The following is a 55,279-nucleotide window of genomic DNA, read 5'->3' as shown; positions in this document are numbered from 1 at the left end:
CAATAATATTTTTTCCGCTCTGATTGCTTACAACTTTGCAGACAAAAAACCGTCTTTGAAAAATAATTTCCTAGACACAAAACAATTAGTACTTTTTCAATAAGTTTATATCGAACTCACGTTATTTTATTATATTTGAAGATAATAAGTAAAGTGTTTCCTAATCTATGCAAAAGACAATTACATTTTTAATTTTATTTTTTTTCAATTTTGGTTTCTGTCAAACAGAAAAAGAAATAAAAAATACTTTAGAAAAACTATCGAAAGAATATTTAACGGAAATGTATATGAACAGAAAGTATGAAAAAGGAAGTGATATGTGGGATAACACTATGTTAATTGAAATACAGAGTTTTTATAACAAAACTGGTCAAGGTAATCTCTCTGGTTCAGTTTTAATTGATAAAATAAAAGTTGATGTAAATAAATATTTTAATCAATTAACAAGTTTCAAAGTTGATAAAATTTTAAGTTCAGAAATAGAATATTGGGATGAAAAAACGATCTGTCATGTTTTTATACAATATTCAGAATCATTAAAACATAAATCCGAAACAATCAAAACCATGCTAACTTTCATTCCCTCGAAAGACAAAAAAACTTGGACAATCCAAGATTGGAAGATTAAAGACATTTTAGACAAAGTTAACAGAAATTTATACTGAAAAATGAACATTAAACTCCATTAAGACTAAGAGCTAAAAGAGAAAAAATAAATTAAATACTAACAATCAGAAATAAAATAAATATGGGATTATTTTCAGCATTACTTGGAAACGCAGGAACTGTTAGCCAGGAAGAATTACAAAAAGATTACGGGAAATTATTAATTGACGGAGAAGAAATTGAATTAGGATTTAAGTTAATTAGAGATACCTTCATTTTCACCAACAAAAGGCTAATTCTGGTTGACAAACAAGGCTTGACAGGCAGTAAAATTGAATACAAATCGATTTCTTATAAAAGCATTTCGAGATTTAGTATTGAAACAGCCGGAACCTTTGATTTAGATGCTGAATTAAAAATTTGGGTTTCTAGCGAACAAATTCCCAGCATCAAAAAACAATTCAACAAATCAGTAAATGTATATGATGTGCACAATGTCTTAGCAACACACGTACTTAAATAAGAACAGATTATTTAACGAGAAATAATAAAAAACACAAAGGCTGTCTGGAAGTAAAAACTTTAAGACAGCCTTTTTAAATAATCAATAACTTACTAAAATAGCTATTATTTTTTTTGTAAATTTATATACTTAGTGTTTTGGATACTGCTTTTAAATCTGCAAAAAAGAGTATCATTACTAAACAATCTCATAAAAACATCTAACAAATGACAACAGAAATTATCAATGTAACACCTGACTGTGAAATTGTAACTTCCAGAGTTTTAGAAACCGCCAGAGAACTTGTTTATCGTGCCTGGTCTGAACCTGAGCATTTAAAAAATTGGTGGGGACCTAACGGTTTTACAAACACCTTTAATGAATTTGATTTTATAGTAGGCGGAAAATGGAGTTTTATTATGCACGGACCTGACAAAGGGAATTATCCAAACGAATGTGAATTCATCAAAATAGAAAAACCTGCTCTTATTGCATGGAAACGCCATTCAAAGCCCCTTTTTCAAGTAGTTGTAACATTTGAAGAAATAGCTACTGAAAAAACAAAGGTAGTATTCAAACAAATTTTCGATACTCCTGAAGAATGCAATAAAATTAGAAAGTTCGTAATCGATAAAAATGAAGAAAACTTCGACCGATTAGAAGAAGAACTAAAAAAAATGATTTGAAAAATAATAAAATATAAACTTTAAATTAAATTCAAAATGGCAAGCGTATCAATTTACCTCAACTTTATGGGCAACACCGAAGAAGCCTTTAATTTTTACAAATCAGTATTTAAAACTGATTATGAAGGTTCAATTATGTATATGAAAGACGCTCCTCCACATGAAGGAATGCCTCCTCTATCCGAAAAAGATTTGAATGCTGTTATGCATGTTAGTTTACCAATTCTGGGAGGAGTACGAATTATGGGAACAGATGCATTAGAAAGCATGGGACATACTTTGAAAATTGGTAACAATATAACCATAAATCTTGAACCCGATTCCAGAGAAGAAACTGAAAGATTGTTTCATCTTTTAGCCGAAGGCGGTTCAGATATTGTACCATTGAGCGATCAATTTTGGAGCGCTTTATGGGGGTGTTGTCTGGATAAATTTGGAATTCGCTGGATGTTTAATTTTCAGGAAAAAAAATAATTTAGTACAATGAACACCATAGGCTATTTTGAAATTCAGTCTTCAAAACCTGACAGAGAAATTGAATTTTATAAAAATGTATTCGAATGGACGTTTATCAGAGAAAAACAAATTCCCATAGAATACTATCGGATTGAAACTAACAGCATCAATGGCGGACTTTTGCAGCGACCCGCAAAGATACCTCCTCCCGAATGCGGAACAAATGCCTTTACTAGTTCCATTCAGGTTAGCAACTTTGATGAAACGGCCAATAAGATACTAGACAACGGCGGAAAAATAGCGATGCCAAAATTTGCCATCCCTAATCGATGCTATCAGGGCTATTTTATTGACTTAGACAACAATGTTTTTGGAATCTTTGAAGTAAACGAAAATGCTTCCTGAGAAATAGAAAAATTGATTTCTAAAAAGCTGAGTTAAGATGAAAGAATCAAATGAATTTATAGATCTATTGCCACCGGATTTAATCAAATTTGTCCTGGTTGTTCTTTTTTCATTATTAATTGGACTGGAACAAAGGAGACAATTTTTAGATTCAAACATAGGAAGCCGTTTTGGCACCGATCGTGCTTTTACGCTTATAGGCATACTTGGCTTTATACTTTACAGCCTGTCACCTGCAACATTAATTCCGTTTCTGGGTGGTGGATTCGTTTTGAGTATCTTTCTTGCTATATTTTATTTCATCAGAGGTTTTCACCAAAAAAAATTCAGTCTAACTTCAATTATTGTAGCGCTTATAACTTTTTGCCTCACTCCTATTATCTACACTCAACCCGATTGGCTAGTGATTTTGATAGTAGTTTCCGTTTTAATATTAGTCGAAATCAAAGAAGCCTTATTTGATTTTTCAAAAAAAATAGATGATAACGAATTCATTACTTTGGCCGAATTCTTAGTAATTGCTGGCGTTATTCTTCCATTACTTCCTAACGAAAGCTTTTCGGAAAACATCACTATTTCACCCTATAAATTTTGGCTGGCCATAGTAGCTGTTTCCGGAATTTCTTATTTCAGTTATTTGCTTAAAAAATTCGTTTTTCCAAAATCAGGAATTGTACTCACCGGCATCTTAGGAGGGCTTTATAGCAGTACAGTCACCACCTTTATATTAGCTAAAAAAAGTAAAGAATTAGAGGAAGATTATAAAATAACAGCCGCAATAATCTTAGCCACAACGATGATGTTTATACGCATATTCATCCTCGCGTTGTTGTTTAACAAACCTATAGCAATGCAACTGGCACCCAGTTTTGGCTTTTTTGTAGTAGTGACCACTCTCTTTGCATTATATTTTCTTTGGTTAGACCAAAAAAAAACTAATAAAACTGAAACAAAACAGGAAATCAGCTCGATGTCTAACCCACTTGAATTTAAAACCTCTCTGGTCTTTGGGATTCTCTTTATTGTATTTGCCTTACTTACAAGTTTTGTCAACAAACAATACGGAACCTCGGGGATAAAGATTTTATCTTTTGTAGTTGGTATTACCGATATTGACCCTTTTATTATCAATATTTTTCAAAGTAAATGGAGTATTACTAATGGTATTTTAACCACAGCCGTTATCAATGCTGTAACAAGCAACAATCTTCTGAAAATGATTTATAGTATCACCCTTTCTAAAAAAACCATTCGAAAACCAATTCTTTTTAGCTTTAGCATACTTATCATTATCGGCTTAGTTGTTGCATTTCTTTTTTAAAACTAGAAAATCAAAGAGTAAACATAAGCATAAAACTTTTCTTATTACATCAAAAATATTTTACTATATTTGGAATCCTTAGTAAGATTTTTATGTATAATACTTTTGTGTTTTACATGAATAAAGAATCTTATACAATATAATGGAGACCAGAAACCAACTATAAAAACGGGGAGTAAACGAAAAGCCACAAGAGTAGTAGACATCCAGAAAAAACAAAAAATAAATGGAAGCACAAAAAGTAGATATGTTTATCATGACTAATGCTAAATTTTTTGAAAGTCATCACATTAATTCAATCAGAGAAAGACTAATTGTTTTAGATGATTCCAAATGGCCAATGATTTCAACTCTTCAATTAAAAGATCCTACAACTAGTTTAATTATTTCCATTTTAGCTGGTTCATTAGGCATAGACCGTTTCATGATTGGCGATACTGGTCTTGGAGTTGGGAAATTATTAACCTGTGGTGGTTTTGGAATTTGGGCAATTATTGACTGGTTCATGATACAAGAAGCTACTAGAGAAAAAAACATGCAAAAATTGCAACAATTTCTGTATTAATGACTTTAAACAGAAATAAATTATACTCCATAATTTTTATTGGCTGTTTAGCAGGGTATATTTGGCTGTATTATGTTGCTACACAAAGCCAAACTGATCCATCAGTTGAAGCTTGTTTTATAAAACATACGTTAAATATACCCTGCCCTTCTTGCGGTTCAACCCGTTCCATCATTTCTTTAACAAAAGGGCATTTTACTGAAGCCTTATTAATTAATCCGTTGGGATATCTTATCACAATAATTTTGCTAGTATCACCGCTTTGGATGGTTTATGACATTATTACTAAGAGAAAAACGCTTTTTGAGTTTTATGAAAAAATGGAGTACTATTTGAGAAAACCAGTATACGCAATACCCTTAATTTTTATAGTAATTATTAACTGGATTTGGAACATTACTAAAGAGCTATGACAAACACCACTTCATTCAGTTATGAACCTAGCGAACACGAGGCAGAAAAAGCCTCAAATAGTTATTTAATGTCATTAATAGCTCTTATAGTTGGCTTGCCTTTACCCATCATAAACCTTATTGCAACATTTATTTTTTTTGTCGGCAATCGCAAAGGAACCTATTTTGTACGCTGGCATTGTACACAGGCTTTACTTTCCCAATTCTCAATTCTTTTTATAAACAGTTTTGGATTTTGGTGGACAGTATCCATCATTTTTACAGAAGAGACAATTTCCAGTAAATACATTGCTTATTTAATTACGGCGCTCATTTTTAACTTAACCGAATTTATTGCAACAATATATACCGCAATTCAAACCAGAAAAGGCATCCACGTAGAATGGTGGTTTTATGGTAATCTGACCAATTTAATTTGCAAATCAAAATAATGAAAAAGCTTATAATACAAAGTTTTATTGGAGTACTATTGTTTTTCTCTACTTGGTTTGCTTTAGCGCAAATTGATTGGGTTTCAATTTTTAATACCGAAAAAGTTACCGATAAAACAGAAGAAAAACTAGGAACTCTTTTTTGGGATATCATCAAAAAAACGGAGAAAGAAAATAAAACACCTTCTGTAATTGCTACCGTGGATACTATTGTAAACGAAATATGCGTAGCCAATAAAATTGACAGAAAATCGATCAAGGTTCATATCATCGAAAAGGATGAAATCAACGCTTTTGCTTTGCCTAATGGACATTTAATTATTTATACTGCTTTACTGGCAAATTCAGACAGTCCAGAAGAACTTAGCGGTGTAATTTGTCACGAAATTGCGCATATCGAACTCAATCATGTTTTAAAAAAATTAATTAAAGAAGTAGGGATTTCAGTTTTAATTTCAACAACCACTGGAAATAGAAATACGGAAGTAATCCAGGAAACATTAAAAACACTATCCTCTACCGCTTTTGACAGAGGACTGGAAAAAGAAGCCGATATTAAAGCCGTTGATTATCTTATCAAAACAAAAATAAATCCAGAAGCTTTTGCTAATTTCCTCTATAAACTATCCGATACAGAAAAGGAAACAATAAAATATCTGACATGGATAAACACACATCCTGAATCTAAAGAAAGAGCCAAGTATATCGCTGAGTATTACAAAAAAAAGAATACCACTTACGCAAAAATTCTAAACACAAAAACCTGGAATAAAATGCAAGAGGATTTAAAGATTGCAACCCAAAATTAATTTCATCAATAATTATTCAAATCAAAAAAGGCTGTTCAAAGTTTTATACTTTAAACAGCCTTTTTCTATGAATTAAGCTTGAAATTATCTTGAATAATTAGGAGCTTCTTTAGTAATCGTAACATTATGAGGATGACTTTCAGAAATACCGCTTGAAGTCAAACGTACAAAACGTCCTGTTTCCTGCAAAGTAGCAATATCTTTAGCACCACAGTACCCCATTCCGGCTCGAAGTCCACCAACGAACTGTAACATGCTTTCGTTTAATTCTCCTTTGTAAGGCACTCGACCTACAATTCCTTCCGGAACCAATTTCTTAACATCATCTTCCACATCCTGGAAATAACGGTCTTTAGAACCTGTTTGCATCGCTTCAACCGATCCCATTCCTCTGTATGATTTGAATTTTCTTCCTTCAAAAATAATAGTTTCTCCAGGAGATTCTTTAGTTCCTGCTAAAAGTGAACCTAACATCACACAATCAGCACCTGCAGCAATAGCTTTAGGAATATCTCCTGTGTAACGAATTCCACCATCGGCAATTACAGGAACACCTGAACCTTTGATAGCAGCTGCTACTTCTAAAACCGCAGAAAACTGTGGGAATCCAACACCAGCTACAATACGGGTAGTACAAATAGAACCAGGTCCAATTCCTACTTTTACTCCGTCAGCTCCGTTTTGAACTAAATATTGAGCCGCTTCCGGTGTAGCGATATTTCCAACGATAACATCTAAATCCGGGAATTTATCTTTAACTAATTTTAAAACATCAACCACTCCTTTAGTGTGTCCGTGAGCCGTATCGATAATTACAGCGTCAACACCGGCGTTTACTAAAGCTGTAGCTCTTTCAACCGCATCGGCTGTAACTCCTAAAGCAGCAGCTACACGCAAACGTCCGTATTTATCTTTATTAGCATTTGGTTTTTGATTCAATTTAGTAATATCTCTAAATGTGATTAAACCCACTAATTTATTGTCTTTGTCTATTACAGGAAGTTTTTCGATTTTATGTCCTTGCAAAACCACTTCTGCTTGTTCTAGCGAAGTTCCTTCGGCAACAGTAACCAAGTTATCCTTAGTCATAACCTCTACAATAGGTCGGGTACTGTTTTTTTCGAAACGCAAATCGCGGTTAGTAACAATTCCTTTTAATTTTTGATTTTCATCAACAACTGGAATTCCACCAATACCGAATTCTTTCATTGCCGATTTTGCATCAGCAACAGTAGCATTAAGAGGTAAAGTAACCGGATCGATAATCATACCTGATTCGGCACGTTTTACTTTTCTTACTTTAGCAGCTTGCTGCTCAATAGTCATATTTTTATGTAAAACACCAATTCCTCCTTCTTGAGCCATAGCAATTGCCATAGAACTTTCGGTTACTGTATCCATAGCTGCAGATACAATAGGAACGTTAAGTGTAATGTTTCTTGAAAATTTTGTTTTGATACTCACTTCGCGAGGAAGCACATGGGAGTAATTAGGAACTAATAATACATCATCGTAAGTTAAACCTTCGCCGATAATCTTGGAGTTGTGTGCTATCATGTTGCAATTTCTAGTTGAATTGCGTGCAAATATAGCAAATTATTTTGATTTAATATAATTAGAAATCCAATTAATTTAAGATGCTGTTTTGGAATCCAATCCCTCTTTATACCAATGTCTCTGAATAGCCCAGATAGTAATGGAAAGGCACGAAGATTAAAAACCTAATTTTTTTGTTTTTAAAAAGCGACCAACGGAAGCTCTTTTAAAAACTTAGAAAAATAGAATTTTTAATGGAGTGCTTGCAATGGATAGCTGGATTAGCTCCTTCTGAAAATCATATCAATACGGTGGTTCGTTGCTGTCTTTGAAAATGAAATTAAATCCAAATTGGAACGAAAGACTTCTTGCCTTAGACACATCGCGGTATGCTAACAGATTGTCTGCCATAAAGTACATATTGAATAGCCCTAAATTTGCCGACATTCCCAGTCCAATATTGGTATACGAATACGAATCAAGTGTATAGGTTGCCTTAAGTTGCAATTTGTCTGAAAAATTTCTTTGATAAAAACCTGTCAAAGCGGTAATAGGCAATCTTGGCGTACTCATTACAAACAGCTGTGCTCCTACAGCATTTTTATAGCGTTTTTCGGTTGCTGTACATGCACAATCTTCGTCACTGGAAGTTCCATACGAATATTGATAAGAAGCATTTAATTTAATTGGGCGCCAAGTGGTGTATTTGTTATACAGTGTATCTGACTTAACCGCATCTTGAAAATCACTATAAACACTTCCGGGATTATTAACATTAGTAAAACCAGGATTGATACCTTCGTATTGGTAATAACCTTTATAAGTGAAATTTTCCACATCCTTAGTGTGCCTTATAAAACCAACATCAAGAATACTGGCTGTAATCTGGGTGTTTTTTTTAGGATAATAGGTAAATCCTAAATCAAATCCCAAGCCCAAATCACCGCCAAACAACAATTGTTTTCTAACATCAGTCGCTACATCGCCATTGTAATTATCGGCTGTATATTTTGAAATTCCGGAAGTTCTTAATTCTAAATCTGAACTGATAATTTGTTCGTACATCGTTGTATTAGATGGTCGTGTAACTATGTATCCTGAATTTCTGGTCGAAGTGGCATTGAATCCACTAAAATAAATTTTTCCCCTTGCTCCTACTATCAGTTTTTCGGAAACATTTTTATGATACCCCACATGCAATACTGATAACATTTCGGCTTTCGCACTCAAATCAGATAAATCAAATGATTTGCCTATGTAATTTTGATTACCATCTAAGGCTAAAATAGCCACATCCTTAGGCATATAGCTCCAGAAATCAAATTCCTGATAAATTCCAAAAGACAGATAACCTTTGTCTTCAAGCCAATCCCCTAGTTTAATTCCACCATTAAAAATCTCGATTTGCTCGTTTATGGCTAAATGATCGTGTCGGGTGGTTGAATACACTGCATTTCGCAACTTCTGATTAAAATCGACTCCATTATTGGCAAATAAATCATAAGTAGAAAAACCGCTCGAACCCACTTTAAAGGACATACCCGAAAGTAATGGAACTCCAAAATAATATCTATACTTGAAATCGGCTCCCGGATTAGTCATTAACGACTGAGGAACCGAAGTGAGATTATACAATATTTGCTTATTTTGAGAAAAGCAACTGATCGAAATAAAAACTAACAAAAATAAAAATCCTTTCCTCATTATATTGTCAAATAAACGGTAGCACTAGAGCGCAATACTAAACTTCCCGGACTATTTTGATTCAAAGCTGGCCCTGGAGCCTTCTCAATTAAGAATCCCATTTTTGTGGCTCTCTTCAATAAATCTAATCTTGCATTTTGAAAAATTTCAGTTCTTGTAATTGTATTAGCAGAACCTGAATAGGCCGGTATATCAAATTTTATGGTAGTCAATGGGTTATTATTGGAATCTGATAAAACAATAGTAAATTTAAAAGCGCGGTTAATAGTATTATTTATTTCAAAATAAAAATCAGCTCTTTGCAAATAACTCTTAAAATACTTATCTCTAAAAACATCAAACTCCTCATCGTCAAATGCTAAATCATATTCAGAACCATCCGGGGCAATAAAGGCTGGTGCAGGAATATCAAAATGACTAAAATTCCCAACAATTACCGGTGTCAGTTTTAAATCATTGGCCTGATTAAAATCTAAATCACTGGTACAGGAAAAAGAGCACATTAAAATAAGTGCTAAACAGATTCTATTTAAGTAATAACTTTTCATTAGGTTACTTTTAATTTCATTAAGCTTAAAACGAAATTAGATTATCATTATTATAAATATAGCTAACTAATAAAACGTTCCAAACAACTTAGACGCTTCATTATAAGCACTTTCAAAACTCAAAGGATTCAACTTTAAATTTTCTTTATTTGCCGTAAAATAAGACAACAATTTTTCGGTAGGCATATTACCCGTCAATTCGTCTTTAGCCATTGGACAACCTCCAAACCCCTGAATAGCCCCATCATATCTTCGACAACCCGCCTGATGTGCCGCTTCAATTTTTTCAAACCATTTATCATAAGTGGTATGCAAATGAGCACCAAACTCGATTTGGGGATACTTAGGAATTAAATTCGAAAATAAATATTTTATAACTTCTGGCGTAGAACTCCCGATCGTATCTGAAAGCGAAAGTATTTTCACGCCCATTGCAGCCAATTTTTCGGTCCATTCACTTACAATATCCACATTCCACGGATCTCCGTAAGGATTCCCAAAACCCATAGATAAATAAGCAACAACTTCCTTATTACTCTTATCGGCAATTTCCAGAATTTCTTGTAAACTAATAATCGACTCGGCTATGGTTTTGTGCGTATTTCGCATTTGAAAATTTTCCGAAATCGAAAATGGGAAACCGAGATAGTGAATGGGTTCAAATTGAGCTGCTGTTTCAGCTCCTTTGGTATTAGCAATAATGGCCAATAATTTACTTCTGGTTTTTGACAAATCCAATCGGTCTAAAACTGCTGCGGTATCCTGCATTTGCGGAACAGCTCTAGGCGAAACAAAACTTCCAAAATCAATGGTATCAAATCCTACTCGCAATAAAGATTGAATGTACGCCACTTTCCTTTCAGTAGGAATAAATGTTTTAATGCCTTGCATGGCATCGCGCGGACATTCTATAATTTTTATTGGTTCCATAGATTTCAAAGATACTAAAACTTGCAAAGTGGCAAAATTTAGAACCAACAAAAAAGCGCAACTCTGTTGAAGAATTACGCTTTTATATTTTATTAAGCTATTACGCAAAGATTCGCTAAGAAATAAAAAGCTAAGATGAAAAAACTTAGCGATTCTTAGTGTTTTCTTTGTGAATCTTTGCGAAATTTTACAAACGATTTAAAATCTTTTTATTGATGGCTTTTACCAAAGCTGGTCCTTCATAAATAAAACCTGTGTACAATTGTACCAAACTGGCCCCTGCTTCTAATTTTTCGATAGCATCATCGGCAGAATGGATTCCTCCTACCCCAATAATCGGGAAAGCCTTATTGCTTTTTTGTGAAAGAAAACGAATCACCTCAGTAGAACGTTTCGTCAACGGTTTTCCTGACAAGCCTCCCATTTCGGTCTTGTTTTCCGATTGTAAACCTTCGCGGGAAATAGTCGTATTAGTTGCAATTACACCCGCAATTTGGGTATCTTTTACAATATCAATAATATCCAATAATTGCTCATCAGTCAAATCGGGAGCAATTTTAAGTAAGATTGGTTTTTGTTTTGGCTTAGCCAAATTTTTATTTTGCAAAGTTTGCAACAACTGTGTCAACGGTTCTTTATCCTGCAAAGCACGTAAATTTGGCGTATTAGGTGAACTCACATTTACTACAAAATAATCCACATAATCGTATAAAGCATCAAAACAAATTTCATAATCTGAAGTAGCTTCTTCGTTTGGCGTTACTTTATTTTTACCAATATTTCCACCAATTAAAACTCCGGGATTTGATTTCAGTCTTTCAACCGCTTCCATAACACCGCCGTTATTAAATCCCATTCGGTTGATAATTGCCGAATCTTCTCTAAGACGAAACAAACGTGTTTTTGGATTACCTTCCTGCCCTTTTGGTGTTAAAGTTCCTATTTCTATGAAACCAAAACCAAAATTTGACAACTCCTTGTATAATTTGGCATCCTTATCAAAACCGGCAGCCAAGCCCACAGGATTTTTAAACTTCAATCCAAAAACTTCCGTTTCTAATCTTTTGTCATCTACTAAATAAAGCGACTTATAAATGGCTGAGAAACCAGGAATTTTAGAAGTAATACGAACTAACGAAAAGGTAAAGTGATGTATTTTTTCAGGATCAAAACAAAAAAATAGCGGTCGGATAAGCTGTTTATACATAGGATTTTAATTTGTGGTGCAAAAATAGAATTATCTGATGGATAATTAAATATTTCTAAAAAAATTATGGCTTCCGTTTTGATTTGGCTACAGCCAAAAAAGAAATACCCAAATAAACATTAGTTAAATAAAGCACAAAAAACTAAAAAAAAACACTTTAAACTATTAAACAACAATAAATTACACTCAAACCATTCTGTTTTCTCTTTTTCATTTCCCAAAAAATCACTTTTTTTCAATGATTTTTCTTATATTGTAAAGAACAAATCAATCTACAACCTACTTTTTATCAACTTAAAACGCATCATCATGAAACTAAAATCAATTTTCACTATCGTAATGCTTTCGAGTTTTCAATTTTTTCTAGCTCAGAATACCCAAAATGATACTATAAAATTAGCTACAAAAACTACCATAACTACAGTAACTACGGTTAAAGACACGGTTATAAAAGTTGTTCCGCAAGTTACCACCACAGTAGCCAGTGATTCTGAAAAAGAAGCATTAAAGAAAGAGTCCAAAATGCTTAATGCTAAAATGAAAGAGGAGAAAAAAGCATTAAAAGAAGCTAAGAGAACCGAACAAGAACAAAAAGATTTTGAGAAAAAACAAAAAGCATTCGAAAAACAGCAGGACAAAATTCTTTCAGGCGAAAAATCGGTTAGCAAGTTAAAAACCAAGATTTCTAATGAAGAAAAAAGCTTAGCTAACAATAAGAAAAAATTCGATTCTAAAAAATCCAAAGGAAAAATAAGTTCAACAGAAATTGAAAAAGAAAATATCAAAATCAGTAAACAACAAATTAAAATTAATAAACTCAACGAAGATCTCAATAAAGCAGAAGAAAAACTAAGCAAATTGAGAAATTAAATCTTTACAAACCCTGAATTAATCGCAAATTTACCAATTACTGACTGCTTGAAAGCAGAATAATTAATTGATGAATTTGCGGTTTTTTTTAAAACAAACTTTCCTTACTTTTAAATAAAAATAAACTACATACAACATGAACATGAATATGAATAAAAACTGGCATCAACAACATTATGAAAGCTTACCATTTGGCGGCCGAGTAGCAGACGCAGTAGCCAAAGGAATGGGTTCCTGGCGTTTCATAATTCTTCAAACAGTATTTGTAATCATCTGGATGGGATTAAACCTTGTTGCTTATTTCAAACATTGGGACGCCTATCCTTTTATCCTGCTCAATCTGGTATTTTCTACTCAGGCAGCTTATGCTGCTCCAATAATTATGATGGCTCAAAACCGTCAAAACGAAAGAGATCGCATCCAGGCTCAGGAAGATTACAATACCAATAAAGAAGCAAAACTTGAAATCGAAGCTTTGGCAAAAAAACTCAACTCTATTGAAGTCGATAAATTAGATAAAATAATCAGAATCTTAGAAAAGATAGAATAAGTATAGCTGGACTATACTTTAAATTAAACCTATCTTTGCAACCCAAATAAAATAACACTTTATGCAAGATATCATTGATCGTTTTATCAGTTATGTAACCATAGATACCGAATCCAATCCGAATTCGGAAACGACTCCAAGTAGCGAAAAACAATGGGTTTTAGCCAATAAATTAGTCGAAGAACTAAAAACCATTGGAATGCAAGACGTTACTATTGATGACAAAGCTTACATCATGGCGACTTTACCAAGTAATGTTGAACACGAAGTGCCTACAATAGGATTTGTTTCTCATTTTGACACCTCGCCTGATTTTAGCGGAACCAATGTAAAACCTCAAATCGTAAGCAATTATGACGGAAAAGACATTGTGCTGAATGCGGAACAAAACATCGTTTTATCGCCTAACTATTTCAAAGATTTATTGCAATACAAAGGACAAACCTTAATTACAACTGACGGAACCACACTCCTTGGTGCTGATGACAAAGCCGGAATTACCGAAATTATTACCGCCATGGAATTCCTTATCAAAAATCCGGAAATAAAACACGGAAAAATAAGAGTTGGATTCACTCCTGACGAAGAAATTGGCCGCGGGGCACACTTTTTTGACGTGGAGAAATTTGGCGCGCAATGGGCTTATACGATGGATGGAAGCCAGATAGGCGAATTAGAATATGAAAATTTTAATGCGGCCGGAGCCAAAATCACTTTCAAAGGAAAAAGTGTTCATCCCGGTTATGCCAAAGGAAAAATGATTAATTCTATGTTAGTTGCCAATACTTTCATCAGCGAATTACCAGCCGATGAAGTTCCTGAAAGAACTAAAGGTTATCAGGGTTTTTATCATGTGCATCACTTTAACGGAAGTATCGAAGAAACAGTCGTGGAATTAATTATCAGAGACCACAACCAGAAAAAATTCGAAAAGAGAAAAGAGAAAATTCAAAAAATAGCGAGCAAAATCAACAAGAAATTTGCGAAACAATTTGGAGAAGACATCGTTGTTGCCGAAATCAAAGATCAATATTACAACATGAAGGAAAAAGTACTTCCTGTAAAACATATTGTAGACATTGCCGAAAAAGCGATGAAAGAATTAAACATCAAACCCATTATCAAACCCATTCGCGGTGGAACTGATGGTTCGCAATTATCCTATATGGGATTGCCTTGCCCGAATATTTTTGCTGGCGGACACAATTTTCACGGAAAATACGAATATGTTCCTGTAGAAAGCATGCAAAAAGCAGTGGAAGTGATTGTAAAAATTGCAGAGCTTACGGCTTTACCCAACTTTGGTTTAGAACCAACAAAAGCAAAGAAGAAATAGTCATACCAATTGCAAACTACAACGTCACTTCGATTTTTGGCTTGTAAAAAGTGGTAATAAAGACAAATTTCCAATAGCCAAAAACGTATCGAGAAGCAATGTAAACATAAAAGTTCTCGATACATTTTTGGATACAAAAGCTATCGCATTTATATTCAAAAACACTCGAACTGACTAAAACCTTAAATTAAATCCATAAAAAAAGTCCCGATAACGGGACTTTTTTGACGTATAAATTCAGTCGTTCTTATTTTTTTGCCAATGCAGCACTCATTTCCATAGAAATAGCAGAACGCTCCATTTTCAATTTTCCAGCCATAGTTTCAATAACAACAGTAGTATCGGCTAATTCAACTACTTTACCGTGAAGACCACTTTTAGTAATAATTTTATCACCTACTTTTAAACTAGCTTCAAATTCTTTTTCTTGTTTTGCTCTTTTTTGTTGTGGTCTGATCATAAAGAAATACAGAACTACAAACATTAGCAAATAAGGAGCGATTTTCATTAAATCTTGCATAATTTCATTTTTTAATTTATAAATATTACATTAAACCGCGACCGGCTTTAATCATTTTTTTACTGGATTCTAATTCTTTAACCAGATTATCTAAAATTCCGTTGATGAAAATGCTACTTTTAGGAGTAGAATATTCTTTGGCTAATTCCAGATATTCGTTCAAGGTTACTTTCACAGGAATAGATGGGAATTTCAAAAATTCGCAAATAGCCATTTTTAAAATAATGGTATCCACTTCAGCAATTCTATCACTATCCCAGTTAGGTGTTTTATCAACAAATTCTTTCGCTAATTCAGCTTCGTTCAACACTGTTTTACGGAACAAATCTTTAACAAAATCTTTGTCTTCATTGTCTTTGTACAATTTTGGCACTTTGAAATTATCATTTTCGATAGGTTTCATTGCTTTCAATTGTTTGATGATTTGCGTGTTTACCATCGGAATATCATCAATCCAAGTCAACTTATCATCTTCTAAGAATTCGTATAATTTCTCATTTGGAACAATTACTTCAGTAAATAAATCCACAATCAATTGTCGGTCTTCTTCAAATGAGCGTGTTGGATTACTCATGTAAGTTTGATAGTAAGAACTCTCTTTTATAGCAGTCAATAACAAGGCTATATAATCCTCATGCAAATGCCAGGCATCAATTTTTCTGGTTTCTAAAGCAATGCTTAAAGAATTGTTTTCGGCAAGAATTTCGAAAATGCTGTTCTTAATGAATTTTTCGTTAGGATTACGTTCAGCTGCGGTAGCTAAATGTTTCTGACTGGATAAATGCAAAAATTGAGTTTCTTTTTTACATATTTCCAACAAAGAAGAAATCATTGTAAGGTATAAATCTTGAATATTATCGATACTGTAAAAAAGGAATTTTTCTTCCTTTTCCAGGTTATCAGAGCCATTTTGATGCATCGCATAAATGGTTTGCATAACTTTAACGCGAATGTGTCGTCTATTTACCACCTTGTAAGAACTTTTATAAAATTAGTCTGCAAAAATAAGGATTTCCTTTTTTAAAATAAAATTTAAACCCATAAAAAGCAGGACAAACTCACGAGTTAATTTCATTAATGAAACGTTAAATGAGACTTAACAGCTCATGGATGGCTAACAATTATTGCTTTTAAAGCTATATCTTTGTTTTTTATAAAATTCAGCTTAGTCTAGAAATGAAAGAATTACTCTATCTCAATAAATATTTCATCAAATACAAATACCGTTTTATCTTAGGAATTGTATTTACCATTGTTGCCCAAATATTTTCACTTTTTACGCCTAAATTAATTAGCAAATCCTTTGCTTCAATTGAAGAATTTGCCAAAAACAAAACCATATCCAATTCGGTTATCCAGGATCAATTAGTGAATAACATTTTACTCATTATCGCAACCACCATCATTGCAGGATTCCTTACTTTTTTAATGCGTCAAACCCTGATTGTGATGTCACGTCATGTTGAATTTGACTTAAAAAATGAAGTCTTCAGACAGTACGAAAATCTTTCTCAAAACTTCTACAAAAAGAATCGTACCGGGGATTTGATGAATCGCATAAGCGAGGATATTTCAAAAGTAAGAATGTATGTTGGGCCGGCTGTTATGTACACCATCAACACCATCATTCGTTTTGCCATCGTAATCATATTCATGTACAGGGTATCGCCATTACTTACCTTATACACGCTTTTACCATTGCCTCTTTTATCCTATGCTATTTTTAAATTAAGTACCGAAATCAACACCCGAAGCACCACTTTTCAGCAATATTTATCTAAAGTTTCCAGTTTCACACAAGAAATATTCTCGGGAGTTCGCGTGATAAAAGCCTATTCGTTAGAAAACCAACATCAGGACAACATGCACGCACTTGCTTTAGAAAGTAAAAGCAAAAGCATGGATTTAGCCAAAGTCCAATCCTTATTTGGCCCTTTAATGCTAGCTCTTATTGGCATCAGTAACTTAGTTGTAATTTATTTTGGAGGAATAATGTACATTCAAGGAAGCATCAAAAGCATCGGTACTATTGCCGAATTCATCCTGTACATCAACATGCTTACCTGGCCAGTGGCTTCATTGGGCTGGGTTTCTTCGATGGTTCAGGAAGCCGAAGCGTCCCAAAAAAGACTAAACGAGTTTCTAAAAATAGAACCAGAAATCAACAACAACAATACTGAAAAATCTACAATAGAAGGCACCATCACATTCGAAAATGTGAGTTATACTTACGAAGACACTAACATCAATGCACTTCAGGATATTTCGTTTACCGTACACAAAGGAGAAACACTGGCAATACTTGGAAAAACTGGCTCGGGAAAATCGACTATTTTATCTTTAATTTCCCGTATGTACGACGTAACTCAAGGTACGGTGAAAATTGACGAACAAGAAATTAGCCGTTTGAACTTATTTGATTTACGAAACAGTATTGGAATTGTACCTCAGGATGCTTTCTTGTTTTCAGACAGCATTAAAAATAACATCAAGTTTGGTAAAGAGGATGCCGAAATCGAAGAGGTTATGGCTGCCGCCAAAAATGCTGTAGTACACGACAACATTATGGGTTTCAACAAGCAATATGACACTATTCTTGGCGAAAGAGGAATTACTCTTTCGGGAGGACAAAAACAGCGTGTTTCCATAGCCAGAGCCATTATCAAAAACCCTCCTATTTTATTATTTGACGACTGTTTATCTGCAGTAGATACCGAAACCGAAGAGGCTATTTTAAACAACCTAAACGCCATTTGTAAAGACAAAACAACCATAATTGTAAGCCATCGTGTCTCTTCGGCAAAAAATGCCGATAGAATCCTGATTCTGGAAAATGGAAAAATTATTCAACAAGGTTCTCATAACCAGTTAATAAATCAGGAAGGTTATTATGCATCGCTCTATTTAAAACAACTTTCTGAAAAAGAATTACTTTAAATGTTGCTTAATAAATATATTTTTATCATTTTTGGTTTCAATTAACAACCATATTATTGTATAGAACGGATTATGAGAGAAAATGACATGTTAGAAAAAGAAGAAATCTTTTCTAAAGTTTTACGTGCAGGAAGAAGAACCTATTTCTTCGATGTGAGAGCTACAAAAGCGGATGATTATTATATTACCATTACCGAAAGTAAAAAATTCACAGAAGAAGACGGTTCGTTTCATTTCAAAAAACACAAAATATATTTATACAAAGAAGATTTTGCTGCTTTCACCGAAATCCTTGAAGAAATGACATCTTATGTTTTAAACCACAAAGGAGAAGAAGTAATCTCTGAAAGGCATCAAAAAGATTTCAAAAAAGAATATGCTACTGAAAGAATAACTGCTGATGGAGCAATTCCTGAAACTTCAAATTTTACAGATATTGATTTTGACGATATTTAAGCTCAAAGAAATCACAACAATAATACTTTAAGTCCAAAAATCATTCGGTTTTTGGACTTTTTGCATTATAGAAAAACAAAACAAGTTAACTTCCAATTTTGTATCTTAGTATAGCTTTTTTCAATTAACAATAAAAAAAACATCCTTATGAAAATTCCAATTGTATCTGTAAACTGGCTTCAAGAAAACATCAACAATCCTGAATTAATAATTCTGGATGCAGTTTTAGACACTCCTCCTCATGATTTGCAAATCATTGGAGCCCGAACTTTTGATATTAAAAATAAATTTAGCGATACTTCAACCTCATTACCTAATACCTTACCAAAACCAGAAGCTTTTGCTGCCGAAGCAAGAAAAATAGGAATCAGCAAACACAGTAAAATTGTAGTTTATGACACCAAAGGAATCTATTCGAGTCCAAGAGCATGGTATTTATTCAAAAGTATGGGACATGAAAATGTCTGGGTTTTAGACGGAGGATTTCCTGCCTGGATAAAAGAAGACTTTGCTACTGAAAAAGTTGCCCCAAAATCATTTAAAGAAGGAGATTTTGAAGCCTATTTTAAAGCTGAAATGTTTAAAAACAAATTTCAGATTTTACACAACACCACTTCAAAAGAAGCCATTGTAATTGACGCTCGTTCTGCTGACAGATTTAATGCCGAAACTGAAGAACCACGAGAAGGCTTAAGAAGCGGACACATCCCTAATTCCGTAAACCTGCCTTTTTCCAAAGTTTTAAAAGACGGTCATTTTTTACCTAAAGAAGAACTAAGACAGATCCTGCCACATCAAGACCAACCGTTATATTTCTCTTGCGGTTCCGGAATTACAGCCTGTATTGATTTAATTGCTTACGAATTAATTTCGTCAAACAACCCAAAAGCAGTTTATGATGGTTCCTGGACCGAATGGGGACAAGACCACGATTTACCAATAGAAAAATAAAAGAAAAATCAGTTATCCTATTCGCAAACCGTTTTCAATCCTGAAATCAGGAGCCAATAGGATAACATCTCCTTCCTGACCTACCGCACCTAAAACAAGACATTCGCTCATAAATTTCCCGATTTGCTTTTTAGGAAAATTGACTACAGCAACAATCTGCCTATTCAAAAGTTCCTCTTTGGAATATCGTTTAGTGATTTGAGCCGAAGTTTTCCTGATTCCTATGGCTTCGCCAAAATCAATCGTCAGTTGGAATGCCGGTTTTCTGGCTTCAGGAAAATCTTTCACCTCTATTATTGTTCCAACATACATGGCTACTTTTTCAAATTCAGCCCAAGTCAAATTATTCTCCATAAATCAATTCTAAATTTTTCAAATCATTACTAATTCAAAATTAGTTTATACTATTTAAATAGCCAGCAATTTTAGTAACTTTAAACTCTGGAAACAAATCACAAAACAATGGCACGAACTCCGTCAAACATGCTCGAATTAGGAACTATAGCTCCCGAATTTTATTTAAAAGACACCAAATCCAATACAGAATACTTTTCTTTTGCTGATTTAAAAGGAAACAAAGGCACATTGGTATTTTTTATTTGCAATCATTGTCCTTTTGTGCATCATGTAATAAGAGAAGTGGTTCGAATTGCCAATGATTATAGAGTTCAGGGAATTGGCATCATTGCTATTTCCAGTAATGATGTGGTAAATTATCCGCAAGACGCCCCTGAATTAATGACGGAATATGCTTTCGAAAATAATTTTGAATTCCCTTATTTATATGATGAAACACAGGAAGTTGCCAAAGCTTATGATGCGGCTTGCACTCCTGATTTTTATTTGTTTGACCAACAAGACAAATTAGTCTATCGCGGGCAACTGGACGATAGCCGTCCCGGAAACGGAATTCCGTTAAGTGGTAGTGATTTGCGTGGTGCCATAGATGGCGTTTTATACAACCGAAGCATTAATCCAAACCAGAAACCGAGTATTGGCTGTAATATCAAGTGGAAAACGGTTTAAGCAGAAGGCAGTTTTCAGAATGCAGAATTTAGAAAATAGAATTTAGATATAAAAAAAGTGGTTTCCCAGTTAGAAAACCACTTTTTGTTATTTAAATCAAAACCGGAATCTAAAATCTGCGTTCTAAATTCTTAAATCTAAAATTATTTAACGTCCATCAATTCAACGTCAAAAATCAAAGTAGCGTTTGGTGGAATTACACCTCCGGCACCGCGAGATCCGTATCCTAAGTGAGCAGGAATCACAAAACGAGCTTTATCACCTACTTGTAACAAAGCAATACCTTCGTCCCATCCTTCGATTACATTTCCTCTTCCTAATGGAAATTCGATTGGTTTTTTACGTGGGTAAGAGCTATCAAAAACTTTTCCGTCAGGTAATTGCCCTGTGTAGTGAACAGAAACTGTTTTTCCGTTTTCAGCTTTTTTACCTTCTCCTCTTTGGATAAATTGGTAACGCAAACCACTTTCTGTTTTTTCAAATCCGGCAGCTAATTTTTCCATTGCTTCTTCAGCAGCAGCTTTTTCAGCTTCAAGACGTTTTTTACGGTTTCCTTCAAATGAACGGAAAGCTTCAACTGCATTCCATTTTTGAGCTTCTTCTCCTACTCTAACAATTTCCAATGTTTCTAAAGCATCGCCTTGAGCAACTGCATCAACAACATCCTGCCCTTCAATTACTTGACCAAAAACAGTGTGTTTTCCATCTAACCAAGAAGTTGGTACGTGAGTAATGTAAAATTGAGAACCGTTAGTTCCAGGTCCTGCATTAGCCATAGCTAAAACTCCCGGTCTATCATGTTTTAAACTTGGATGAAATTCATCATCAAATTTATATCCTGGATCTCCTGTTCCTGACCCTAGAGGACAACCTCCCTGAATCATAAAATCAGGAATTACTCTGTGAAAAGTTAATCCATCATAATATTTTGTCCCTTGAGGCTTTACTTTGTTTTCTAAGTTTCCTTCAGCCAAGGCTACAAAGTTTCCAACCGTTCCAGGTGTTAAATCGTGTGTTAATTTCACTAAAATAGACCCTTTTGAGGTATTAAATTTAGCGTATATACCGTTTTCCATTGTTTATAATTTTTTATTGAAGCGCAAATTTACAAATTAAATTAGAGAATGTGCCAATGTGCAAAACAGAAAATTTAATACAGAAATAAGCTGTACCGAATTCAAAAAAAAAAAAATCAATAATAAATATCCAGAATAATATTGCCTTTGGAAGCATCTATTAATTTTTCAATTCTTTTATAATAGGTTTCATTTACCATGGGACAGCCTAAACTATTACATATTATATTATTCTGCTCTTCATAAGGCACTTTTTCATATTTATGCAATACAATACTTCTTGAAAACGCATTACTATTTGTCTCTTCAAATCCATGCAGTCTATACGATTTCCCATATTCGCCGGTATAACTTTTACCTATATAATATTTCCCTAATGAAGTGCAGTACGAATAATTCTCATTGCTGAATTTTAATTCTCCATACAAGCCGGAACCAATACCATGAGCTACCAAGCCCTGATCAATAATTCTGTCGTTTTTTAGGTCGTAAACAAAAAAACGATTTTTCCCTGACATAATTCTCATGTCAAGCAGAAAAGCGATTTCATCATTAAATTTAGGATTTGTTTTCAGCAGTTCTTTTATACCGGCTACTTGTTCGGCAATTCTTTCTTCGATAGTAGTATTTAATAATCGGATTATGCTTGAAGCCGTTTTATCATTTTTTGATATAAATCCGAAACTACAAAGCAATCCAATTGTAAGCATCCCTAAAATCACTCTTTTCATTTTCCCTCTACTTTTTTAGACTTAGCAAAAGTTATTCAGCTTTTTTAATTGAATTTCTTTCACAAAAAAAAACACAACAACCTATATATCAAACAAATAACAGCACAAATGTATCGTTTTTTTTTAATTCAAAAAACGACACAACTATCTGAAACACTCACTTTTATATAAAAAATAACATTTATAAGAAAAAGCTGTTTTCACCAATCCCTAGCCTGATTAATTAGCTCCTGAAAAAAACTTTGTACCTTTGTCCCATCCAAAACTTAGATATACAATCATGCGAATTGACATTATTACTGTTTTACCTGAATTGCTACGCAGTCCCTTTGAGGCTTCGATTATGAAACGCGCCATTGACAAAGGTCTAGTAGAAGTTCATATCCACAACTTAAGAGATTACACCACTAACAGACAAAAAAGCGTGGATGATTATCCTTATGGCGGCGGAGCAGGAATGGTAATGACAGTACAACCTATTGACGATTGTATTACCCATTTAAAAACACAGAGAGACTACGACGAGATTATTTATATGTCGCCTGACGGGGAAACTTTGAACCAAAAAATGGCCAATACCATGTCAATGTATGAAAACATCATTATTCTGTGCGGACATTATAAAGGAGTAGATCAAAGAGTACGAGATCATTTTATTACCAAAGAAATTTCTATTGGTGATTATGTTTTAAGCGGAGGAGAATTAGGCGCATTAGTTTTATCTGATACCTTAATCCGATTAATCCCTGGTGTTTTGAGTGACGAAACCTCAGCTTTGACCGATAGTTTTCAGGATGGTTTATTGTCAGGACCAATATATACCCGTCCAGCCGATTACAAAGGATGGAAAGTTCCGGAAGTTTTAACCAGCGGGAATTTTGCTAAAATTGACAAATGGCGTGAAGACATGGCATTTGAACACACTAAAAACAGACGTCCGGATTTATTAGAATAAATCCCAATTTTTTAAAATTCCAAATTCCAATTTTACAGATTTGACTATACAATTTGTTTAGCACAGATATTTTTTTTATTGGAATTTGGAATTTATTTTATTGGAATTTAATTTTTTTAACTACTTTTGCACCCACATTTAATCAACCTCTGGCGATACCCGTGAATGTTGATTCGATTTTAAACCATAATTAGCAATTAAAATGGCAAATTTAGTAGATTTCGTTAATAGCGAATTTGTTACAAGAAAAGATTTCCCTGAATTCGGAGCTGGAGATACAATCACAGTTTACTACGAAATTAAAGAGGGTGAAAAAACTAGAACTCAGTTCTTTAAAGGAGTTGTAATTCAAAGAAGAGGTACTGGAAGTACTGAAACTTTTACAATTCGTAAAATGTCTGGTGCTGTAGGTGTTGAGCGTATCTTCCCTATCAACTTACCAGCTTTGCAAAAAATTGAAATCAATAAGAAAGGTGCTGTACGTAGAGCTAGAATTTTCTACTTCAGAGAACTTACTGGTAAGAAAGCAAAAATCAAAGACAAAAGAAGATAATTTATTGTCTCTTTATCATAAAAGTCCCGACGCTGTCGGGACTTTTTTTTTGACTTTATTCAAAAAGAACAACATTCTCAAATAAACAGCCATTCTCTAAAAAAATAACATTTTAAAGCCTTGTCGTTAGTTATCCCATAATTCAGCTATTTCTATAACAAACGGGGCTGTATTTTAGTCTGATTTACATATCTTTGCACCGCTTTATTCAAAGCAAACAATACATTTCACATTCTTCGCCGAAGAGTTACGATTATAAAATAAAAAAAATGACACAAAAATCAAAGATTGTTTACACATTAACTGACGAAGCACCTTTGTTAGCTACTTATTCGTTTTTACCTATTGTTGAAGCTTTTACTGCTACAGCCGGAATCGAAATTGAAACAGAAGATATTTCTGTTGCTGCCCGTATCCTTGCTAATTTCCCTGAGTTTTTAACTGAGGAACAAAAAGTAAAAGACTCTTTGGCTGAATTAGGAAAACTAGCTACTGCTCCAGAAGCAAACATCATCAAATTACCAAACGTTTCTGCATCTGTTCCTCAATTAAAAGGAGCTATCGCTGAATTGCAAGCTCACGGATACAAAGTCCCTGATTATCCTGAGGCTCCACAAAACGACGCTGATGCAGCAATCAAAGCTAAATATGCTAAAATATTAGGATCAGCTGTAAACCCTGTTTTACGTGAAGGAAACTCTGACCGTAGAGCACCAAAAGCAGTAAAAAATTACGCTAAAGCAAACCCACATTCAATGGGAGCTTGGTCTGCTGATTCTAAAACAGCAGTTGCTTCTATGGAAAGCGGAGATTTTTACGGAAGTGAGCAATCACTTACTGTAGCTGAAGCTACTGATGTAAAAATCGAATTCGTTGCACAAGACGGTACAGCTACTGTTCTTAAAGCAAGTACTCCATTGAAAGCCGGTGAAATTATCGATAGTTCAGTAATGCACTTAAACGCTTTGAAATCTTTTGTTGCTAAAACAATTGCTGAGGCTAAAGCACAAGGAGTTTTACTTTCTGTTCACTTAAAAGCTACAATGATGAAGGTTTCTGACCCAATCATCTTTGGAGCTATCGTTGAAGTATATTTCGCAGCTGTTTTCGAAAAATATGCTGCCTTATTTGCTGAATTAGGAGTAAACACTAAAAATGGCTTAGGTGACGTATATGCAAAAATTGCAGGTAACACACAAGAAGCTGAAGTAAAAGCTGCTATCGACCAGGCAATTGAAAATGGCCCAGCTCTGGCTATGGTAAATTCAGACAAAGGAATCACTAACCTTCACGTACCATCTGACGTAATTGTTGATGCTTCTATGCCGGCAATGATTCGTACTTCTGGTCAAATGTGGAACAAAGAAGGAAAATCACAAGATACTATCGCAATTATCCCAGACCGTTGTTACGCTGGTGTATATACTGCTACAATTGATTTCTGTAAAAAACACGGTGCTTTTGACCCAACAACTATGGGATCTGTTCCAAACGTAGGTTTGATGGCACAAAAAGCAGAAGAATACGGATCTCATGACAAAACTTTCCAATTATCAGCTAACGGAGTTGTTCGTGTAGTGGATGTAAACGGAAATGTTTTAATGGAACAAGCTGTTGAAGCAAATGATATTTTCAGAATGTGTCAGGCTAAAGACGCTCCTATTCAGGACTGGGTAAAACTGGCTGTAAACAGAGCACGTTTATCTGCAACTCCTGCTGTTTTCTGGTTAGACGAAAACAGAGCGCACGACAGACAATTAATCGAAAAAGTAAATACTTACTTGAAAGATTACGATACAGCTGGATTAGATATTCGTATCTTAAACCCAATTGCTGCAACTGAATTCACATTAGAAAGAATCATCAAAGGTTTAGATACTATCTCAGTAACAGGAAACGTATTACGTGATTACCTTACTGACTTATTCCCAATTTTAGAAGTTGGAACTTCTGCAAAAATGTTATCTATCGTTCCATTAATGAATGGTGGTGGATTATTCGAAACCGGTGCAGGTGGATCAGCTCCTAAACACGTTGAGCAATTTGTAACTGAAGGCTATTTACGTTGGGATTCATTAGGAGAATTTTTAGCTTTAGGTGCTTCATTAGAGCATTTAGGACAAACTTTGAACAATGAAAAAGCAATTGTTTTATCTGAAACTTTAGATCAGGCAAACGATGCTTTCTTGAAAAACGATAAATCTCCAGCTAGAAAAGTAGGTCAAATTGACAACCGTGGTTCTCACTTTTACTTAGCTTTATACTGGGCTCAGGCATTGGCAAACCAAACTAAAGATGCTGAATTACAAGCTATCTTTGCTCCAATTGCAAAAGAACTTACTGAAAACGAAGCTAAAATTGATGCGGAATTAATTGGCGCTCAAGGAAAAGCTCAGGAAATTGGTGGTTACTACCAACCAAATCCTGCTTTAGTAAGCAAAGCAATGCGTCCAAGTACAACATTGAACACTATTTTAGATAAAATTTCAGTATTAAAAACAGCTTAATCGTTTTTATACCAATATTCAAAAGACAACTCGAAAGGGTTGTCTTTTTTTTTTGCTCTTTATTTTTTTTAAATTAAAATAACACATACTTAAGTTAAGGATTTACTCTCGTCTGTTCGAGTGTTTTATTAAAAAATGCGACAGCTTTTTTTTAATAAAATGTATCGAGAACCATACCACTAGGAGCTTCTCGATACAATTTTAAATAGTAAAGCTATCGCATTACTATTTAAAATCACTCGAAGAGACGACTAAAATCAAAATGTTATAAAATATTTTTCATCATAAATAAACGAACATTCATTTATAATTAATACTTTTGTCGTATAATTCAAAAAAGAATGAGAACAAGAGACAGCAATAAAGAAGAAATCGTTAAACAAAAAGCCATTGCACTTCTTGTAGAAAAAGGCATAGAAGGTTTCAGCATGAACCGCCTGGCTAAAGAAAGTAATATATCGGTAGCTACCTTGTACATTTATTATTCGGACAAAGAAGATTTGATAAAGAAAATTGGAATTGAAATCGGAAAAAACTTCTTTGACGAAATGTCTAAAGATTTCTCTCCTTCAATGTCATTCAAAGAAGGTTTATACAAGCAATGGGAAAACAGAATCCGTTTTGCACAAAGCAAACCACTTGAAGTAAATTGCTGGGAACTACTCACCCACTCCAGTTATGGCGAATACATTTTAGAAAAAAGCTTATTGGATTTCAAAATTACCATGGGTTCTTTTTTCAGAAATTCAGTGGAGAAAAAAGAATTAATTCCTATTTCAAAAGAAATATTCTGGAGCGTGGCTTATGGCCCATTATATTCCTTATTGCGATTCGAAAGAGATGGCAAAAACTTTGGAGGAGGCCCTTTTAAACTCAACAAAAAAACAATCGACGAAACATTTGAATTAGTCCTAAAAGCATTAACACCGTAAAATTACAACTTATGGAAACTGATTTTAACAACATTTTGATTTTTGAAACCAATATCAAAACTGAAAAGGACAAAATGATTATAAGCAAGGTTTTAAATTCCAACCCCGAAATTGAACAATGGAATATCGATTTAGAGGACATTGATTCGGTATTGCGAATAGAAAGCAGAACCCTAAATGCTTCACAAATAATAAAAATGATAACAGAACAGGATTTTAAATGTTCTGAATTAACAGAATAAATAAATGGAAAATACTTCTCAACAAACACCTTCGTTTACTTCTTATCAAAAATTTGCTGTTTTCATTCTGGCGATTACTCAATTTACAGTAATTTTAGACTTTATGGTCATGTCGCCATTAGGTGATATTTTAATGAAAACCATGCAACTAAAACCAACTCATTTTGGTTTGGTGGTTTCGGCTTATGCCTTTAGTGCCGGAATTTCAGGATTACTCACGGCAGGTTTTGCCGATAAATTCGACAGAAAAAAATTACTTCTATTCTTTTACACTGGATTTATTTTAGGAACCATTCTATGCGGAGTAGTTACTTCTTATCCTTTACTCGTAGCAGCCAGAATTATCACAGGATTGTTTGGCGGAGTAATAGGTTCGATTTCTATGGCTATTGTAACCGATTTATTTTCGATGCAACAGCGCGGTCGCGTAATGGGTTTTATCCAAATGGCTTTTGGCGCAAGCCAAATCTTCGGAATTCCGTTAGGTCTTTATATTGCAACTGCCTGGGACTGGCATGCGCCTTTTTTATGGGTAGCAGCCATGGCTTTAATCATCGCTATTTTAATTGCAGTAAAATTAAAACCACTTACGGAACATCTTGCCATACAAAAAGAGAATTCTGCTTTTAAACATTTAATTCATACTGTTACCAAACGTGAATACCGCATTGGATTTTCTGCAACAGCAATTCTTTCGGTTGGAGGTTTTATGCTGATGCCTTTTGGTAGTGCTTTTGCCATTAACAATTTGAAAATAACCGAAGAACAACTACCACTTCTTTTTATGATTGCGGGTTTATCTACTTTAATCATTATGCCAATTATTGGAAAACTGAGTGACAAAATCGATAAGTTCAAAATTTTCACTGTCGCTTCCATTTGGACAATTCTAACCGTTGCCGTTTATACCAATCTTGCCGAAACTCCTTTTTGGTTAGTTGGAATTATCAACGTTTTGATGATGATGGGTGTAATGAGCCGAATGGTTCCTTCTACAGCCTTAGTAACATCAATTCCTGCCAAAGAAGACCGTGGCGCTTTTATGAGTATCAACTCTTCATTACAGCAAATTTCTGGCGGAATTGCCGCAGCCTTTGCAGGAACAATTGTGGTTCAAAAAGACAATTTCAGTCCATTGGAACATTACAACACCTTAGGCTTAATAATAATTGGAATATCATTGCTTTCGATTCTGTTATTGAGTCGTGTGAGCCGGCATTTGAAAAAAAATCCGGAACCGGAACCAAGTCCTGTATTAGAAGTTTCAGAAATTTAACTGATCTAACAACAACTATCCGCACGTAATAACAAACAATAAATTAACAGTTATTCCGTTGACTTTTCTGTATTATTAATTGACATTTGCAATTCAAATCCCCTAAAATGATTACAAAAAAAAGTTTTTTTCTTTTTATCGTTCTATTCATTAGCATAACTACTTTTGCCCAAGACAAATTCACCTTAAGCGGAATTATCACCGATGCCAAAAACAACGAAACCTTAATTGGTGTCAACCTCTATTTCCCCGACTTAAAAATAGGAACCACCACTAACGAATATGGTTTTTATTCGATAAGTGTTCCAAAAGGAGATCAAAATCTAAGCATTAGTTATATTGGTTACCAAAGCATCCAAAAAAACATTTCGCTGACAAAAAGCAGTAAAATGAACTGGGCGCTTACCGAAAACGGAGAAATGCTGAATGAGGTAGTTGTAAGTGATACTAAAGGTCGCGCTAATACCCGAACACCTGAAATGAGTGTGAACAAACTCTCCATTTCAGCCATAAAAAAAATGCCTGTTGTTTTAGGAGAAGTAGACGTTATAAAATCGATTTTACTATTGCCTGGGGTTACTAATGCCGGTGAAGGCGCCTCGGGATTTAATGTCCGCGGTGGTGGAGCCGACCAGAATTTAATTCTTTTGGACGAAGCCACTATTTACAATTCTTCGCATGTTTTTGGATTTTTCTCCGTTTTTAATCCGGATGCTATCAAGGATTTGAAATTGTACAAAGGCGGAATTCCGGCTCGTTTTGGAGGAAGAGCTTCTTCGGTTTTAGATATTTATCAAAAAGACGGAAACAGTAACGAATTTCACATGAATGGCGGAATCGGATTGATTTCCAGTCGTCTTCTTGCCGAAGGTCCAATTGTCAAAGACAGAGGTTCTTTTTTAATTGGCGGAAGAGCTTCTTATGCACATTTATTTTTAAAATTGTCCGAAGATCAAAAAAACAACTCGGCTTATTTTTATGATTTGAACACCAAATTGAGTTATAAAATCAACGATAACAACAATATTTATTTGTCGGGTTATTTTGGTCGTGATGTTTTTGCCATCAACAAAAGTTTCAGCAATATCTACGGGAATTCAACTTTAAATTTACGTTGGAATCATTTATTTTCTGATAAATTATTTTCGAATCTTTCCCTTATTTACAGCGATTACTATTACGGTTTAGACTTGGATTTTATTGGTTTCAATTGGGATTCGGGCATCAAAAATTACAATATCAAATACGATTTCAAGAATTATATTTCCGATAATTTCAAATTGAATTATGGTGCCAATGCCATTTATTACAATTTCAATCCCGGAACTATCAAGCCATCTGAAGCCGGTTCGGGAATAAACCCTGACCAATTAGACCGAAAATATGCTTTTGAACCTTCGCTTTACATCGAAGCTGAAAATAAACTAAACAAAAAACTTACTGTTGCCTATGGTTTGCGCTACAGCATGTTTTATCGTTTAGGAAATTCGACCATCAACTTTTACGAAAATAACAATCCGGTAATCTTCAATCCGGTTTTTCAGATTTACGAAAAAGCAACTCCTACAAGCACCAAATATTACAGCAAAAACAAAACCATCAAAAGCTTTGACAATTTCGAACCGCGATTTGCAGTTTCCTACCAACTGAATGAAGACCAGGCCATAAAAGCCAGTTACAACCGAATGTTGCAATACCTGCAATTGATTTCTAACACCTCTTCTCCTACTCCTTTGGATGTTTGGATGCCGAGTGACAATTATATAAAACCTCAAATTGCCGACCAGATAGCCCTTGGTTACTTCAAAAACATCCGCAACGGGGATTATTCATTGGAAATAGAAACCTATTACAAGAAAATCCAAAACCGCATGGATTACATCGATGGTGCCGATTTGATTGCAAATGAAGCTATCGAACAAGTTGTTCTAAACGGTAGAATGCGCTCCTACGGTCTGGAATTGATGCTAAAGAAAAACGAAGGGAGATTAAACGGTTGGATTTCGTACACCTTATCAAAATCAGAGCAACAAACCCCGGGCAGAATTCCCGAAGAAACAGGCATTAATTACGGAGAATGGTATAATTCAGCTTATGATAAAACCCATAATTTAGCGATAACTTCTGCTTATCATTTGAATGACAAATGGGATTTTGGAGCCAATTTCGCTCTGCAATCGGGGCAACCGGTGACTTATCCTGATGGTAAATACAATTATTTAGGCGTAGATGTTCCCAGTTACGGTTTACGCAACAGAAACAGATTGCCAGCCTACCATCATCTGGATATATCAGCTACTTTAACACCTACTAGAAATAAAAACCGAAACTGGAAAGGCGAATGGGTTTTCAGTATTTACAACTTATACAACCGCCAGAATGCAGCTTCAATCAATTTTAGACAAAATGAGGATACTGCAGCAAATGAAGCCGTAAAAACATCCATTTTTGGAATCGTTCCTGCGGTGAGTTATAATTTTAAATTCTAAAAGATTTCCTTTCGAAAAAGATACTATTATGAAAAAAAAGATATTATTTCCCCTTTTGCTAATCTTAATCAGCCTTTTTAGTAGCTGCGAAGAAGTAGTCAACGTAGATTTAGACACCGCTGCTCCCCTATTAGTTGTCGAAGCTAACATTGGCTGGATCAAAGGCAGCTCTGGAAATGCGCAAAAAATAAAATTAACCACAACCACTGCTTATTATGACACCGAAGTTCCTATTGTAACAGGAGCCAAAGTTTCTATTGCAAACAGCGACAATACCGTTTTTAATTTTGTAGAAATTCCAAACACAGGAGAGTATGGCTGTACTAATTTTGTACCGGAAATTGGCGAAACCTACACCTTGAAAATCATTAACAATGGCGAAACCTATACCGCAACAGAAATATTTCAGGCACTGGCGCCAATTACCCGAATTGAACAAAACAACGAAGGCGGTTTTACAGGAAAAGATATTGAAATTAAGGCTTATTTTAATGACCCTGCCACTGTAAACAATTACTATCTGTATCGCTACGAATATTCTAATCAGGCCTCTGTAGATTACAATGTTGATGACGATAAATTCTTTCAGGGGAACGAATTTTTCAGTCTCTCACAAAAAGACGATTTAAAAAAAGGCGATGTTATTGAACTCACACACTTTGGAATATCCAAACAATATTACAATTACATGAATATTTTAATTGGTATCATGGGTAATAATTCTGGCGGACCATTCCAGACTCCTCCTGCCACCGTGAGAGGAAATATCAGCAACAGTACCAATCCAAAAAATTATCCTTTGGGTTATTTTGCTCTTGGAGAATCCGATATGCGCCGTTATGTAGTTCAATAATTTTTTAATTAGCAAACTAAAAGTCGGTGTGATTTAAATCCTTTTATCTTTGTAATCCGTGGCTAAAAAAGCCATGAATCAAAGCCAAAAAACATTCGAAAACAATTAGCTATCTTTGTAACTCAGTACTGAAATCGTTAATCTAAAATCTTCATTCCCTTGTCATCACATCATATTGTTCGCGACGATCAAGAACCTGCTTTAATCATTGCTAATGGAGCTGCCTGTAATCCCGAATTATTAGGACAATTACTCGAATGGTCACCGCTGGTAATTGTATTGGATTCTGCCATAGAACGCGTGATGGAACTGGACATTAAAGTTGATGTTTTATTAGGTGATTTTGACCGCGATTTCGATGCTAACTATTACAAAGAAAAACAATACCCACTGGAAATTGTACATACTCCCGACCAGGACAAAACCGATTTAGAAAAAGCATTTGATTATTTAATTGAACGCAATATTCCTGCGGCAAACGTGGTATGGGCAACCGGAAGAAGAGCCGATCACACCATTACCAATCTGACCAATATTGTTCGTTATCGTGACAAATTGAAAATTGTAATCTTAGACGACCATTCGAAAGTATTTTTGTTACCAAAAAAATTCGAAAAATGGTACACTGCCAATACGCCTATTTCGTTAATCCCGATAGGACATGTCAGCGGAATTCATTCTGAAAATCTATTCTATCCTTTAAAAGATGACAGCCTGACTATTGGTTATCGCACAGGCAGCAGCAATCATGTGGTACAGGATGGTTTGGTCATTATTGAGCACAACGAAGGCGATTTATTACTGATGGAATGCATGGATTAATCAATGCATAAAATAAAAAGCAACACTGATTAGAGAAATTTATAAAATCATTACAATTTCTTAAATCTGCATTGCAAAAAAACTGCAATAAATTAACTCCCAAATAACTAAGTATTAGCTATAAACAAATTTGAAAACAGTACCTTTGCAGCGAAATTAAAAATAAAATGTCTAAAGCAATTACTGAGAAAACCAGTTTACATCCAAGAAACCAACATCGATTACGTTATGATTTTAATTTACTAATCGAAAATTGTCCTGAATTAAAACCCTTTGTTTTCATTAACGAACACCAAATAGACTCGAGCGATAGCGAACAGGCGAAGCAAACAATCGATTTCAGTAATCCTCAAGCGGTAAAAACCTTGAACAAGGCATTATTAATTAGCTATTACGACATTCAAAACTGGGATATTCCCCAAGATTATCTTTGCCCACCTATTCCCGGCAGAGCCGATTACATCCATCACATAGCTGATTTACTGGCTGAAAGCAACAACGGTATTATCCCAACAGGAGCCGAAGTTGAAGGTCTTGACATTGGTGTTGGAGCCAATTGTATTTACCCTATCATTGGAAATTCAGTTTACAATTGGAGTTTTGTAGGCACTGACATTGACGAAAAAGCCTTAGACAATTGCAGCGAAATCATCGAAGCCAATGAAAAACTGATTGATGTTATCAGTCTGCAACAACAACTGGAATCCCGTTTTATTTTTAAAAATATCATCACGCCCCAAGATAAATTTGCCTTCACGATTTGCAATCCTCCTTTTCATAAATCAGCCGAAGAAGCGAACAACGGCAGCCTTAGAAAAGTCAATAATTTAAACGATAAAAAAGTAAGCAAAGCCGTTTTGAATTTTGGCGGTCAAAACACCGAATTGTGGTGCGAAGGTGGCGAACTAGCCTTTATTACCCAAATGATTTACGAAAGCGCCCGCTACCCTATGCAATGTCTGTGGTTTACAACCCTGGTTTCTAAACAATCGCATCTTAAAAGCCTTTACAAAATCTTAAACAAAGTAAACGCTGCCCAAATAAAAACCATCGATATGGCGCAAGGACAAAAAATCAGCCGCATCCTTGCTTGGACTTTTCTTACCGAAACCCAACAAAAAAACTGGAAATTCGAGGCGGAAAAGGCTGTTTTTTAATTAAAATTTCTTACTTCATTTGTATAAAAACTATATATTAGCGAAAGTTAATAAGCTTTTCTATGGCTTCAATCCTAACATAATAGGATTATTGAGACTATCGTACAGCTAGTATAAACGAGTTCGAGGATATTTTGAGAAATATGAGAGAAAATCAGAAACTATTACCATATATCATTTTGACAATATTGTACATAATTACAATACTTCCAATAATATATTTAACAATTCTCTTAATTGGAAAAGCTGATAATGTATTAGTATTTTGTTTTGGCTCTACTAATACTATTTTCTTAATGAGATATTATAAAGGGGACATATTTTTAAGTTTGTTATTGGGATTTTTTGTTTCTAGTTTTACTTTATGTTTTATTTATTTACTTTGGTTTCTTGGACTTTTTTCTAAATCGCTTTTTCCAACTATTTTCTTTATAATTGTGTCTGTTATAGTATGTATCGTTTTGACAAAAAATCATTTAAAAATCAAAAGTCAAAAAAACATACATTTAATAATATCACTTCCAACACTTCTCTTTTTGGTATGTTCATTTAATTTAAAAGAAACTTATCCAACTAAATTTGAAAATAAGAATTTAACCTTTGCTCAAATCAAAATTGTCGATAAACTAAAAAATCCGAAATTTGGAGATACTATTGAAGTTAGAATATATAGGCAACCATTATTTGGTTTAAGAGAAAGTTATGAAATATATAAAGCAACAACTAATGAAAAGGGAATTGCAAAAATTCAGTTTTCAAAGTCAAATAATTATCATTTAATTATTATAACCAAAGAAAACAAACTTAATTTTTCAGATATAAACTCAGCAGACTTAAAAAAGAAGAAAATGTTTGTAATTGAAGAATAAAAAAAACCGACAGCTCGGATTTGCAATCCGTGCCCAACCAAACCAGCTATTAAAAACAATTTTTATTTAAAAATCCCATGAATCCCAAAGTAGAGCAATTTTTAAGCAAAGCAAAAAAGTGGCAGGATGAAATGACACTGCTGAGAGAAATTATACTCGAATGCAACTTAACTGAAGATTTTAAATGGATGCATCCCTGCTACACTCTTGATAATGCCAACATTGTATTAATCCACGGTTTCAAAGACTATTGCGCCTTACTTTTCTTTAAAGGCGTACTAATGAAAGACGAAAAAGGAATCCTCATTCAGCAAACCGAAAATGTTCAGGACAGACGCCAAATAAGGTTCAAAAATGTGGAAGAAATTGAGAAACTGGAATCGGTAATTAAGGAATACATCAACAAAGCCATTGCCATAGAAAAAGCAGGACTAAAAGTAGTGATGAAAACCACCGAAGAATTCAATATGCCGGAAGAATTCAAAACCATTTTAGACGATATGCCCGAATTAAACAAAGCTTTCTATGCCCTGACACCGGGGCGTCAAAAAGCCTATCTGTTATATTTCTCCTCGGCTAAACAATCCAAAACCCGCGAAGCCCGAATTGAAAAATATATGGATAAAATTCTGGACGGAAAAGGTTTGGATGATTAAAAAATAACCTCACAAGCACACCTCAAACTTAACGGTAATGATTTTTGATTTTAATCATTTTTATAACACCCGACAGCCTTTAGAAAGCTGTCGGGTGTATTTTTTTTTTAAAACTATAGGTCTAAGTTTCATCCTTTAAAAAAGAAATAAAAGGCTCTAAGAAACAATTAATTTTTATTCCCAATTTTAAAACCGTTGATATATTCAATAGGCTTTTTACCATCGTAATACATATTATCTATAAAATCCTTGGTTGGCGGTCTATATCCGTCTGTTTCCGGAATATCGGTCTTAGTCAAAAATCCTTCATCCACCAATAGTTTAGCAGCCGCATTCCAAATCTCAGGTTTATAAACTTCCCTGATTTTATAATCATACCAGTCTGCCGGCTTTGATTCTGCAATTTGCCCCCAGCGTCTCATCTGGGTTAAAAACCAAATTCCATCAGAATAATAAGGATAAGTAGCATTGTATCTAAAAAAAACATTAAAATCCGGCAAAGACCTGATATCTCCTTTTTCAAACTCAAATGTTCCCAACATCGAATTATCGATTACCCTTTTTTCACCATCCACATAAGCTGATTTAGATAATATTCGGGTGGCTTCTTTTCTATTCTCAGGATCATCCAACCATTTTCCGGCTTTAATTAATGCCTTTGTAATGGCAATTGCCGTATTTGGATTTTTCTTGACAAATGCACGGGTCATCACAAATACTTTCTCAGGATGATTTTTCCAAATATCCTTACTGGCAATAATGGGTACTCCTATCCCTTGATCTACTGCCTGTTGATTCCAAGGCTCCCCTACACAATAGCCGGTAATAACTCCAGATTGAAGAGAACTAGGCATTTGTGGTGGGGCAATTACTGATAACAACACTTGCCCGGCAGTGGCTACTTGCGTATTAGCACTATTATAAAAACCCGGATTTATTCCTCCCGCAGCCAACCAATAGCGCAACTGATAATTATGACCGGAATAAGGCGAAACAATCCCCATTGTAAAAGGGTTATTGAATTTCTTATATAAACTAATAGCCGGCAACAAAGCGCTAGCAGGTATTGGATGCACCGGCACTCCGTATTCACGTGGCAAGTAACCAACAATTTTATTCCAAACATCATAGGAAACCGTAATCGCATTTCCATTTAAATCCATAGAAAATGGAGTCACCAACTCGGCCTGTCTTCCACAACCAACTGCTGCTGCAATGGGTTGCCCTGCCAGCATTTGGGCTCCATCAATTTGGCTATCGACAACCTTGTCAAAAATATCCCTCCAGTTAGCCTGTACTTCCAAGGTCACATTTAAACCCTCATCTTCAAAAAAACCTTTATGTTTGGCTATAGCCAATGGTGCCATATCGGTTAATTTTATAAAACCTAAAATGACATCGGGTTTTTCTAAATTTAATTTTTTGGTCTTTGGAGGGTAGGTCTCCGGATTAATTAAAATTGCATTAGTTTTTTGGGGGCTTTTAAAACTTAAAACAGAGATTGATAATAGCGCAACTAATGATAATCTAAGTATTGTTTTTTTCATATTACAATTTTTGAATTATTACTCGACCAAAATTAAGTATACATACGTAGTTAAAACATGCGAAAAAACAACTTAACTTATGTTTTATATTTTGGGGAGATAAGCAGGAAATGAGTATAGCTGGGGCTTGGAAAGGAACTAAATTAAAACAGCAATCCTTTAGCATTAATCTCAAAGAACTCCTGAAAGTTTTAAGTTTTTCTAAACTTTTTTTTCCTGAATTCCTTTGTACCTTTGCCACTCAGCAATATAAATAGATGAATTTCCAAGTCGTATCCGATTACCAACCTAAGGGAGACCAACCACAGGCTATTGAAAAATTAGCCCAAGGCATCATTGATGGTGATAAATTCCAAACACTGTTAGGAGTTACAGGATCGGGAAAAACGTTTACGGTGGCCAATGTCATTCAGGAAGTGCAAAGACCTACGTTGGTTTTGGCACACAACAAAACCCTGGCAGCCCAGTTGTATTCTGAATTCAAACAATTTTTCCCTAATAATGCAGTAGAATACTTTGTTTCTTATTACGATTATTACCAGCCTGAAGCTTTTATGCCTGTTACAGGGGTTTTCATCGAAAAAGATTTATCTATCAACGAAGAGCTCGAAAAGATGCGTTTAAGCACCACTTCTTCACTGCTTTCAGGACGAAGAGACATTCTGGTGGTAGCTTCGGTTTCTTGCCTTTACGGTATCGGGAATCCCGTGGAATTTCAAAAAAATGTTATTGCTATCGAAAGAGATCAGGAAATCTCCAGAACCAAATTACTGCACTCTTTAGTACAAAGTTTATATTCCAGAACCGAAGCCGATTTTAATCCTGGAAATTTCAGAATTAAAGGTGATACGGTGGAAGTTTTCCCAAGTTATGCAGATGATGCCTATCGCATTCACTTTTTTGGTGACGAAATCGAAGAAATTGAAAGCTTTGATGTACAAACTTCAAAAGTGATTGAACGATTCGAAAAACTGACTATCTATCCTGCTAATATGTTTGTGACTTCTCCTGATGTGTTGCAAGGTGCTATTTGGGAAATCCAACAGGATTTGGTCAAACAAGTCGATTATTTTAAAGAAATAGGCAAACATCTTGAAGCCAAAAGACTGGAAGAAAGAACCAATTTTGACCTTGAAATGATTCGGGAATTGGGTTATTGTTCGGGAATCGAAAATTATTCCCGTTACCTCGATGGCAGACAGGCCGGAACACGACCATTCTGTTTGTTGGATTATTTCCCAAAAGATTATTTGATGGTCGTTGACGAAAGTCACGTAACGCTTTCCCAGGTTCATGCCATGTACGGAGGCGACAGAAGCCGAAAAGAAAATTTGGTCGAATACGGCTTTAGACTTCCCGCAGCGATGGACAACCGCCCGTTGAAATTTGACGAATTTGAAGCGATGCAAAATCAGGTGATTTATGTTTCGGCAACACCGGCTGATTATGAATTACAAAAAACCGAAGGTGTTGTGGTGGAACAGGTAATTCGTCCAACGGGATTATTGGATCCTATTATCGAAATCCGGCCAAGTTTGAATCAAATTGATGATTTGATTGAAGAAATCCAACAACGTTGCGAACTGGACGAACGCGTTTTAGTCACCACTTTAACCAAAAGAATGGCGGAAGAATTAGCCAAATATTTGGCTAAGGTTTCTATTCGTTGTCGTTATATTCATTCGGATGTGGACACTTTGGAGCGTATCGAAATCATGCAGGATTTACGTAAAGGTTTATTCGATGTACTGATTGGAGTAAACTTATTACGTGAAGGATTGGATTTACCCGAAGTTTCGCTGGTAGCCATTTTGGATGCGGATAAAGAAGGTTTCTTGCGTTCACATCGTTCATTGACACAAACCATTGGTCGTGCGGCGAGAAACCTAAACGGGAAAGCCATTATGTATGCCGATAAAATCACCGACAGCATGCAAAAAACAATTGACGAAACCAATTATCGCAGAACCAAACAGATTAATTTCAATACTGCTAACAATATTGTTCCGCAGGCATTGAATAAGAAAATTGATAGTGCTTTTACCAAAAATCCTTTGGTAGAATACGAATTGGGACATACTTTAAATACTGCCGCCGAAGCCGTAAACGAATATTTATCGAAAGAAGAAATTGAAAAACGCATTCGTGAAAAGCGCAAATCAATGGAAAAAGCCGCTAAAGAACTGGACTTTATGCAAGCGGCCAAATTAAGGGATGAAATAAAAAAATTACAGGAACAACTGGTTTAACAGTCTACTCTTCCTGAAAAATTTTCCATAAAGCATCCTCTGGAATAATAGTATTAGGAGCGTTTTTTACCTTTTTGATTAACACCTTAATGGCATCGGTATCTAGTCCCATACTAATTGCAATATGTACAATTAAATCCGGATCCTGTTTGTATAAAACACCATCGTTCTGAAAAAAGAGAAGCAACTGGTAAAATTGCTTAATTCGATTCAGCTTCATGTTATCCGGTAATGTTGGCAATTCATGACTCAACAAATCAATAAATCCACCTTTTTCAAAATTTAATTCATTAGCTATTAAAAATAAAAAATCATAGCCTTTTTTACTCAATTGACCATCAACTGTCGCAAAGGCAATCATATCTAAAAGCAATTTCTTCTTCTCTTCGTAAGCTTCCATATCGTAAATAATTTTAGCTAAATTATCATTTTTTATGATAAAACCCCAAAGAAACATCGGGAATTAAACAATTTAATCGGAAAATCATATTTTTTTTCCAACATATAGAAGCAAAAAATAACATAAAAATAACTTTTCTTGACACAAATACTTAGAAGCGAAAACCACTTTTTACACAAACCGCTTTTATCGATATCCTTTTTTATGATATCTGCAAAATGAGATTAAAAAAATCCGAAAATCAAAATTCTGCATTTCCGGCATTTTTTTTTCATTTATATAGCTTAATTTTATCATAAAACGAGACTATTATGGAATTGATTATAAGAGAATACGAGCTACAATTAAAGCACACCTTTACAATCTCTAGAGAATCAATTGATATTCAGCCTTCCTTAATTGTACAATTAAAAAATGGCGGATTCTCAGGATACGGTGAAGCTACTTCAAATCCCTATTACAACATTAGTGTACCAATGATGAAACAGGATTTAGAAGCAATACGTTCCTTAATAGAGTCTTCTGTTGATGAAACCCCTGAAGAATTTTGGGCAAAAGTATATCCTTTCCTGAAACACGATATGTTTGCACTCTGTGCGCTGGATATGGCCTATACCGATTTGTATGCCCGAAAAAAAGGTAAAAAACTGCATGAACTTTGGGATTACAACACCGAAAGAAACCCTTTGACTAATTATACCATCGGAATTGACACTATCGATAAAATGGTGGCTAAAATGAAGGAACTGCCCTGGCCTATCTATAAAATAAAATTAGGAACCAGTGAAGACATTGCCATAGTAAAAGCTTTAAGAGAACATACCGATGCTATTTTTAGAATTGATGCCAATTGCGGATGGGGAATTGAAGAAACCCTTAACAATGCTATCGAACTTAAAAAATTAGGGGTCGAATTCCTGGAACAACCGCTAAAAGCCGATGACTGGAAAGGACATGAATTTATTTTTAAACATTCTGTTTTACCAATCATTGCTGACGAAAGCTGTATTATCGAGCAAGATGTTGCAAAATGTTACAATCATTTTCATGGAATCAATATCAAACTGGTAAAATGCGGCGGTTTAACTCCTGCCCGAAGAATGATTCAACAAGCCAAGAAACTGGGATTAAAAACCATGGTGGGCTGCATGACCGAATCTTCTGTTGGAATTTCGGCTATTGCACATTTATTACCACAATTGGATTATGTTGACATGGATGGTGCCTTACTTTTAACGGAAGACATTGCCAGCGGAGTACAAATAAATAATGGAAAAATTGGCTATTCTACATTGAATGGAACCGGAGTTATTTTAAAATAACAATTAATGAAAGTAACTAAATTCCCTGATCGGGTCTTAAAAATCGACGATGAAAAATATTTATATTTTGGCGGTACAGCTTATTTAGGCTTACCGCCAAATAAAAAATTTCAAAAAATACTCTTCAAAAATATTGCCCGTTGGGGAACTGCTTATGGAAGTTCCCGAAATGCGAATATCAAATTAATTGCTTACGAAAAAGGAGAATTTTTTTTGGCTAAATTCATTCAGGCCGATGCTGCTGTTACCGTTTCTTCCGGAATGTTAGCCGGACGATTGGTTCTTGAAGCCTTAAAGTCAGAAACAGCTGTTTTCTATCATTTTCCGGACAATCATGTTGCTATTAGTAATGGTGATAGTCTTCCGTTTTATATAAATGAGGAATTAAATCCTCGTTTATTAGATGACAAACCAGAAAAAATTACAATCCTAAGCGATGCTGTTGCCTCGAATACTGTCACAACCGCAGATTTTTCTGCGTTAGAACAAATCCCCAATCACAAGGAAATAACTCTTGTTATCGACGAATCCCATTCACTGGGGATTTTGGGCACAAATGGCAATGGTATTTTTTCAACTATAAATCAGCCTAATGTCAAACGCAAAATCATGGTTTCTTCTTTAGGTAAAGCCATGGGATTATCAGGAGGAGTTATAGCGAGTGACATTGATTTTATGAATCAGATTAAATTAAACGACACTTTTGTTTCGAGTGCCGGAATGAATCCCGCTTTTGTAAAAACCCTCGCCGATGCTGAAGAATTGTATGTAAGTCAACACAAAAAATTAAAGAAAAATACCAACTATCTTAATTCGAAATTACTCCCAAATAGGAATATTCTTTTTGACAAAAACTACCCTGTTATTTACCCCAAAATAGAAAATATCAATAGCGTTTTGGCTTCGAATAAAATCATCATTACCAATTTTAAATACACTTCCGAAGATAATTACCTCAATAGAATTATCATCACAGCCAACCATAAAAAGAAGGATTTAGACAAAATAGCTAAAATCCTCAATCAATACCAAAGCAAAGATGAGTAGCTAATGCCAGAATAACGTACCTTTGTAAAAAATACAAAAATGACAAACAACGATATCTTTAAAAAATTACGCGTTGCCTTAATGCTTCGTGATGACCAAATTGTGGAAATATTGGAATTGGTAGATTTCAGAATTTCAAAATCAGAATTAGGTGCTTTTTTCCGTGACGAAAAACACCCTAATTATGTAGAATGTGGAGACCAGGTATTGCGCAATTTTTTAAATGGATTGGTTATTCATTTGCGTGGTACAAAAGAAAATCCTAAAAACCCGAAGGATGTTTTAGCGAAACACAAAGCTGAAATTCCGGTTAAAACAAAAGAAGAACCTAAAAGTTCTCCAAAAGCTAAAACAGATTTCAAGAAAAAGCCTTCTTTTAAAAAAGCTGCTCCTAAAATCCAGGTTGTAGAAAAAGTGAAGTTCAACAATGGAAAAAACAAAAAATCTTAAGTATAAAATATTTAAATTCTTTTGGTAAATAAAACACAAAATCCCAATCTCGCTTAAAACGAAATTGGGATTTTTTTGTTTTAATGTACTTTAAACTACTTAGTAAACTTAACCAGGAAAACAAGCCCTTTTCCAACTTTCAATTCATCAGCTAACAGCTTTTGATAGTTTAAGGTGTTCTTGATGTAATAATTCAAATCTTCGTTAGTAGTATCAGTGCTCATCACTACAATTTCATGATTCTCATTGATTGCAATTCTCACTTTTACCAGAACGTCCTGGTCTAATCCTCCTAAATTAGGATATGTGTTCAATAACTTGGTCAATTCTCTATAAGTCTCATCAAAATTTTTTGCTGTATTTGGAGACTTATCCGCAGCAAAAGCTGTACCCATCAATAAAGTAACAATAACAGATAAAAATAATTTTTTCATGATTTCTTTGTTTTTTAATTACAGGTCAAAATTACAACGAGATTCCAACATAAAAACCACAAAAACAATTACTTAACCTAAACATAAAAGAAGCCATTTTACAGCTTTTACGAAGTACAAAAACTATTGAAACAAAAAATAAGAGCTTTATAAAAAAGAATAGCTAAAATTTCATTTATCGCACAAAAAAGGCATAATCACTAAAAAAAAGCATCAATTATCCAGTTAATACTAAATTAATATAAAGAATGATAACAAACCAGAACTAGCTATAAACAAAAAATCCTGTCTCGTTTTTTACAACGAAACAGGATTTTATATAACTAAATTTCTTAATTAAGAAACAACTGTAGAAAGTGCAGCTTGAACTTGATCAGCAGCTTCCTGGAATTGAACTGCAGATAAAATTGGCATACCTGAACTATCAATTAATTCTTTAGCAATTTCAGCATTTGTACCTTGCAAACGAACAATGATTGGCACTTTAATAGCGTCTCCCATGTTTTTGTAAGCATCAACAACACCTTGAGCAACACGGTCACAACGAACGATTCCTCCAAAAATGTTAATCAAGATAGCTTTTACGTTTGGATCTTTCAAGATAATACGGAAAGCTGTTTCAACACGTTTTGCATCAGCAGTTCCTCCTACGTCAAGGAAGTTTGCAGGCTCAAAACCAGCATATTTAATCAAATCCATTGTTGCCATAGCAAGACCTGCACCATTTACCATACATCCTACAGTACCGTCAAGATCCACATAGTTCAGTCCTACTTCTTTAGCTTCAACTTCAATTGGATTTTCTTCAAGAATATCACGCATTTCAGCATAAGCTTTTTGTCTATATAATGCGTTGTCATCAATATTCACTTTAGCATCAACAGCTAAAATTTTATTATCAGATGTTTTTAATACCGGGTTGATTTCAAACATAGAAGCATCAGAACCAATGTAAGCATTGTATAATGAATCGATGAATTTAACCATTTCTTTAAAAGCATTCCCTGAAAGACCTAAGTTAAAAGCAATTCTTCTTGCCTGGAAACCTTGTAATCCTACAGTAGGATCAATCTCTTCAGTAAAAATTAAATGAGGTGTATGCTCAGCCACTTCTTCAATATCCATTCCACCTTCAGTAGAATACATGATCATATTGCGACCTGTAGCTCTGTTCAATAAAACAGAAACATAAAACTCAGAAGTTTCAGATTCACCTGGATAATAAACATCTTCAGCAATTAAAACTTTGTGTACTTTTTTCCCCTCAGCAGAAGTTTGAGGAGTCACTAATTGCATACCGATAATTTCGCTTGCAATTCCTTCCACTTTGTCAATTCCCTTAGCAAGTTTAACCCCGCCTCCTTTACCACGTCCACCAGCGTGAATTTGGGCTTTTACAACATACCAACTCGTTCCCGTTTCGGTAGTTAATTGTTTTGCAGCAGCTACTGCTTCAACTGGACTATTAGCAACGATTCCGCGTTGAACGCGAACTCCATAGCTAGCTAAAATCTCTTTTCCTTGATATTCGTGTATGTTCATAATATAGAATTTGTCTGAATCTGATTGTATTTCAGAAAATAAGTCCGACAAAAGTAGCTAAAACGAACTTAAAAGTAAAATCTTTTTAGTGATTTAAAATATCTTATAAATAAAGTTAAAAAAAGATGGTTTTGCAGTTTTTTTTTCATCAAAAAAAAGATTTTCCGTCAAAAAAATGAGCGAGCAGACGTTTTTATCTTTAATTTTATAATATTGAATTTAAAAAAATCAGAAATAATTGTCAAAATAACACCTTAAAAACGAAGTTATATTAACGATTTGTTAATACTTAGCTTAAATAATGCAATTATTATTATTAATAATACATTTTTCTATTATTCCTGTAAAAGTAGCTCATAATACTCCAAATCGATGGATTATATTTAATGAAATATCTATTTTTGTAAAAAAAATTATCAAGCATGAAAGTTAAAGAACAAGGCCTTTATTTGCCAGAATTCGAGCATGAAAACTGTGGAGCTGGTTTTATCTGCAACCTTAAAGGTGAGAAAACAAATCAAATTATTCACGACGCACTAGAAATTCTAGTAAAACTAGAACACCGTGGTGGTGTAAGTGCTGACGGAAAAACGGGAGATGGAGCTGGACTTTTGATTGACATTCCTCACGAATACTTCAATAGAGTTTGTGATTTCAAATTACCTGCTGCACGTGAGTATGCTGTTGGGATGGTATTTTTACCTAAAATCCAAAATCAATACGTTTTTTGTAAAGACATATTTGAAAAAGAAATTAAAGCACAAGGACTTACTGTTCTTGGATGGAGAGAAGTCCCTGTAGATTCTACGCAATTAGGTGAAATCGCCGCTGCTTCTGAACCTACTATTGAACAAATATTTGTTGGTAAAAGCGAAGCTATTGACGAAACTACTTTCAAGGCTAAGTTATATGCTGCACGTAAAATCACAGAGCATGCTATTGCAAATTCTAAAGTATCTCAAAGTGGTTATTTTTATGTACCTAGTTTATCTACTACTACCTTAATATATAAAGGTATCATTATGCCTGAAGATATTGGGCCATATTATACTGACTTACAACAAACAGATTTAGTAACTCGTTTGGCGTTAGTACACCAACGTTTCTCTACTAATACAATGCCTACCTGGGAATTGTCTCAACCTTTTAGATACATGTGTCAAAATGGTGAAATCAATACTTTAAGAGGTAACGTAAGCAGAATGCGTGTTCGTGAAGAAATCATGAAAAGTGATGTCTTTGGACCGCAAATCGAAAAATTATTCCCTATCATCTTGCCAGGAAAATCAGATTCAGCCTCTATGGATATGGTTGTTGAATTATTGACACACACTGGACGTTCATTACCTGAAGTAATGATGATGATGATTCCTGAAGCATGGGAAAAACACAAAACCATGTCTGATGAGAGAAAAGCATTCTACGAATACAATGCTTGTATCATGGAGCCATGGGATGGACCAGCTTCTGTACCTTTCTCTGACGGAGATTACGTAGGAGCTTTATTAGACCGTAATGGTTTAAGACCTTCTCGTTATACTGTAACTAAAAGTGGTAAATTGATTATGGCATCAGAAATTGGTGTTGTAACTGTTGATCCGGAAGATGTAGAAAGCCACGGTAGATTAGAGCCAGGAAAAATGTTCTTGGTAGACATGAACGAAGGACGTATCATCAATGATGAGGAAATCAAAAGCAAAATTGTTTCTGAAAGACCTTACCAGGAATGGTTGAAACAATACCGCTTGAACCTTAAAGACGTTCCTACTACAACTAAGGCTTGTCCAATTGAAACTATCGATTTAAAAACAAGAGAGCGTTTATTCAACTATACATTAGAGGATATTCAGGATATGATTACGCCAATGGCTCAAGCTGGAAAAGAAGCTTTGGGTTCAATGGGTATCGATACTCCTCTTGCTGTTTTATCTGACAGACCACAATTAATTCCTAACTATTTCAAACAATTATTTGCTCAGGTAACTAACCCACCTTTGGATGGTATCCGTGAAGAAATTGTAACTGATATCAGTTTAGCATTGGGACAAGACAGAAACATCTTTGATATTTCAAGTAAACAATGTAGAAAATTAAGAATTCAAAATCCGGTTATTTCTAACGATGACTTAGAAAAAATCAGAAATATTGATATCGATCATTTCAAAGCTGAAACTATTGAAATCTTATACAAAAAAGAAAAAGGTTTAAATGGTTTAGAAAATGCTTTAGAAGACATTATCACTCAAATCAGCAAAGCAGTTGACAGAGGAACTAACATCATTATCTTATCTGATAGAGGTGTAAATAAAGAATTTGCTCCAATCCCTGCTTTATTAGCTTGTTCTTATGTTCACCACCAAATGAACCGTTTACGCAAGCGTTCTTACTTCGATATCATCATCGAATCAGCTGAACCACGTGAACCACACCATTTTGCTACTTTATTTGGTTACGGAGCAAGTGCTATCAACCCTTATATGGTTAACGAAATCATTCGTGTTCAAGTACAAGAAGGATTCATAACTGGAATTAGCGAGCAAAAAGCGGTTGACAACTTCAACAAAGCGATTGGTTCAGGTCTTTTAAAAATCATGAACAAAATTGGAATCTCTACTTTACACTCATACAGAGGTTCTCAAATTTTCGAAATTGTTGGTTTCAACTCTAAATTTGTTCAAAAATACTTCCCTTACACTGCTTCAAGAATTGAAGGTATTGGATTGTATGAAATTGAAAAAGAAATCAGCGAAAGATATGACTATGCTTACCCGGATGTATTAATTCCAAACCGTTTAGGATTAAACATTGGGGGTGAATACAGATGGAGACGTAACGGGGAAAGACACATGTTCAATCCTACTACTATTGCTAAATTGCAACAAGCAGTACGTTTAAGTGATCAAGCTAGTTATGATGTATATGCTAAAACAGTAAACGATCAGGCTACAAGTTTAATGACTATCCGTGGTTTATTTGAATTTGACAACTTAGATCCAATCCCATTAGACGAAGTAGAACCATGGACTGATATCGTAAAACGTTTCAAAACCGGAGCGATGTCTTACGGATCTATTTCTAGAGAAGCACACGAGAACTTAGCTATCGCTATGAACCGTATTGGAGGAAAATCTAATTCAGGTGAAGGTGGAGAAGACAGAACTCGTTTCCAACCGGATGTAAACGGTGACAGTCGTAACTCGGCTATCAAACAAGTAGCTTCCGGACGTTTTGGAGTAACTTCTCACTACTTATCTAGTGCAAAAGAGATTCAAATTAAAATGGCTCAAGGTGCAAAACCTGGAGAAGGTGGACAATTACCAGGTGAAAAAGTATTGCCTTGGATTGCATCGGCTCGTAACTCAACTCCTTTTGTAGGATTGATTTCGCCACCGCCTCACCACGATATTTACTCAATCGAGGATTTAGCTCAATTAATCTTTGACTTGAAAAACGCTAACAGAGAAGCACGTATCAACGTGAAACTGGTTTCTGAAGTTGGTGTTGGAACAATTGCAGCGGGTGTTGCTAAAGCAAAGGCTGACGTTGTATTAATTGCAGGTTACGATGGTGGTACTGGAGCTTCTCCATTAACGTCATTGAAACACGCAGGTCTTCCTTGGGAACTTGGATTGGCTGAAGCACAACAAACTTTAGTATTAAACAACCTAAGAAGCCGTATTGTTGTAGAATGTGACGGACAGTTAAAAACCGGACGTGACGTAGCTATCGCTGCTTTATTAGGTGCTGAAGAATTTGGTTTTGCTACTGCTCCACTTGTAGCTTCAGGATGTATCATGATGCGTAAATGTCACTTGAATACTTGCCCTGTAGGTATTGCTACTCAAGATAAAGAATTGCGTAAAAACTTTAAAGGAACTCCTGAGCACGTTATCAACTTCTTCTACTATGTTGCAGAAGAATTAAGAGGTATCATGGCTCAACTTGGATTCAGAACTTTAGAGGAAATGATTGGTCAAACACACAAAATCAATTCTAACAAAGCAATCACACATTATAAAGCAAGAGGATTAGATTTATCTTCTATCTTACACAGACCGGATCAATACAAATACATGACGGTTCGTAATACTGAAAAACAAGACCACGGATTAGACAACGTAATGGATTTCCAAATCTTGAAAGACTCTCACCGTGCTTTATACAGAAAAGAAAAAATGTCTTTAGAATATCCTATTAAAAATACCGACCGTTCAGTGGGAGCTATTGTTAGTAACGAGATTTCTAAAATATATGGTCACTTAGGTCTACCGGAAGACACTTTAAATATTCATTTCACAGGTTCTGCAGGACAAAGTTTAGGAGCATTTAGTGCACACGGATTGACTTTTACTGTTGAAGGAAATACAAATGACTATTTAGGAAAAGGATTATCTGGAGCTAAATTAATCATCAAGAAACCAGCTAAAGCAACTTTTGTTGCCTCTGAAAACATCATTGTAGGTAACGTTTGTTTATTTGGAGCAATCGAAGGACAAGCTTACATCAATGGTATCGCAGGAGAGCGTTTCGCAGTTCGTAACTCAGGTGCTATTGCAGTAGTTGAAGGTGTGGGTGATCACGGTTGTGAGTACATGACTGGTGGAAAAGTAGTCGTTCTGGGTAAAACAGGAAGAAACTTTGCTGCAGGTATGAGTGGTGGTATCGCTTACATCTACGATCCTGAACACAAATTCAAAAATGGTTTATGTAACACTGAAACCATCGAGTTTGAAACAATTGAAGGAAACGAAGCTGATGAATTGAAAAATTTAATAGAAAGACACGTAGAGTACACACAAAGTACAAAAGGTATCGAATTATTGAATGATTGGAATACAAGCTTAGAAAATTTTGTAAAAGTAATGCCTACAGAATACAAAAAAGCATTAAAGCGTTTGGAAACTGAGGTACAAATGGTAGAAGAATTAACAGCATAATACAATGGGAAAAGTAACAGGTTTTAAAGAATTCGAAAGAAAAGATGAATCATACACAGCAGTACAAGATCGTGTAGGACATTATAAAGAATTTACAGTTCCTTTGAGTGAAGCTGAAATTACCAAACAAGGATCTCGTTGTATGGATTGTGGTATTCCATTTTGCCACAGTGGATGTCCATTAGGGAATTTAATCCCTGATTTCAACCACATGGTACACCAGGGTGAATGGCAAAAAGCCTCTTGGATACTACATTCAACAAATAATTTCCCTGAATTTACAGGACGTTTGTGTCCTGCTCCATGTGAAAAAGCATGTGTATTGGGAATTATTGCAGAACCAATATCTATTGAAAATATAGAAAAAAATATTGTAGAACGTGCCTTTCAGGAAGGATGGATTAAACCACAACCACCAAAAACAAGAACAGGAAAAACTGTTGCTGTTGTTGGTTCAGGACCTGCAGGTTTAGCAGCTGCGCAACAATTAAACAGAGCAGGTCACACTGTTACTGTTTTTGAAAGAGACAATGCAATCGGTGGATTATTGCGTTACGGAATTCCTAATTTCAAATTAGAAAAAGAAATTATCGACCGTCGTGTAGCTATCCTTGAAGCAGAAGGAATTACTTTCAAAGTAAACACTAATGTTGGGGTAAACTATGATATCAACGATTTAAAAGCATTTGATTCTATCGTACTTTGTGGTGGAGCTACTCAAAGAAGAAGCTTACCTACTCCAGGTGCTGATGCTGATGGTGTAGTTCAGGCAATGGATTTCTTGACTCAACAAACTAAAGTTGTTTTTGGAGAAAAAATCGAAAATCAAGTTTTAGCTACCGGAAAAGATGTAATCGTAATTGGTGGTGGAGATACAGGTTCTGACTGTGTGGGTACATCAAACCGTCACGGTGCAAAATCAGTAACTAACTTTGAGATTATGCCAAAACCACCAGTTGGAAGAAGCGAATCAACTCCATGGCCTTACTGGCCATTACAGTTAAAAACTTCTTCTTCTCACAAAGAAGGTGTTGAAAGAAACTGGTTAATCAATACCAAAGAATTCATCAAAGATGCAAATGGTAAATTGACAGCTCTTAAAACTGTAAACGTAGAGTGGAAAATGGTTCCAGGACAAGCTCCTCAATTAATCGAGATTGAAGGTTCTGAAAAAATCTGGCCATGTGACTTAGCTTTATTAGCTCTAGGATTTACAGGTCCTGAGAAAACTTTAGCTGAACAATTAGGTCTTGAAACTGATTTCAGAAGTAATTATAAAGCTAACAATTACCAAACAAATGTTCCAAACGTATTTACTGCGGGAGATATGAGAAGAGGACAATCATTAATTGTTTGGGCTATTTCTGAAGGTCGTGAGGCTGCCAGAGAAGTAGATTTATACTTAATGGGAACTACAAACCTTCCTACTAAAGAAGGTGGAGATTTACCTCCATTGTAGTACTTAATAAACTCAAGAAAAGGCTATCAGAAAGAAATTTCAGATAGCCTTTTTTGTTTTTCAAACATTTCACCTAACAGACAACACAATGTGATAAAAAACATTAAAAAACTCACATAAGGTTTATTATATAACTTATTGTTAGAATTTGTTAGAAATATATTTATCTATTGTAGTATCAATAAAGAATAATAAATTTGTGTAAAAATTACAGCAATGCAATCAAAAGACTTACTTCAATTAGCAGATCAATTTGGCAGTCCATTATATGTATATGATGCCGAGAAAATAAAATCACAATACGAAAGATTAACTAAAGCTTTTTCTAAAGTAGAAAAATTGCGTATCAATTATGCGATGAAAGCATTGTCTAACGTTGCCATTCTTCAATTGTTGAGAGATTTGGGATCTTGTTTGGATGCTGTTTCTATTCAGGAAGTTCAACTAGGACTTCATGCAGGATATTCTCCAGATCAAATATTTTTCACGCCTAACGGTGTTTCTCTTGAAGAAATTGAAGAAGTACACGCTTTAGGTGTTCAAATCAATATTGACAACCTGTCTATCCTTGAGCAATTTGGTGCTAAACACCCACATGTTCCGGTTTGTATCCGTATCAACCCTCACGTTATGGCGGGTGGAAACGAAAACATTTCGGTAGGACACATTGATAGTAAATTTGGTATTTCAGTTCACCAATTACCACATTTAGTGCGTATTGTTGAAAACACAAATATGAATATTGCAGGTATTCACATGCACACAGGTTCTGATATTTTAGATATCGAAGTATTCCTTTATGCTGCTGAAATCTTATTTGATGCTGCAAGAAATTTCAAAAATCTTGAATTCTTAGATTTTGGAAGTGGATTCAAAGTTCCTTACAAAAAAGACGATATCGAAACAGATATTGAAGAATTAGGTAAAAAATTATCTAAAAGATTCAACGCTTTCTGTGCTGAATACGGCAAAGATTTAACGCTTATTTTTGAACCAGGGAAATTTTTAGTAAGTGAAGCTGGTTTCTTCTTAGCAAAAGTAAACGTAGTAAAACAAACTACTTCTACTGTTTTTGCAGGAATTGATTCTGGATTCAACCATTTAATCCGTCCAATGTTTTATGGTTCACAGCACCATATTGAAAACATTTCGAATCCAAAAGGAAAAGAGCGTTTTTACTCTGTAGTAGGATATATTTGCGAAACAGATACTTTTGCAAGCAACCGTAGAATTCAGGAAATTGCCGAAGGTGATATCCTTTGTTTCAGAAACGCAGGAGCTTATTGCTATTCTATGTCTTCTAACTACAATTCAAGATACAAACCAGCTGAAGTATTGTGGATTAATGGAGAAGGACACTTAATTAGAGCACACGAAACATTTGAAGATTTATTAAAAAATCAAATTCCATTACCTGCTACTGTTGCAGTAGGAAAATAATAAAAATTAAACCATAAAAAAGGGACTTTTAATAAGTCCCTTTTTTTATGCCATTTATTTATCTAAAACTTCTGTCAACACATTGGATTCTGTACCGTTCGGGAAAGTAACTTTAATTTTCTGGGCAATTGTCGGTGCAATCTGGGTAATTACTTTTTTATCAAAAGATTCTCCTTTTTTAATATTCCAGCCATAAAACAACAATGGCACATGGGTATCATAACTATAAGGAGTTCCATGAGAAGTTCCTGTTCCCTCATGTTCAATATAACCTGCTTTGTCAAGAATAACCAATTCTCCATTTTGCTTTGAATCATAACCTTTGGTAACAAAAGTTAAAAAATAATCTGCTGTTGTTCCTGCCAAAATCTCTTCCTCAGTATAAACCCTTTTTACCTGTGGCAGCTTCATCAGAAAATCCTTAAAGGCCAATTTTACCTTATCCAAAGAAAGCCCTTTTTCCTGAATTTGTTTTTTATCGAAAAACAGATTGTAATTCGAATAATTCAATATCAAATCGGAACCAAAATTAGTCTTAGAAAATTCACGCAACTGAGTAGACAATTCTTTATGACCTACAACATCTAACGCATATTTATTATCTTTTAAAAAACTCACATTTTCGGCAGCAGCATGATCAGCAGTTAAAAACAATAGATAATTATCCTTACCCACTTTTTTATCTAAATAAGCCAGAAAATCAGCAATCGTATTATCCAAACGCAAATAAGTATCCTGAATTTCTCTCGAACGTGGTCCTGTTAAATGTCCAACATAATCCGTTGAAGAAAAACTTACCGCTAGAAAATCAGTAACAGCATCTTCTCCCAAACCTTCATTAGCGATAGCTTCTTTAGCAAAATCAGCTAAAAAATCATTCCCAAAAGGAGTTGATTTTATCACCTTTGCTCCTTTACTGGCATACATTTCTTTTAAGTTATATGGAAAAACCGGTTTTTTACTTCCATACAAAAGCCCTTCATACGGATTATCATCGGCTAAACTCTTATCATAAACCGATTCGGGCTTAAGCAAAGTCCAATCTTTATTTAAGTAGGTTACGTAATTTTTCTTCGCATTAAATTCAGAAACCCAATTAGGCAATTGTTTTCCATAAAAAGTACTGGATATAAAATTTCCGGAATCGCTCAGCCAAAATGCCCAATTAGCAAAATGCCCGGCCGGTAGTATCGCACCACGATCTTTAACACTAATACCAATAACTTTTCCTTTAAAATTAGTAGCCATACGCAATTCGTCAGTAATTGTGGTACTTTCCAAATTTACAGGAGACATTTTCCCTTCACCTGAATCTCCTGTTCCTAAAATAGAAACCGAAGTATCATCAGTACAATATCTGGATTTTCCAATATTTTTATCAAACCAGCTATTCCCAACAATTCCATGAACAGCAGGTGTAGTTCCTGTATAAATTGATGCATGACCCGGTGCTGTATAAGTTGGCATATAGTTGTAATGTGTATTATGAAATACATAACCATCATTCATCAATCGACGAAAACCATTAGCCGAAAAATCATCCGAAAAACGATAGAGATATTCCATCTTCATTTGGTCAACAACAATCCCAACAACCAACTTAGGCCTTTGTTGCGCATTAGCATTAAAAATTGCAATTACAGTAAATAGTAAAAATATTTTTTTCATAATAATTTAGGTATAGAAAACAAAAATACAAATTAAACATTGAGTCTACATCAGGAAATTGTTATCTAAAAAAACAGAAAACAAAGAATACAAAACTTACTTTTGTATTTGTACTTTTACAATTATCCTACTATTAGAAACTCTTTGTTCGAAACAAGAATACAATGAAATACAATTCCATCTCTTTTTTAACTTTCTCATCAAGAAAATATTTCTTTATCCTCTTACTGAGCTTATCGGTAACTTTAAGTTCATGGGCTGCTTCCGGAAAATGGACCAGTCAAGTTACAGCTGGCACAATTGAATTCAAAGCGACAGAATCGGAAAAACCTATAAAAGATTACGCCGGAAATTATCTGACAGTAGTATATTTAGAAAATCTTACTCTTAAAAAAATTGGTCGAAATAGCATTAAAAAAGATGTGAATTGGTTATTATCCCAAGGTTATAGAGTGATTGAACTTAATTATTCCAAAAATAGTAATGCCAAAGCACTAAAAATAAACGAAGACATCATAGCAATCAATGATTCTATAGCGGCCGGGAATTTTTGCGGTTATAAAAACTGCTCTCAATACAAGTCCTATGTCTTATTTGAAGGCTATCGTATTGCACGAAATGTAAGCTATTTTGTTGACAATCCTAAAGTCTACAATACACCTGAACAATACATCGTTGGTGATTCTTTGCACATGGATATTATTTATCCGGCCAATACTGTTGCTAAAGTGCCTGTAATTCTATCTTTTTCTTATAGTAACAGCTATGCCAATTACGATCAAAGCAAAGGAAAGCTTACTGATGCATATAAAGACCAAAGACTAAACCTTGCTTATTCTTTTGCGGGTTTTAATGATTCTTTTCTCGAAGGCGCTCCCGCTAATGGAATGGCTTGGGCAAT

General features: G+C 34.6%; 52 protein-coding genes and 1 pseudogene (1 of these 53 running past the window's edge). 38 read left to right on the top strand and 15 right to left on the bottom strand.

Annotated elements, in window-relative coordinates; genetic code table 11:
- The 11 genes and pseudogenes from EOD40_RS18395 to EOD40_RS16155 form a co-directional block, all read left to right on the top strand.
- Positions 1-103: pseudogene (locus tag EOD40_RS18395) on the top strand (IS982 family transposase); the annotation flags it as partial.
- 64 nt (positions 104-167) lie between these two features.
- Positions 168-665, top strand: coding sequence for a hypothetical protein (locus tag EOD40_RS16200; RefSeq protein ID WP_128197309.1), 498 nt, complete (start codon positions 168-170; stop codon positions 663-665).
- A gap of 83 nt (positions 666-748) precedes the next feature.
- Positions 749-1,129, top strand: coding sequence for a PH domain-containing protein (locus EOD40_RS16195; protein ID WP_128197308.1), 381 nt, complete (start codon positions 749-751; stop codon positions 1,127-1,129).
- A 206-nt stretch (positions 1,130-1,335) separates the two neighbouring features.
- On the top strand, positions 1,336-1,794 hold the full coding sequence (locus tag EOD40_RS16190; RefSeq protein ID WP_128197306.1) for an SRPBCC family protein: 459 nt from the start codon (positions 1,336-1,338) through the stop codon (positions 1,792-1,794).
- A gap of 36 nt (positions 1,795-1,830) precedes the next feature.
- Positions 1,831-2,268 (top strand): VOC family protein, encoded by a 438-nt coding sequence (locus EOD40_RS16185; protein ID WP_128197304.1) that lies wholly within the window; start codon positions 1,831-1,833, stop codon positions 2,266-2,268.
- A 9-nt stretch (positions 2,269-2,277) separates the two neighbouring features.
- Complete coding sequence (locus tag EOD40_RS16180; protein ID WP_128197302.1) at positions 2,278-2,655, top strand: VOC family protein; 378 nt, start codon at positions 2,278-2,280, stop codon at positions 2,653-2,655.
- Positions 2,656-2,692: 37 nt separating this feature from the next.
- On the top strand, positions 2,693-3,976 hold the full coding sequence (locus EOD40_RS16175; RefSeq protein ID WP_128197300.1) for an MgtC/SapB family protein: 1,284 nt from the start codon (positions 2,693-2,695) through the stop codon (positions 3,974-3,976).
- Between the two features lie 226 nt (positions 3,977-4,202).
- A complete protein-coding gene (locus EOD40_RS16170; RefSeq protein WP_128197299.1) occupies positions 4,203-4,541 on the top strand; it encodes a TM2 domain-containing protein in 339 nt (112 codons plus the stop codon).
- A complete protein-coding gene (locus EOD40_RS16165; protein ID WP_128197297.1) occupies positions 4,541-4,954 on the top strand; it encodes a DUF2752 domain-containing protein in 414 nt (137 codons plus the stop codon). Before EOD40_RS16170 ends, EOD40_RS16165 begins: the two co-directional genes overlap by 1 nt.
- Positions 4,951-5,385 (top strand): hypothetical protein, encoded by a 435-nt coding sequence (locus EOD40_RS16160; RefSeq protein WP_128197296.1) that lies wholly within the window; start codon positions 4,951-4,953, stop codon positions 5,383-5,385. Before EOD40_RS16165 ends, EOD40_RS16160 begins: the two co-directional genes overlap by 4 nt.
- Positions 5,385-6,194, top strand: coding sequence for a M48 family metallopeptidase (locus EOD40_RS16155; protein WP_128197294.1), 810 nt, complete (start codon positions 5,385-5,387; stop codon positions 6,192-6,194). Before EOD40_RS16160 ends, EOD40_RS16155 begins: the two co-directional genes overlap by 1 nt.
- An 84-nt stretch (positions 6,195-6,278) precedes the next feature.
- Here the strand turns inward: EOD40_RS16155 and guaB are convergent, their stop codons facing one another.
- From guaB to EOD40_RS16130, 5 genes are all read right to left on the bottom strand, one after another.
- Complete coding sequence (guaB, locus tag EOD40_RS16150; protein WP_128197292.1) at positions 6,279-7,751, bottom strand: IMP dehydrogenase; 1,473 nt, start codon at positions 7,749-7,751, stop codon at positions 6,279-6,281.
- A gap of 282 nt (positions 7,752-8,033) precedes the next feature.
- On the bottom strand, positions 8,034-9,365 hold the full coding sequence (locus EOD40_RS16145; RefSeq protein ID WP_317127917.1) for a DUF5723 family protein: 1,332 nt from the start codon (positions 9,363-9,365) through the stop codon (positions 8,034-8,036).
- Between the two features lie 68 nt (positions 9,366-9,433).
- Positions 9,434-9,982, bottom strand: a complete 549-nt coding sequence (locus EOD40_RS16140) for a hypothetical protein (protein ID WP_128197289.1) — start codon at positions 9,980-9,982, stop codon at positions 9,434-9,436.
- Between the two features lie 66 nt (positions 9,983-10,048).
- Positions 10,049-10,912, bottom strand: a complete 864-nt coding sequence (locus EOD40_RS16135) for a hydroxymethylglutaryl-CoA lyase (protein WP_128197287.1) — start codon at positions 10,910-10,912, stop codon at positions 10,049-10,051.
- 187 nt (positions 10,913-11,099) lie between these two features.
- Entirely contained in the window at positions 11,100-12,119 is a 1,020-nt protein-coding gene (locus EOD40_RS16130) for a quinone-dependent dihydroorotate dehydrogenase (RefSeq protein WP_128197286.1), read from the bottom strand.
- A gap of 309 nt (positions 12,120-12,428) precedes the next feature.
- Between EOD40_RS16130 and EOD40_RS16125 the strand changes: the two genes are divergently transcribed.
- The 3 genes from EOD40_RS16125 (at position 12,429) to pepT (ending at position 14,875) form a co-directional block, all read left to right on the top strand.
- A complete protein-coding gene (locus EOD40_RS16125) occupies positions 12,429-12,989 on the top strand; it encodes a hypothetical protein (protein ID WP_128197284.1) in 561 nt (186 codons plus the stop codon).
- Positions 12,990-13,125: 136 nt separating this feature from the next.
- Positions 13,126-13,539: a DUF1003 domain-containing protein gene (locus EOD40_RS16120; protein WP_231129645.1), complete on the top strand. Its 414-nt coding sequence runs from the start codon at positions 13,126-13,128 to the stop codon at positions 13,537-13,539.
- A gap of 61 nt (positions 13,540-13,600) precedes the next feature.
- Entirely contained in the window at positions 13,601-14,875 is a 1,275-nt protein-coding gene (gene pepT, locus EOD40_RS16115) for a peptidase T (RefSeq protein ID WP_128197283.1), read from the top strand.
- 247 nt (positions 14,876-15,122) lie between these two features.
- Here the strand turns inward: pepT and yajC are convergent, their stop codons facing one another.
- The gene (gene yajC, locus EOD40_RS16110; protein ID WP_128197281.1) at positions 15,123-15,395 is read right to left on the bottom strand and encodes a preprotein translocase subunit YajC; all 273 of its coding nucleotides are present in this window, start codon (positions 15,393-15,395) and stop codon (positions 15,123-15,125) included.
- Between the two features lie 25 nt (positions 15,396-15,420).
- Positions 15,421-16,332 carry a transcription antitermination factor NusB gene (gene nusB, locus EOD40_RS16105; RefSeq protein ID WP_128197279.1) on the bottom strand — a complete coding sequence of 304 codons (912 nt, stop codon included), beginning with the start codon at positions 16,330-16,332 and terminating at the stop codon, positions 15,421-15,423.
- A 239-nt stretch (positions 16,333-16,571) separates the two neighbouring features.
- Between nusB and EOD40_RS16100 the strand changes: the two genes are divergently transcribed.
- The 3 genes from EOD40_RS16100 to EOD40_RS16090 all read left to right on the top strand — a co-directional run bounded on the left by EOD40_RS16100 (position 16,572) and on the right by EOD40_RS16090 (position 19,739).
- On the top strand, positions 16,572-18,332 hold the full coding sequence (locus tag EOD40_RS16100; protein WP_128197277.1) for an ABC transporter ATP-binding protein: 1,761 nt from the start codon (positions 16,572-16,574) through the stop codon (positions 18,330-18,332).
- A gap of 72 nt (positions 18,333-18,404) precedes the next feature.
- On the top strand, positions 18,405-18,788 hold the full coding sequence (locus tag EOD40_RS16095; protein WP_128197276.1) for a PUR family DNA/RNA-binding protein: 384 nt from the start codon (positions 18,405-18,407) through the stop codon (positions 18,786-18,788).
- 147 nt (positions 18,789-18,935) lie between these two features.
- On the top strand, positions 18,936-19,739 hold the full coding sequence (locus EOD40_RS16090) for a sulfurtransferase (RefSeq protein WP_128197274.1): 804 nt from the start codon (positions 18,936-18,938) through the stop codon (positions 19,737-19,739).
- A 12-nt stretch (positions 19,740-19,751) separates the two neighbouring features.
- On the opposite strand, the gene EOD40_RS16085 is transcribed toward EOD40_RS16090, so the two are convergent.
- The gene (locus EOD40_RS16085) at positions 19,752-20,093 is read right to left on the bottom strand and encodes a tRNA-binding protein (RefSeq protein WP_128197272.1); all 342 of its coding nucleotides are present in this window, start codon (positions 20,091-20,093) and stop codon (positions 19,752-19,754) included.
- Positions 20,094-20,201: 108 nt separating this feature from the next.
- Here EOD40_RS16085 and EOD40_RS16080 point away from each other — a divergent pair, with 108 nt between their 5' ends.
- Positions 20,202-20,765: a thioredoxin family protein gene (locus EOD40_RS16080; protein WP_128197270.1), complete on the top strand. Its 564-nt coding sequence runs from the start codon at positions 20,202-20,204 to the stop codon at positions 20,763-20,765.
- Positions 20,766-20,908: 143 nt separating this feature from the next.
- On the opposite strand, the gene EOD40_RS16075 is transcribed toward EOD40_RS16080, so the two are convergent.
- Positions 20,909-21,841 carry a peptidylprolyl isomerase gene (locus EOD40_RS16075; protein WP_128197269.1) on the bottom strand — a complete coding sequence of 311 codons (933 nt, stop codon included), beginning with the start codon at positions 21,839-21,841 and terminating at the stop codon, positions 20,909-20,911.
- A 116-nt stretch (positions 21,842-21,957) separates the two neighbouring features.
- On the bottom strand, positions 21,958-22,572 hold the full coding sequence (locus EOD40_RS16070) for a murein L,D-transpeptidase catalytic domain-containing protein (protein WP_128197267.1): 615 nt from the start codon (positions 22,570-22,572) through the stop codon (positions 21,958-21,960).
- 280 nt (positions 22,573-22,852) lie between these two features.
- Between EOD40_RS16070 and trmD the strand changes: the two genes are divergently transcribed.
- The 12 genes from trmD to EOD40_RS16010 all read left to right on the top strand — a co-directional run bounded on the left by trmD (position 22,853) and on the right by EOD40_RS16010 (position 35,883).
- On the top strand, positions 22,853-23,527 hold the full coding sequence (gene trmD, locus EOD40_RS16065; RefSeq protein WP_128197315.1) for a tRNA (guanosine(37)-N1)-methyltransferase TrmD: 675 nt from the start codon (positions 22,853-22,855) through the stop codon (positions 23,525-23,527).
- Between the two features lie 202 nt (positions 23,528-23,729).
- Positions 23,730-24,080: a 50S ribosomal protein L19 gene (gene rplS / locus EOD40_RS16060; protein WP_128197265.1), complete on the top strand. Its 351-nt coding sequence runs from the start codon at positions 23,730-23,732 to the stop codon at positions 24,078-24,080.
- Positions 24,081-24,349: 269 nt separating this feature from the next.
- Complete coding sequence (locus tag EOD40_RS16055) at positions 24,350-26,587, top strand: NADP-dependent isocitrate dehydrogenase (protein ID WP_128197263.1); 2,238 nt, start codon at positions 24,350-24,352, stop codon at positions 26,585-26,587.
- A gap of 341 nt (positions 26,588-26,928) precedes the next feature.
- Complete coding sequence (locus tag EOD40_RS16050; protein WP_128197262.1) at positions 26,929-27,519, top strand: TetR/AcrR family transcriptional regulator; 591 nt, start codon at positions 26,929-26,931, stop codon at positions 27,517-27,519.
- A gap of 11 nt (positions 27,520-27,530) precedes the next feature.
- Positions 27,531-27,761 carry a hypothetical protein gene (locus EOD40_RS16045; RefSeq protein WP_128197260.1) on the top strand — a complete coding sequence of 77 codons (231 nt, stop codon included), beginning with the start codon at positions 27,531-27,533 and terminating at the stop codon, positions 27,759-27,761.
- Between the two features lie 4 nt (positions 27,762-27,765).
- Positions 27,766-29,037: an MFS transporter gene (locus EOD40_RS16040; RefSeq protein ID WP_128197258.1), complete on the top strand. Its 1,272-nt coding sequence runs from the start codon at positions 27,766-27,768 to the stop codon at positions 29,035-29,037.
- A 107-nt stretch (positions 29,038-29,144) separates the two neighbouring features.
- A complete protein-coding gene (locus tag EOD40_RS16035) occupies positions 29,145-31,526 on the top strand; it encodes a TonB-dependent receptor (protein ID WP_128197257.1) in 2,382 nt (793 codons plus the stop codon).
- Positions 31,527-31,554: 28 nt separating this feature from the next.
- Positions 31,555-32,379, top strand: coding sequence for a DUF4249 domain-containing protein (locus EOD40_RS16030; RefSeq protein ID WP_128197255.1), 825 nt, complete (start codon positions 31,555-31,557; stop codon positions 32,377-32,379).
- A 159-nt stretch (positions 32,380-32,538) separates the two neighbouring features.
- Complete coding sequence (locus EOD40_RS16025) at positions 32,539-33,201, top strand: thiamine diphosphokinase (protein WP_128197254.1); 663 nt, start codon at positions 32,539-32,541, stop codon at positions 33,199-33,201.
- 167 nt (positions 33,202-33,368) lie between these two features.
- Positions 33,369-34,358: a 23S rRNA (adenine(1618)-N(6))-methyltransferase RlmF gene (gene rlmF / locus EOD40_RS16020; protein ID WP_128197252.1), complete on the top strand. Its 990-nt coding sequence runs from the start codon at positions 33,369-33,371 to the stop codon at positions 34,356-34,358.
- 296 nt (positions 34,359-34,654) lie between these two features.
- Complete coding sequence (locus EOD40_RS16015) at positions 34,655-35,227, top strand: hypothetical protein (protein WP_128197251.1); 573 nt, start codon at positions 34,655-34,657, stop codon at positions 35,225-35,227.
- A 77-nt stretch (positions 35,228-35,304) separates the two neighbouring features.
- Positions 35,305-35,883, top strand: a complete 579-nt coding sequence (locus EOD40_RS16010; protein ID WP_128197249.1) for a YdeI/OmpD-associated family protein — start codon at positions 35,305-35,307, stop codon at positions 35,881-35,883.
- A gap of 167 nt (positions 35,884-36,050) precedes the next feature.
- On the opposite strand, the gene EOD40_RS16005 is transcribed toward EOD40_RS16010, so the two are convergent.
- Positions 36,051-37,430 (bottom strand): CmpA/NrtA family ABC transporter substrate-binding protein, encoded by a 1,380-nt coding sequence (locus tag EOD40_RS16005; RefSeq protein WP_128197247.1) that lies wholly within the window; start codon positions 37,428-37,430, stop codon positions 36,051-36,053.
- Positions 37,431-37,687: 257 nt separating this feature from the next.
- Here EOD40_RS16005 and uvrB point away from each other — a divergent pair, with 257 nt between their 5' ends.
- Positions 37,688-39,679 (top strand): excinuclease ABC subunit UvrB, encoded by a 1,992-nt coding sequence (gene uvrB, locus EOD40_RS16000; RefSeq protein ID WP_128197245.1) that lies wholly within the window; start codon positions 37,688-37,690, stop codon positions 39,677-39,679.
- Between the two features lie 4 nt (positions 39,680-39,683).
- Here uvrB and EOD40_RS15995 read toward each other — a convergent pair whose 3' ends face one another.
- Positions 39,684-40,079, bottom strand: coding sequence for an excinuclease ABC subunit B (locus tag EOD40_RS15995; RefSeq protein ID WP_128197243.1), 396 nt, complete (start codon positions 40,077-40,079; stop codon positions 39,684-39,686).
- A gap of 311 nt (positions 40,080-40,390) precedes the next feature.
- On the opposite strand from EOD40_RS15995, the gene EOD40_RS15990 reads away from it, so the two are divergent.
- From EOD40_RS15990 to EOD40_RS15980, 3 genes are read left to right on the top strand one after another with little or no spacing between them, the layout of a single operon-like run.
- The gene (locus EOD40_RS15990; protein WP_128197241.1) at positions 40,391-41,401 is read left to right on the top strand and encodes a dipeptide epimerase; all 1,011 of its coding nucleotides are present in this window, start codon (positions 40,391-40,393) and stop codon (positions 41,399-41,401) included.
- Between the two features lie 6 nt (positions 41,402-41,407).
- Entirely contained in the window at positions 41,408-42,448 is a 1,041-nt protein-coding gene (locus EOD40_RS15985) for an aminotransferase class I/II-fold pyridoxal phosphate-dependent enzyme (RefSeq protein WP_128197239.1), read from the top strand.
- 39 nt (positions 42,449-42,487) lie between these two features.
- Positions 42,488-42,898 (top strand): DUF1456 family protein, encoded by a 411-nt coding sequence (locus EOD40_RS15980; protein ID WP_128197237.1) that lies wholly within the window; start codon positions 42,488-42,490, stop codon positions 42,896-42,898.
- A gap of 95 nt (positions 42,899-42,993) precedes the next feature.
- On the opposite strand, the gene EOD40_RS15975 is transcribed toward EOD40_RS15980, so the two are convergent.
- Positions 42,994-43,332, bottom strand: a complete 339-nt coding sequence (locus EOD40_RS15975) for a type 1 periplasmic-binding domain-containing protein (RefSeq protein WP_128197236.1) — start codon at positions 43,330-43,332, stop codon at positions 42,994-42,996.
- Positions 43,333-43,668: 336 nt separating this feature from the next.
- Positions 43,669-44,874, bottom strand: a complete 1,206-nt coding sequence (gene sucC, locus EOD40_RS15970) for an ADP-forming succinate--CoA ligase subunit beta (RefSeq protein ID WP_128197234.1) — start codon at positions 44,872-44,874, stop codon at positions 43,669-43,671.
- Positions 44,875-45,296: 422 nt separating this feature from the next.
- Here sucC and gltB point away from each other — a divergent pair, with 422 nt between their 5' ends.
- The 3 genes from gltB to lysA all read left to right on the top strand — a co-directional run bounded on the left by gltB (position 45,297) and on the right by lysA (position 52,710).
- Positions 45,297-49,811, top strand: coding sequence for a glutamate synthase large subunit (gene gltB, locus EOD40_RS15965; protein ID WP_128197232.1), 4,515 nt, complete (start codon positions 45,297-45,299; stop codon positions 49,809-49,811).
- 4 nt (positions 49,812-49,815) lie between these two features.
- The gene (locus EOD40_RS15960) at positions 49,816-51,270 is read left to right on the top strand and encodes a glutamate synthase subunit beta (protein ID WP_128197230.1); all 1,455 of its coding nucleotides are present in this window, start codon (positions 49,816-49,818) and stop codon (positions 51,268-51,270) included.
- 216 nt (positions 51,271-51,486) lie between these two features.
- Complete coding sequence (gene lysA / locus EOD40_RS15955; protein ID WP_128197228.1) at positions 51,487-52,710, top strand: diaminopimelate decarboxylase; 1,224 nt, start codon at positions 51,487-51,489, stop codon at positions 52,708-52,710.
- A gap of 54 nt (positions 52,711-52,764) precedes the next feature.
- On the opposite strand, the gene pafA is transcribed toward lysA, so the two are convergent.
- Positions 52,765-54,378, bottom strand: a complete 1,614-nt coding sequence (gene pafA / locus EOD40_RS15950; RefSeq protein ID WP_128197226.1) for an alkaline phosphatase PafA — start codon at positions 54,376-54,378, stop codon at positions 52,765-52,767.
- 164 nt (positions 54,379-54,542) lie between these two features.
- Here pafA and EOD40_RS15945 point away from each other — a divergent pair, with 164 nt between their 5' ends.
- Positions 54,543-55,279 carry the 5' portion of an alpha/beta hydrolase family protein gene (locus EOD40_RS15945; protein ID WP_128197224.1) on the top strand. 673 nt of this gene lie beyond the right edge of the window, so the window shows 737 of its 1,410 coding nt (coding positions 1-737); it begins with the start codon at positions 54,543-54,545; its stop codon lies beyond the right edge, outside the window.

This window comes from Flavobacterium sufflavum, from assembly GCF_004016525.1.
In the GTDB taxonomy this organism is placed as follows: Bacteria; Bacteroidota; Bacteroidia; order Flavobacteriales; family Flavobacteriaceae; genus Flavobacterium; species Flavobacterium sufflavum.
This window is presented reverse-complemented; position numbering and strand designations above follow the sequence as displayed.

Coding starts and splice junctions, on each gene's coding strand:
- EOD40_RS16195 (WP_128197308.1), top strand. CDS start 749: ATGGGATTATTTTCAGCATTACTTGGAAACGCAGGAACTGTTAGCCAG.
- EOD40_RS16030 (WP_128197255.1), top strand. CDS start 31,555: ATGAAAAAAAAGATATTATTTCCCCTTTTGCTAATCTTAATCAGCCTT.
- EOD40_RS15995 (WP_128197243.1), bottom strand. CDS start 40,079: ATGGAAGCTTACGAAGAGAAGAAGAAATTGCTTTTAGATATGATTGCC.
- nusB (WP_128197279.1), bottom strand. CDS start 16,332: ATGCAAACCATTTATGCGATGCATCAAAATGGCTCTGATAACCTGGAA.
- EOD40_RS16180 (WP_128197302.1), top strand. CDS start 2,278: ATGAACACCATAGGCTATTTTGAAATTCAGTCTTCAAAACCTGACAGA.
- EOD40_RS16035 (WP_128197257.1), top strand. CDS start 29,145: ATGATTACAAAAAAAAGTTTTTTTCTTTTTATCGTTCTATTCATTAGC.
- lysA (WP_128197228.1), top strand. CDS start 51,487: ATGCAATCAAAAGACTTACTTCAATTAGCAGATCAATTTGGCAGTCCA.
- EOD40_RS16125 (WP_128197284.1), top strand. CDS start 12,429: ATGAAACTAAAATCAATTTTCACTATCGTAATGCTTTCGAGTTTTCAA.
- EOD40_RS16200 (WP_128197309.1), top strand. CDS start 168: ATGCAAAAGACAATTACATTTTTAATTTTATTTTTTTTCAATTTTGGT.
- EOD40_RS15980 (WP_128197237.1), top strand. CDS start 42,488: ATGACAAACAACGATATCTTTAAAAAATTACGCGTTGCCTTAATGCTT.
- EOD40_RS15975 (WP_128197236.1), bottom strand. CDS start 43,332: ATGAAAAAATTATTTTTATCTGTTATTGTTACTTTATTGATGGGTACA.
- EOD40_RS15990 (WP_128197241.1), top strand. CDS start 40,391: ATGGAATTGATTATAAGAGAATACGAGCTACAATTAAAGCACACCTTT.
- yajC (WP_128197281.1), bottom strand. CDS start 15,395: ATGCAAGATTTAATGAAAATCGCTCCTTATTTGCTAATGTTTGTAGTT.
- EOD40_RS16095 (WP_128197276.1), top strand. CDS start 18,405: ATGAGAGAAAATGACATGTTAGAAAAAGAAGAAATCTTTTCTAAAGTT.
- EOD40_RS16170 (WP_128197299.1), top strand. CDS start 4,203: ATGGAAGCACAAAAAGTAGATATGTTTATCATGACTAATGCTAAATTT.
- EOD40_RS16100 (WP_128197277.1), top strand. CDS start 16,572: ATGAAAGAATTACTCTATCTCAATAAATATTTCATCAAATACAAATAC.
- EOD40_RS16050 (WP_128197262.1), top strand. CDS start 26,929: ATGAGAACAAGAGACAGCAATAAAGAAGAAATCGTTAAACAAAAAGCC.
- EOD40_RS16175 (WP_128197300.1), top strand. CDS start 2,693: ATGAAAGAATCAAATGAATTTATAGATCTATTGCCACCGGATTTAATC.
- EOD40_RS16165 (WP_128197297.1), top strand. CDS start 4,541: ATGACTTTAAACAGAAATAAATTATACTCCATAATTTTTATTGGCTGT.
- trmD (WP_128197315.1), top strand. CDS start 22,853: ATGCGAATTGACATTATTACTGTTTTACCTGAATTGCTACGCAGTCCC.
- EOD40_RS16045 (WP_128197260.1), top strand. CDS start 27,531: ATGGAAACTGATTTTAACAACATTTTGATTTTTGAAACCAATATCAAA.
- EOD40_RS16140 (WP_128197289.1), bottom strand. CDS start 9,982: ATGAAAAGTTATTACTTAAATAGAATCTGTTTAGCACTTATTTTAATG.
- EOD40_RS16185 (WP_128197304.1), top strand. CDS start 1,831: ATGGCAAGCGTATCAATTTACCTCAACTTTATGGGCAACACCGAAGAA.
- EOD40_RS16015 (WP_128197251.1), top strand. CDS start 34,655: ATGAGATATTATAAAGGGGACATATTTTTAAGTTTGTTATTGGGATTT.
- guaB (WP_128197292.1), bottom strand. CDS start 7,751: ATGATAGCACACAACTCCAAGATTATCGGCGAAGGTTTAACTTACGAT.
- pepT (WP_128197283.1), top strand. CDS start 13,601: ATGCAAGATATCATTGATCGTTTTATCAGTTATGTAACCATAGATACC.
- EOD40_RS16040 (WP_128197258.1), top strand. CDS start 27,766: ATGGAAAATACTTCTCAACAAACACCTTCGTTTACTTCTTATCAAAAA.
- EOD40_RS15985 (WP_128197239.1), top strand. CDS start 41,408: ATGAAAGTAACTAAATTCCCTGATCGGGTCTTAAAAATCGACGATGAA.
- EOD40_RS15960 (WP_128197230.1), top strand. CDS start 49,816: ATGGGAAAAGTAACAGGTTTTAAAGAATTCGAAAGAAAAGATGAATCA.
- EOD40_RS16055 (WP_128197263.1), top strand. CDS start 24,350: ATGACACAAAAATCAAAGATTGTTTACACATTAACTGACGAAGCACCT.
- EOD40_RS16160 (WP_128197296.1), top strand. CDS start 4,951: ATGACAAACACCACTTCATTCAGTTATGAACCTAGCGAACACGAGGCA.
- EOD40_RS16155 (WP_128197294.1), top strand. CDS start 5,385: ATGAAAAAGCTTATAATACAAAGTTTTATTGGAGTACTATTGTTTTTC.
- EOD40_RS16120 (WP_231129645.1), top strand. CDS start 13,126: ATGAACATGAATATGAATAAAAACTGGCATCAACAACATTATGAAAGC.
- EOD40_RS16190 (WP_128197306.1), top strand. CDS start 1,336: ATGACAACAGAAATTATCAATGTAACACCTGACTGTGAAATTGTAACT.
- EOD40_RS16010 (WP_128197249.1), top strand. CDS start 35,305: ATGAATCCCAAAGTAGAGCAATTTTTAAGCAAAGCAAAAAAGTGGCAG.
- pafA (WP_128197226.1), bottom strand. CDS start 54,378: ATGAAAAAAATATTTTTACTATTTACTGTAATTGCAATTTTTAATGCT.
- EOD40_RS16080 (WP_128197270.1), top strand. CDS start 20,202: ATGGCACGAACTCCGTCAAACATGCTCGAATTAGGAACTATAGCTCCC.
- rlmF (WP_128197252.1), top strand. CDS start 33,369: ATGTCTAAAGCAATTACTGAGAAAACCAGTTTACATCCAAGAAACCAA.
- gltB (WP_128197232.1), top strand. CDS start 45,297: ATGAAAGTTAAAGAACAAGGCCTTTATTTGCCAGAATTCGAGCATGAA.
- EOD40_RS16090 (WP_128197274.1), top strand. CDS start 18,936: ATGAAAATTCCAATTGTATCTGTAAACTGGCTTCAAGAAAACATCAAC.
- EOD40_RS16075 (WP_128197269.1), bottom strand. CDS start 21,841: ATGGAAAACGGTATATACGCTAAATTTAATACCTCAAAAGGGTCTATT.
- EOD40_RS16005 (WP_128197247.1), bottom strand. CDS start 37,430: ATGAAAAAAACAATACTTAGATTATCATTAGTTGCGCTATTATCAATC.
- EOD40_RS16130 (WP_128197286.1), bottom strand. CDS start 12,119: ATGTATAAACAGCTTATCCGACCGCTATTTTTTTGTTTTGATCCTGAA.
- EOD40_RS16070 (WP_128197267.1), bottom strand. CDS start 22,572: ATGAAAAGAGTGATTTTAGGGATGCTTACAATTGGATTGCTTTGTAGT.
- EOD40_RS16135 (WP_128197287.1), bottom strand. CDS start 10,912: ATGGAACCAATAAAAATTATAGAATGTCCGCGCGATGCCATGCAAGGC.
- sucC (WP_128197234.1), bottom strand. CDS start 44,874: ATGAACATACACGAATATCAAGGAAAAGAGATTTTAGCTAGCTATGGA.
- uvrB (WP_128197245.1), top strand. CDS start 37,688: ATGAATTTCCAAGTCGTATCCGATTACCAACCTAAGGGAGACCAACCA.
- rplS (WP_128197265.1), top strand. CDS start 23,730: ATGGCAAATTTAGTAGATTTCGTTAATAGCGAATTTGTTACAAGAAAA.
- EOD40_RS16085 (WP_128197272.1), bottom strand. CDS start 20,093: ATGGAGAATAATTTGACTTGGGCTGAATTTGAAAAAGTAGCCATGTAT.